We start from the raw sequence: 47587 nt of genomic DNA on the forward strand, positions 1-47587 counted from the left end.
CCCGAGGGCAAGGCCCCCGAGACCGTCGGCGACAAGTGGGACAAGTACTGGAGCACCCGGACCGTCGACGAGAACGGGAAGATCGTCGCGATCCCCGAGGGCCAGTGAACAGGCAATCTCTTGACCAGGATTGACGAACCGTTGACCACTTCTCGCCGGAGTCCGGGGGAAAGCGCGGGCGAGTCCTGACGGTCCCCCGACCTAGATTCGCCGCATGTCCATGCCACGACCGCGGCCTGCCGCGGCCCTCCCCGTCCTCCCCTACCGCAAGCCCACCAAGGGCCGCGACTACTGGGTCCTGGACGACGTCTTCCCCGAGGACGGGATCGCGGCGATCCGCGAGCGCTGTCTGGCCAAGGAGGACTGGGTCAAGGGCCACCCGTACACCTCGGAGAGCTGGCCCGGCCTGCGCACCATGCCGGGGCTCGAACCGGGTGAACTGGCCCGGGTGGAACGGCTGGTGCGCAAGGCGACGGGCGCGCGGGAGCTGTGGGTGCAGCAGGCGCCGGGCGGCGGCACCCTCAACCACAACTGCGTCCAGGTCGTCGGCGAGGGCGAGAGCACCCCCCGGCCGCACTCCGACTCACGCGCGCTGTGCCGCTACGCGGCCGTGCTGTATCTCAACCCCGGCCAGCCCCAGGACTGCGGCACCAGCTTCTTCCGGCAGTCGCTGCCGGGCGGGCGGCTCGGTGGCAACGTCGTCCAGGCCCCGCACAACAACCTCGTCGAGGCACTCGGCACCCGGTTCGTCGCGCCCGACGCCTTCGAGGAGGACGTACGGGTGCCGCACAAGTACAACCGGCTGCTGCTGTACAACGCCAACCTCGTGCACAGCGCGACCGGTTACTCCGGTACGACGCTTCAGGACAAGCGGATGACGGCGGTGTTCTTCTGGATGGCCTGAGTCAGGCCACGGGCGCGAGGTCGTCTCCCGCCGCGCCCAGCCGTCGGACCCCGTCCGCCGTGCACGCCACCACCTCCCCGACGCGCACCCCGAAGCGGCCGGGCAGCAGGAGGCCGGCGCCGAGGGTGAGACACATGCCCGCAAGGAGGGTCCGGGGCCGGCCCGGGTCCCCGGTGAGATACGGCGGCTCGTGCCGGGTGACGCCGATGCCGTGGGCCCTGAGGCGGAGGGCGTCGGCGTGATGTCCGGCGGCCGCGCGGGCCGCCCGCTCGACCTCCGTGCCCGAGACGCCGGGGCGCACCGCCCCGACGGCCGCCCGCAGGGCCGCGCGGACGGACGTGTGCGCCTCCAGGACCCCGTCCGCCGGCGGGCCGCCCGCCCGGACGGTACGGGTGAGCGCGGAGGCGTAGCCGTCCCGGCGGCCGCCGAGGTCCAGGACGACCGTGTCGCCGGGCCCGATCCTGCGCTCGCCGGGCCGGTGCCGGGGGTGTGCGCCGTGCGGACCGCAGGCCACACCGGCGACGTCGACCCGCTCGTGGCCGTGGGTCCGCAGCAGCCGGGTGAGGTCGGCGGCGAGCTCGGCCTCCCGGCGGCCGGTGAAGCGCACGGCCAGAAGGTCGTCGTAGGCCGCGTCGGCGGCGGCGGCCGCTGCGGCGAGACGGGCCGTCTCCTCCTCGTCCTTGAGCGCGCGCAGCAGGGGCAGGGCGGTGGCGAGCGGACGGTAGGTGGTGAGGGGGAGGGCCTCCTGGAGGCCGAGGAGGTGGACGGACCAGGTGGCGTCGGAGATGCCGTAGTGCCCGTGCGGGAGCAGCAGGGCGGCGGCCGCGGCGTACGGGTCCTGGTCGTCCCGCCAGACGGAGACCCGCAGGGCGCCCGCGGCGGGCGACGAGAGGGCGGCGGGGTGGTCGCGGGCCGGGACGAGCAGGCGGGGCGTGGCGTCCGGGGTGAGGACCAGGAGGGTCAGCGGGTTCGCGGGCTCCTCCTCGCCGGGGACCGGCGGCCGGTGGCCGGACAGCCAGGAGAGGTCGGGGCCGGGGGTGAGGAGGAGTCCGCTGAGGCCGACGGCGGCCGCGTCCCGGGCGGCGCGGCGCATCCGGGCGGCGTGGGTGCGCTCGCTGAAGGTGTTCGTCATGGTGCCGCCTCGTCCGGGGCGTGCGGTGTCCGCCCGCCGGCGCCGTTCCCTCCATTCGAGCGGCTGACGGCGGTGGGGGCGGGATCGGGGTGGGCCGTACGGGTGAGAGACCGCCGGACGGCGGGGCCGTCAGAGGGCCGGAGTGACCTCGTCGCCGACCCGCACCCTCCCCGGCCGCAGTACCGCGAAGTACGCGCCGAAGACCACCCCGCGCTCGGCCCTGCGGTGGTCGGCGAGGGTGCGCAGGGGTTCCGGGCCCGCCCGGCGGCCGGTCTCCTGGTCGACCATCGTGACGGCGCAGCGGACCGTGCGCCCGGCGAAGGCGAGCTCGGTGCTGGCGATGGTGAGGCGGGGGGTGTCGTCCCCGGTGTGCGGGGTGGGCGGGCCGTCGATCACGAGGTTGGGGCGGAAGCGGTTCACGGGGAGCGCGGCGGCGCCCCGCTCGGTGATGCGGACGTTGAGGGCGTCCAGGCAGGAGAGGGAGACGAGGTGCAGGCGGGAGGCGTTCGCGGCGGGCGGGCGGACCAGTCTGCTCGGGCTGCCCAGGAACCCGGTCAGCCAGGCGTCGGCCCCGGCGCCGTCCCCCGTCACCCTCAGCGGCTCGGTCCCCGGTGCCCTCAGCGTCAGTTCGCCGTCCCGCAGTTCCGGGGTGATCAGGGCGAGCCGGGGGTCCTCCCCCTGCCACCGGAGGCCGCCCGCGGCGTCGGCGACCGCGTACGACCGGTCGTCGAGGAGGCCGTCCGGTGTCAGGGTCGCCTCCATGAGCGTTACGCCCGCGCATCCCTTGACCGGGTAGTAGGCGATCCCCACGACACTCGCCATCGCCGCCCCCCGCCTGCCGACCCCATGATCGGCGGGAATCGCCCGCCCCGGAAAATTTTACGAACGCGACAGAGTCGTAGCGGTGTTTCGTGCGTACTTCTCTTCGTCCGACCCCCGCCGGGGACCCACCGCCGGCGGATCCCCCGAACGGGCAGGAGGAACGGTGCAACTCTCGCGGAACGCGATGGGAACTCTCTTCGTGGGCGGTGCCCTGACCTTGACCCTCGGCGCGCTCGCCTACCCCTCGATGCTGGGGCTGACGACGGTGTCGACGTCGACGGACAGAGTCATCGCCAACACCCAGTGGGGTCCGCTGACAGAGGGCGACCGTGACTTCGTGGTGAAGGTGCGTGCGGCCGGTCTGTGGGAGTACCCGGTCGGTCAGATCGGCCTGCAGAAGGGGACGAGCAAGGCGGTCCTCACCGCGAGCCAGCACCTGATCGACGGGCACGCGGCGCTGGACACCACCTGCCGCAAGATCGCGCCGATGCTGAACGTCACCCTGCCCGACGTGGCCAGCCCGCAGCAGGAGGGCTTCGTCACCCAGCTGAAGAGCGAGACCGGCAAGCAGTTCGACGCCGACTTCGCCAACATCCTGCGGATGACGCACGGTTCGATCTTCAACACCGTGGCGAAGATCCGGTCGACGACGAAGAACTCGCTGGTCCGCGCGCTCGCCGACCAGGCCAACGACACCGTTCTCGACCACATCACGGTGATGGAGAAGACCGGTCTCGTCGACTTCGACTCGACGATCTTCCAGCAGACCACCGCGCCCAAGCTGCCCAAGTCGGATCTGACCCCGCCCGTCCCCAACGCCGGTCAGCCGCAGGTCGTCCTCACCCCGCCGCCGAACGCCACGTCCACGCCGGTGGACATCGACGGTCTCGCGGGCGGCAACGCGGGCGCGACGGGGGCCGCGAGCGCAGGCTGAGGCCGGCGGCTACGCCAGCCAGACCGTGGTGTCCGGCGGCAGGAGTCCCTCCCGGGTGTCGTCGTCCGGTGGCGCGCTGCTCAGCAGTACGTCCCCGGGCGGCAGCGGCTGCTGCGTCGCCGACAGGTTGGTGACGCAGCGCCAGCCGTCCGTGCGGGCGAAGGCCAGCACACCGGGCGGTGTGTCCGGCAGCCAGGTCAGCACCTCGCCGTCGAGCAGTTTGCGACGCAGGCGCAGGGCCGTGCGGTAGAGCTCCAGGGTGGAGCCCGCCGTGCCGTCCTGTGCCTCGGCCGCGTACCGGGCGAACGAGGGCGGCTGCGGCAGCCAGGCACCGGCCGCGCCGAATCCGTACGACGGCCCCGCGGCCTTCCACGGCAGGGGCACCCGGCAGCCGTCGCGGCCCTTGACGGTGTGGCCCGTCTGTTCCCAGACGGGGTCCTGGAGCACCTCCACGGGCAGGTCGGCGACCTCGGGCAGGCCGAGTTCCTCGCCCTGGTAGACGTACGACGATCCCGGCAGCGCCAGCATCAGGAGCGTGGCCGCCCGGGCCCGGCGCAGGCCCGCCGCCTCGTCCACCGCGGGTGAGCGGCCGTCGGAGAGCAGCCAGGCGTTCTCGTCGGTGCCGGGCGGCAGGACGAGCCGGGAGGCGTGGCGTACGACGTCGTGGTTGGACAGCACCCAGGTGGCGGAGGCGCCGACCGCACGGGCCGTGGCGAGCGAGTCGGTGACGACCCGGCGGATCGCGTCGGCTTCCCAAGGGGTCTGCAGATACTCGAAGTTGAAGGCCTGGTCGAGTTCGTCGGGGCGGGCGTACAGGGCACGCCGGGCGCCCGGGACCCAGGCCTCGGCGACCGCCGTGCGGGGCGGCGAGTAGGCGTCCAGGACGCGGCGCCAGTCGCGGTAGATCTCGTGGACCTCGTCGCGGTCGTAGAACGGGTGGGTGCCGGGCGGGAGTTGCGTCAGGGCCTGCTCGCCGCTCAGTTCGGGGGCGCCGAGGTCGCGCAGGGGCTCGGTGAGGTCCTTGGCGAGGGCGTGCGCCACGTCCACGCGGAAGCCGTCGACGCCCCGGTCGGACCAGAAGCGCAGGGTGGTGCGGAAGTCCTCGCGGACCTCCTCGAGGTCCCAGTTGAGGTCGGGCTGCTCGCGGGCGAAGAGGTGGAGGTACCACTGGCCGTCGGGGACGCGCTGCCAGGCGCTGCCGCCGAAGACCGACTGCCAGTCGGTGGGCGGGAGTTCGCCGGCCGGACCGCGGCCGTCGCGGAAGACGTAGCGGGCGCGGGCCGGGGAGCCGGGGCCGGCCGCCAGCGCCTCCTGGAACCACGGGTGCAGGTGCGAGGTGTGGTTCGGGACCAGGTCGACGATGACCTTCAGACCGAGCCGGTGGGCCTCGCCGGTGAGCGCGTCGAAGTCGGCGAGGGTGCCCAGGCGCGGGTCGACGTCCCGGTGGTCGGCGACGTCGTAGCCGCCGTCGGCGAGTTCGGACGGGTAGAAGGGGCTGAGCCAGAGCGCGTCCACGCCGAGGGCGGCGAGGTGCGCCAGCCGGTGGGTGACGCCCCGCAGATCGCCGAGGCCGTCCCCGTCGGCGTCCGCGAAACTGCGCGGGTACACCTGGTAGACGACGGCCTGGCGCCACCAGTCCGGGCTGTGGGGTGACAAGTCGGTCATGGTGAGAAGGCTGTCCATTTCATGGGGAAAGTGAACGTCCACCCCCTGCGGAAGGAATCGTTCCGCACGCGTCGAAGTCGTGATGGAAACTTGAACTCTCCGAGGTTTGGCGCAGGTTGACAGCACTCCGGTGGCCGAACGACGATGTGCGGACACTGTGGCGCCTGTGACGGACGAGCCCGGTGATTTCTGTGATCTGACCAATCACTTCACTTCTGGCCCTCGGCCAAGAATGGGATACGCATGTCGATAGCGAGACGTGTCACCGTGCGCCGCCTGTTGGGGACGGGCGCCGCTTCGCTCACCCTGTGCGCCGCCTCCGTAGCCGCCGCCTCCGGCGCCTTCGCCAACTCGGGGACACCCGGCGGCGACGGCTGGAAGTCCGGCGGGCACTACCAGCCGGGCACGGGCGCGGGCACCGAGACGGGGACCGACCGCTGCCAGTTCTCGCTGGACGGCAAGAACTTCTTCGACTCCGTGCGCGTCGACGACCAGAACCTCAAGCCGTCCGGCGACGGCAAGGTGCACATCACCGTGCGCACCGCCGGCGACGCGAGCACCTGCACCGCCTCCCTGGCCTCCTACCTCGCCCACGGTGCCACCTTCGGCACCTCCGGCGAGCAGGTCTTCGTCGACTTCGACACCGTCACGGTGAAGCCCGGCCAGACCGACACGCTCGACATCGCCGTCCCCGACGCGGGCTGCTACGCGCAGATCGACCTCTACCGGGGCGCGGTGAAGTTCGACGGCAAGCTCGACGCGAAGGACGGCTTCGTCCACGGCGACCTGCCCAAGGGACCGGACCGGCCGGTCATCAAGGACAAGCTGATCGCGGCCTGGAACGGCGGCACGAAGGACTGCACGACCACCGAGCAGCCGTCGCCGTCCGCGCCGGCCGGCGGTGGCGGCGAGTCCCCGTCCGCGCCGTCCTCGCCCTCGGCGTCCACGCCGTCGGACTCGACGTCCGAGAGCACCTCCCCGTCGCCGTCCGCGTCGGAGTCCGCGTCGGAGTCGAGCAGCCCTACGCCGTCCGCGTCCGCCTCCGAGTCGACGACCGCGCCCGCGGCCACGCCGAACGGCGGCGGCGGTGACCTCGCCGAGACCGGCGCGAACAGCAACACCCCGGTGATCGTCGGCGGCGCGGCCGCGCTGCTGCTCGGCGGCGCCGCGCTCGTGGTGGCCACCCGCCGCCGCAAGGCCGCGACCCGCGCCTGACCTCGGGCCCCGACCGGCCTCTCCGGTACGTCCGCCCCGGCACGCTCGTGGTGCCGGGGCGGACGTGCGTCAGCGACCGCGGCGGGCGTTGAGCCGGGCGGCCTGGCGCGTCAGGTGGTCGCGCTCGGCGAGGTCGGCTGCCTTGTGGGCCGCCTCGGCGTACAGCCGTGCCGCCTTCGCCAGGTCGCCGTCGCGCTCGTGGAGGTAGGCCGCCACCGCGGTGTGACGGGGCAGTGCGGCGTCCAGCGCCGCGAGCGCCGCCAGGCCGGCGCGCGGCCCGTCGGCCTCGCCGACGGCGACCGCGCGGTTGAGCCGGACGACGGGGCTGTCGGTCAGGCGCGCGAGCTCGTCGTACCACTCGACGATCTGCACCCAGTCGGTCTCCTCGGCGGTGGGCGCGTCGGCGTGGAGTGCCGCGATGGCGGCCTGGGCCTGGAACTCGCCCAGCCGGTCGCGGGCGAGGGCCGCCTGGAGGATCCCGACGCCCTCGGCGATCAAGCCGGTGTCCCACCGGCCGCGGTCCTGCTCGGCGAGCGGTACCAGGCTGCCGTCGGGCCCGGTCCGGGCGGCGCGCCGGGCGTGGTGGAGCAGCATGAGGGCGAGCAGCCCGGCCACCTCGGGGTGGTCGATGCGGGCCGCGAGCTGCCGGGTGAGCCGGATGGCCTCGGCGGCGAGGTCGACATCGCCGGAGTAGCCCTCGTTGAAGACGAGGTAGAGGACGCGCAGCACGGTGGCGACGTCGCCGGGCCGGTCGAAGCGCACGCCGGAGACGGTGCGCTTGGCCCGGCTGATGCGCTGCGCCATGGTCGCCTCGGGCACCAGGTAGGCCTGGGCGATCTGGCGGGTGGTGAGCCCGCCGACGGCGCGCAGCGTGAGCGCGACCGCCGACGCCGGGGTCAGCGACGGGTGGGCGCACAGGAAGTAGAGCTGCAGCGTGTCGTCCACCGCGGGCGCCGGCCCGGGCGCCGGCTCCTCCTCGACCCGGTCCTCACGCCGGCGTCGGGCGGCGTCGGCGCGCGTCGCGTCGAGGAACTTGCGCCAGGCCACGGTGACCAGCCAGCCCTTGGCGTCCCGCGGCGGGTCGGCCGCCCAGACCCGGAACGCCTCGACCAGAGCGTCCTGCACGGCGTCCTCGGCCGCCGCGAAGTCGGCTCCGCGGCGGACGAGGACGGTGAGCACGCTCGGCGTGAGGCTCCTGAGCAGGACTTCGTCCACCGGTGACGTCACTCCGTGATGGTGGGCGGCGCGGTCAGGAACGGGCGCACCTCCAGCCACTCGTGGATCGGCCTGCCGCCCGCCCCGGGGGCGGCCGACAGCTCCCCGGCCAGCTCGACGGCGCGCTCGTAGCTGTCGACGTCGATGATCATCCAGCCGGCGATGAGGTCCTTGGTCTCGGCGAACGGTCCGTCGGTGACCGGCGGGCGCCCCTCACCGTCGTAGCGGACCCAGGCTCCCTCGGGGGCGAGCGCCTGACCGTCGACGAACTCGCCGGTCTTCTCCAGCCGGGCCGCGAAGTCGTTCATGTACTGCACGTGTGCCGAGATCTCCTCCGGCGTCCACTGGTCCATCGGCACGTCGTTGACCGCCGCCGGGGCGCCGCGGTAGTGCTTCAGCAGCAGGTACTTGGCCATCGTCGTTCTCCTCGGTGCTCGTGCGACCCATTGTGGTCGCGTTCACTCCGGGGACGGAGCGGGACGCGGGTTCTCGACATCGCCGTCCGAATTTTTTCCGGGCTCTCGTGGAGCAGCCTGGATGAGCCTGGACGGACCTGGGTGTGCCGTCTCGCGGAGTCCGGGTCCACGGCGGGTCGCCTGCCCCGGCCGGACTTCCGTCAGATGCCCTCCACCGTCTCCAGCCACAGCTTCACGTACCGCTCCACGTCCACGTCCAACGCCACGTCCACCAGCGGCTGTTCGCGGGTGCCGTGGTGTATCTCGGCCTCGCCCGGATGCGGGCGCCGGTCGACGACGGTCTGGCCCCGGGTGGGGCCGGGGGCGAGGGAGACCTCGACCGGGAGGAGTTCGGTGGTCAGGCCGTCCGGGTCGGCCACCGCGCACACCGCGCCCGCGTCGCCCAGGCCCCCCGTGGGGGTGGGGTCGCCGGAGGTGGCCGGGTCGCGGTGGGCGAGCAGCTCGCCGGCCAGCCTCAGCCGGGGCTCCGCGCCGGCGCGCAGCCGCTGGACGTCCGCGGCCGGGACCAGGACCCGCTTGAAGACGTCCAGGCCGTACATCGTGATCGGCACCCCTGCGGTCAGCAGGACCGCGGCCGCCTCCGGGTCGTGCCAGACGTTGAACTCCGCGACCGGAGTGGCGTTCCCGGTGGTCACCGCGCCGCCCATGAACACGATCCGCTCGAGGTTGCGGGTCACCTCGGGGTGGGTGCGCAGAAGCAGGGCGATGTTGGTGAGCGGTGCGGTGGGGATGAGGGTGACCGGGCGCGGGGAGGCGAGGATCTCGCGGCGCAGCAGGGTCACCGCGTCCACGTCGACCGCCCTGCGGGCCGGCGCGGGCAGGCCCAGGTCGCCCATGCCGTCCTCCCCGTGCACGTGCCGGGCCACGCGCACCGGTTCGATCAGCGGGCGTTCGGCGCCCCGGGCGACCGGGACGTCCCCGGCGCCCGCGTGCTCCAGCACGGTCAGCGTGTTGCGGACCACCCCGTCGACGTCGGTGTTCCCGGCCACGCAGGTCACCGCCCGCAGGTCCAGGCCGGGGTGGCGCACGGCGAACAGCAGGGCGAGGGCGTCGTCGATCCCCGTGTCGCAGTCCATGATCACCGGGATGGGCTGGTCGGTCACCGGGAGTCCTTCCGTCGAGCCGTCGCTCCCTGAACCCTATGCTGGGGCCGCGGCGGCCCACAGCCCGGTGCCGCGCGCCGCGACCCGCTCGCCGATCCGGTCGAGCAGCTCGCCGTACGGCAGCTCCCCAGGCCGGCGACCGTCCCGCAGCCGTACGGCGGCCAGCCCCTGAGCCGCCTCCCGCTCCCCGATCACCGCCTGGTAGGGCACCAGCCTCGCCGCCCGGATCCGCGCCCCGAGGCTGCCCTCCCCGGCGAGCTCGGCCCGCAGGCCGGCCCGCGCCGCCCGGCGCACCAGCTCCTCGGCCTGCGGCCGCTGCCCCTCCGCGACCGGCAGCACCACCAGCTGCACCGGGGCGAGCCACACCGGGAACGCGCCGCCGTGCTCCTCGAGGAGATGCGCGACCGCCCGCTCCACGCTGCCGATGACACTGCGGTGCACCATCACCGGCCGGTGTTTCGCCCCGTCGGCGCCGATGTAGTGCAGACCGAAGCGCTCGGGCTGGTGGAAGTCGATCTGGACGGTGGACAGGGTGGCCTCGCGGCCCGCCGGATCGGTGATCTGCACGTCGATCTTGGGGCCGTAGAAGGCCGCCTCCCCCTCCACGGCCTCGTACGGGAGGCCGTCCAGCGCCTGTCGCAGCAGCGCGGTGGCCCGCCGCCACAGGTCGGGATCGGCCACGTACTTGCCGCCCTCCCCGGGGAGCGAGAGACGGTACCGGTGGGCGCGGATGCCGAGGTCGGCGTAGGCGCGGGCGATCAGCTCCAGGGCCCCGCGCGCCTCGTCGACCGCCTGCTCCAGGGTGCAGAAGACATGGGCGTCGTTGAGCTGGATGGCCCGGACCCGGGTGAGGCCGCCGAGCACGCCCGACGGCTCGGAGCGGTACATGCCGCCCAACTCGGCGATCCTGAGGGGCAGTTCACGGTAGCTGTGGGAGCGGGAGCGGTAGATCAGGGCGTGGTGGGGACAGAGACTGGGGCGCAGGACCACGTCTTCGGAGCCCTCTCCGCCCAGTTCCATCGGCGGGAACATGTCGTCGCTGTAGTGGGCCCAGTGGCCCGAGATCTCGTACAGCTCCCGTTTGCCGAGGACGGGCGAGTACACGTGCCGGTAGCCGGCCTCCCGCTCGACGTCCCGGACGTACTCCTCCAGGGTGTGCCGCACGATCGCGCCGTCGGGCAGCCAGTACGGCAGCCCCGCGCCCATCAGCGGGTCGGTGTCGAACAGGTCCAGTTCACGGCCGAGACGGCGGTGGTCGTACACGGGTGCTCCTCCGGATCGGGGACGAGCACCCACGGCGAAGCCCCGGGGCACTCGCCCCGGGGCTTCGACATCAGTCGTGGATCAGCGCGCCGGGACACTCTCCGGCGTCGTCGTCAGGGACGGCTGGGCGCGCTTCATGCCGGAGACCGTAGCGGCGGGAGCGGGCGGCACGCGACCGGTTTTCGTGGGCCGTTCTCCGTACGCCGGTCACCCGCACGGCCCACCGCGCTGGTCGGCCGGCACGGGCGGTGCTGCCGTGGGAGGAGGACCGTATCCCCACGTCAGGAGGCACCCCTCGATGACCCGCCGCGCTCTCCTCGCCTCCTCGCTGCTGCTCACGACGGTCACGGGGTGCGCCGCTCTCGGACTCGAGCACCCGCCGACCGCCGACCCCGCCGAACCGACCGTGCAGGCGTCGACCTCGAAACCCGCCGCGCCGGCCACCACGCCCGCCCTCAGCGACAGCCAGGCGCAGGAGGCCCTCATCACCGACACCGACCTCGGGGCGCCCTGGACCCCGACCCGGGGCGCGGCGACCTGGCGGGACGGTCTGCTGAAGGCGACCACGTCCGTCGCCGAGTGCCAGAAGCTGCTGGACGCCCTCTACTCCGACGAGCTGTTCGGCGCCCCCGCCCGCACGGCCGTCGGCCTCGACAACCCGGAGACCTCGGCCCAGCTCCGCTACCAGCTCACCGGCCGGCGCCCGGCGGAGGTGGACCGCACACTGGCCTGGCTGAAGTCGCTGCCGCAGAAGTGCGCGCGGTTCACGGCCGGGGCGGGGGACGGCATCGTGGAGGACGTCCAGGTGACCGGGTTGCCGCTGCCGGAGGTGGGGGACGCCCGGCAGGGGCTGCGGGTGACGCTGACGCTGTGGGGGACCGCCGAGGACAACGCCGACGGGGAGCCGACCGTCCTCTCCCTGGACGTGGCCGCCGTCCGGGCGGGCGAGGACGCGTTCGCGCTGACCAACGGCGGTCTGGGCGATGTACCGAACACGGCGACGCAGGCGGCCGTGCAGCTCGGGGTGCGCCGGCTGGCGGACGTGCGCGGGCAGGGGCGGGTGCAGGTGTGAGCCGGGTGGGCTGCCCGGATCAGGGCGTGTCGTAGCGGCTGCGGCGGTCGACCACGTCGCGGCCCTCGTCGAGCACCGTGCGGCCGTGCGCGAAGGCGTGGGCCCGCAGCCGGGCGAGTGCCTCGTCCGCGCCGACGCCGAGCTGCGCCATCACCATGCCGACGGCCTGGTAGACCACGTCGTGGTCGCTGGCGAGGACGCTCAGCCAGGGCTCGTCGCCGGGCGGGCGCAGACCGTCCTCGTCCGGCTGCGGCAGCGTCATCAGGGCCGCCGTCAGCACCTCCGCCACCAGCCGCGCCGTCCGCACCTCGGCGCCGGCCAGCTCACCCGGGGCCTCCCGGTACAGGTCGAGGGTGCCGACGCAGAGCGAGCTGTCGCCGAGCGGCAGCGCGTACACCGCGCGCACCCCGGCGGCGGCCGCCTGCTGGGCGAACACCGGCCAGCGGGAGGCGTCGCGGCCGGACGTCAGGTCCGAGGCGAACACCGGCGCCCCGGTCTGCGCGGCCCGCAGGCACGGCCCGTCGCCCAGGGTGGCCTGCACCTCCATCAGGTACGCGGCCCGCTCTCCGCTCGCGCTCAGCGGTACGGGCATCCCCTCGCCGCACAGCGACACACTCGCGCCGTTCACCGGCAGCAGCCGTACCGCGGCGGCGCACAGCCGCTCCGGCACCTCGCCCGGCCCGGCGCCGCGCACCTCCTCGGCGATCACCGCGGCGATCCGCTCCCGTTCGGGATCAGCCACGGCCGTCACCTCCCCACATGCCGTCGTGACGCCCGCCGGGTACCCGCCGCCCGCGGGGGCAACCGGCGCCGCGCCGGGCGGTTGTGGGCCGCCTCGCGGTCAGCGGAGCGGAGGCCGTTCGCCCCGCCCGGTGACCGTCCGGTACCACAGCTCCGTCGCCTCCGGCGCCGCGCCCGGTGCGGTGAGCAGCAGCGGGGTGTCGTACGGCGGGAGCTCGGGGATCGCGAGGGCGCCCGCCTCCGTCGCGATCAGCAGCGGCGGCAGGCCGTCCACCGGGTGGAACTCGCCGATCGCCGCCGCCGTCGCCCGGCCCGCCGCGACCTGGACCAGGGACAGGGCGGTGGAGCCCATGACACGGACCGTGCAGTGGCGGGCGGCGAGCTCCCGCAGCAGGTCGTCCATGCCGGGCCAGTGGGCGTGGGCGGCCCATTCGGTCAGGAAGACATGGCCGGTCAGGGTGGAGTGGGCGGCGGCGTGGACGGGGCGGCCGTTGAGACGGGCGCCGCCGCCCTTGACGGCCGTGAAGATCTCGTGGCGCCAGGGGTCGGCCACCACGCCCAGCAGCGGGGCGCCCTCCTCGGTGGCGAGGCCCAGGGAGAACGAGCACCAGCCGATGCCGTGCGCGTAGTTCGTCGTACCGTCCACCGGGTCGATCAGCCAGTGCGGGGCGCCCGGGCTGCCCTCGTGGACGCCGTACTCCTCGCCCTCGATGCCGTACTCGGGGAACTCGCGGCGCAGCACGGCGCGGACATGGGTCTCCACCGCCTCGTCCGTGGCGGTGACGATGTCGGCCGGGCCCGCCTTCTCCCGTACGTCGCGTACGTCGTCCGTGGCGCGCGGGCGGCGGATCCGCTCCGCGGCCCACTCGGCGAGTTCCGTCGCGACCGCCAGTTCCCGGTCCATCGGTTTCCGGTCCGTGAGTTTCCGGTCCGTGAGTTTCCGGTCCATGAGTCGACCACCGCTGTCGTCGTGTGCCGGCCGTCTGCCGCGATCATCGTAAGGGCGGCTACAGCGGGGGCTGGGCCGGGGCCGGGCCCAGGGTCGTCGTGCCCGGGGCGGTCTGGTGGCCAAGGCCGGTGCGGTACGCGTCCAACGCGGCCTCCACCCGTCCCGTGCGGCGCAACAGGTCCCCCAGCAGCCGGCACAGGTCGGCCAGGTCCCCCGCCGCGCCGGCCCGCTCCAGCAGGCTCAGCGCCCGCACATAGTGCTCCTCCGCCGCCTCGGTGTCGCGGGCGTCCTCGGCGATGATGCCGAGCAGCCGGTGCGCCCCGGCGGAGTGCACGGCGCCGCGCTCGGACGAGAGGTCCCCGAGGACGCCCTGCAGCAGCTCCGCGGCCTCCTCCGACTTGCCCCTGCGGTGCAGTACGTCGGCCAGCTCCACGGCGACCTGGCTGCCGTAGAGGGCGGCGCGCTGGGCCGCGAGCATGGCCTGCGCCTCCTTCAACTCCTCCTCGGCGTGCTTGAGTTGGCCGTTCTGCGCGTAGACGTAGCCGCGCATCCAGTGGCAGTTGGCGAGTTCGGTGCGCAACTGGAGCTGCCGGTACAGCTCGGCGGCCTTGGCGAGCGAGGCGTCGGCCTCGGCGAGCCTGCCCTCCGCGAGCAGGGTGCGGGCGACGGAGCGGTGCATCCGGGCGACCAGCGCCGGATCGGCCACCTGGGGCGCGAGGGCGAGCGCGAACTCGGCGGCCTGGGCGGCGCGGGCGTGGGCGCCCATGTCCATGTACGGGCCGATGACGGAGGCGTAGAGCAGCAGCAGCGCGTCGGGGTCGTGCAGTCCACCCCGGTTCAGCTCATCGAGCGTGGACTCCAACAGGTAGACCGCATACCGGAGTTCACCCGCGAGGTAGTGGGCCACAGCCCGCCCCCGCAGCGCGGGCACCCGGACCGGGAGCGGCGCGTCCCCGAGGCAGGCCTCCGCCCGCTCGAAGGAGAGGCGGGCCTCCTCCAGGTCACCGGCGGAGATCTGGCTCTCCCCCAGGCCGAGCAGCGCGGTGACCTGCTCATCGACCAGGCCGTGCTGCTCGGACTCGGTGAGCAGCACGGTGTACTGCGCGGCCGCCTCCACCGCCTCCCCCGTGGCGAGCGCCCGCTGCGCCTCGGTCAGCCGCAGCCGCAGGTCGGTGACGAGTCGCGCCGAACGTCCCGTCGCCAGTTCGTCGAAGTCCACGCCGAGCCGTTCGGCGATGTGCTTCAGCGCCTCGTCGGAGGGCCGCACCCGCCCGGCCTCCAGGGTGGACACATAGGCCGGTGTGTACGTCGGTTCCGCCAACTGCCGCTGTGTCAGCCCTCGTTCGACGCGCAGTCGCTGCACGCGCCGTCCGATGACCTCCGGTTCATCCCGTTCTCCCACGCCTTGCTTCCCCCAACTCCCCCTGTGCCTCTTGCCGTTGGACTATCGCAGGCCCTAGGTTAAACGGCGAATTAAGCGTGCTTAATACATGAGTGTCGTCAGCCGTAGTTTGCCGACGTTTTGCGAGGTTGCCGTGTTCGGACGCCGCTCCGCCCACCACGGACGCCCGTTCCTGCGGGCCCTGACCGCGGCCGTCCTCGCCGCCACGGCCCTGATCGCCGCGGCCAACACGGGCCCGGCCAGAGCGACGGACACCGCGCCGGCCACCCCGGCGGCCCAGGAGCAGGCGGCGGACCGCTAGTGCCGCGGCAGGCAACGTTCGCCCCGTCGCGACGCCCTGCACGCACTCTCGCCGCACCGGGCACAAGCCCAAGTACATCCAGTACGAGGGCTTGCACCCGGCACGCCGGGAGCACGCGCCGGACGCCGCTCCTTGACGGGCAAACGTTGCCTGCCGCGGCACTAGAACCCGGGCGCCGGTCCGTCATGTGGCCTGGGTCTGCAGTTGCCTGAGTTGCCGTTGCACATCGTCCAGAGCGCCCTCCCGGCGCCCCGGTACCCGGCCGCGCAACTCGGCGAGTGCGGGGCCCAGTTCACGGGCCCGTGCCACGTCCGTGATCCGGCCCCACTGGTGGTGCGCCCGGTCCACGGCCGCCTCCACCGCGGGCGCGTCCGCCGCCTGGCCCGCGGTCAGCCGCGCCGCCGCGACCGCCATCCAGGTACGGCAGCTGCGCTCGGCGTCCCCGGCGAACATCGCGAGATCGGCCCGCACCTCGGTCCAGTGCAGCGCCTGGGCGGACCCCACCCCGTGCGCGGCGGCGGCCTCATGCTCCAGGCGGGCGGCGAGGGCATCGGCGTCGGCGTGCCTGCCGGACCGGACGGCGGTGGAGATGGCGGTGTGGGGATCCGTCCGAGCCGGCTGAACTGCCTGAACCGGCAGCGCAGGCCGAGCGGTCTGGACGGGCTGCGCGGCCTGGGCGGTTCCCGCCTGGCCCGGTACCGGCGGGCGCGCCGTGGCAGCGCCGCCCAGCAGCAGGTCGCCCACCTCGCCCTCCCCGGCGATCCGCCCCAGCGCCATCTGGTGCAGCCGCTCGTCCTGCGGCCGCCCCCCGCTGCGCAGTATCGTCGCGACCGCCTTCATGTACGTGGGCGCGGCCACCGTCCGCCGCCCCCGCGGCGGCGCCACCCGCCCGTACACCGCGACCGTCGGCCCGCACTCCAGCACGTTCCCGCGCAGCCACTCCCAGGCCTCCGCGTCCGCGTGCAGATCGACCAGCACGGTCGTGGTCCCCGCCGCCCGCAGCCGCAGCTCCTCCCGGAACCAGTGCCAGGGAAACCCGGTGTACCGCACGGTCGACGGGGTGGTCCGGGCCAGCGCCAGGTGCGGCAGCCGCTGCCGCCGGTCGAGCTGCAGCTGCCCGGTGACGTACAGGGTCAGCGGCCCGCCCGCCGCCGCGGCCGCCCGCAGCCGGGTCAGCACGGCCTGCGGCTCCAGCGGATCGGCCAGCTCCACCACGTTCGCGGTGTCGGTGCCGGCCAGCACGGCGGGCGGCACGGCCGCGAGCACGGGGAGGACGGACGCCGCGTCCACGAGACACCCCTTGCCCACGGGTGAGGCCGCGAGCAGCAACACGGTTCCGGGCATGGTCCCCTCCCCCGACGATCAGGTACCTCAGCACCGTAACCGCTGCTGCCGCGAAGGCGGGCCCCAGGTCTGCAAACGTCCCCGTACGGGGCGTTCGTCGCCCCCTGCAGTGCCACGGCATGCCGTCCCTGACGAACGCCACCGGCCGGGCGAGGGAGTTCAGTAGGCGACGGACATCCGGCTGCGCGGATGGGCGTCCCGCTCCAGTTCGTCGACGAAGGCCACCGCGTAGTCCTCGGCGGTGATCCGGCTGTGGCCTTCGTCGTCGGTGAGCATCGCGTCACCGCCGGTCCGGAAACGGCCGGTGCGCTCGCCGGGAGCGATCTCGGCGGCCGGGGACACATACGTCCAGTCCAGGTCGTCGAGGCTGCGGTAGTAGGCGAGGACGTCACGGTGGGCGTTCGCCTCGGGCAGATAGGCCTCCGGGAAGCCGGGCTGGTCGGCGGCGGCCCGCCCGGGCGCGACCTCCAGGCCGCCCGCCCCGCCGACCACCACGAGCCGGCCCACGCCCGCCTGCCGCGCACCCGCCACGAGCCCCTGGTTCAGCGCGAGGAACGGCTCGCGCGGGTCCGTACCGTCCCGGGGCGGCACACACGCCGAGGCGATCGCGTCGGCGCCGCGCGCCAGCTCCGCCACCTCGGCCGCGTCGGACGCGTCGGCGGCCGTGGCCGCGACCCCGGGGATCGGCGACTGCCCGGATCTGCTCACCGCCAGCACCAGATGCCCGCGCGCCGAGGCCTCGATGGCGATGCGGGTACCGACCATGCCGGTGGCGCCGAAGAGGATGATCTTCATGCGTCCGTTCTTGGCGGAGCCGTGCGTCATGGGGCCGTGCGTCATGACGTCAGCGAAACACGGGGCGGGACCGCCCGCATCCGGGCCCGCCGCCGGAATCCCCGGGAAAATCGGCGTATCCGACTTGCCACCGGGTCCGCCCAGGTGTGCTCTGGAAGGCGGGGGCGAGGAGAGAGAGGAGTGCTCTCATGGCTCACGCGGCACCCGCACTGCGGGCCCGGGCCGGGGCGTCCCGGACACCCGACATCTTCAGCGCACGCACCCACCGCATCGCGCGGTGGGCGGTCCCGGTCGCCCTCGGGCTCGTCTTCGGCTACTGGGCGGCGGCCAACAACCGCTCCGGCGGCCCCATCACCGGCTGGAACGTCCTGCTCGGCTTCGTCGCCGCGATCGTCTTCGCCGCACTGTGGATGGCCGTGGCGGACATGGCGCCGCGCCTGCCGCGCGAGCTGCACGCCGGGCTGTGGGCGGCGTTCGCGGGCTGCGCCTTCGGCTTCCTCTACAGCGAGACCGGCGCGAGCGTGCTGCGTTCCACCGGCTGGGCACTGGCGGTCGCGGCGTCCGCCTTCGTGACCGCGTTCTACCGCTACTACACGCACGAGGACGCGGAGGGACACCGCATCCGCTGACCTCCCGCCACAGCGGCGCGTGGGCCCCGGCGTTGTGCGCCGGGGCCCACGCTTTCCCTCATCCCTCCACTCACCGGCCGACCGGGATCCACTCCCAGTCACCCGACGAGGTCTCCGAGGTCCCCGAGGACTCGGCGGTCCCCGAGGCGCTGAAGCTCCAGGAGCCCGAGACGCTGACTTCCCAGTTGATCCAGTGCCCGTCCTTCCACTGCGGGCACGGGTCGGCACAGTCGGGCACCCGCGCGCCCCGCGTGTCCACGAAGGCGGCGCTCGCCCAGCCCTGCGCGCCGCGGAGCCAGTACCAGTAGGGGGTGCCGTGGACACTCTGCCCCTTGACCTTGCACTCGACCCGGTCGTGGCTGCCGGGCGCGAGCGCGGCGACCACGGCGGAGTGGCTGGTGGGCTGCTGCCGTACGTTCAGCTCACCGCGGGACACGACGGTGCCGACGACCGGGCCGTCGCCGCCACTCGCAGGCAGGGCCGCGGCGGTGGTTCCGGTCGTCACGGCGGCGAAGGCGCCACCGGTGAGCAGGACCGCGGACAGCGTCCGCAGGGCCGGAGAACTGCGCATGATCGGCCTCCTTCTCCCCAGCACCAGGAAACACCCGTTCGGGGGAACCCTCCACCGGAGGGCGCCGTCCCGTACACCCGTACGGCCGACATGGACTCGCGCCCACCGGCCCCCACGCCGTTGCCTGGGAGGGTGTCCAGAAGCCTGCGGACCGCCCTCTCGGCCGTCCTGATCGCCCTGTCCTGCCTGCTCGTGCCGTTCGGCGCGCTCGCGGCCTGGGCGGCGTACGGCCTCACCGACACCCGCAGCTACGTCACCACGATGGCGCCGCTCGCCTCCGACCCCGCCGTCCGGGACGCCGTCGCGGACACGGTGGGTGACGGTGTCGCACGCGAGTCCGGGATGAGCCCGCTGTTCATGCGGGACGCCGTCCGCTCGTTCACCTCGACCCGCGCCTACCGCACAGCGTGGGACGCGGGCAACGAGGCCGCGCACACGGCGGTGATGCGCGCCCTCAACGACGACGACGGCGCCGACCACGAGGTGACGATGGACCTCGCCACCGTCACCACGCCCCTGAAACACCAGATGACGGTCGACCACGTCCCGTTCGCCGAACGCATCCCGATCGAACACACCCGGGTGGCCCTCCTCCCGCCCGACGACCTCGCCTCACTGCGGAAGGGCTACCACGTGCTCGACGTCGCCGGCTTCTGGCTGCCCCTGGCCGCCGTCGTGTTCGCCGCCACCGGCATCGCCGTCGCCGCCTGCCGCCGCCGCGCCGTCACCGCGACGGCCCTCGGCACCGCGCTCGGCGGCGCGTTCCTCGCCCTGGCCCTGGCCATCGGCCGCCGGCTCACCCTCGCCGACCTCCCCGACCCGGCCCACCGCCCGGCGGCCGGCGCGGTCTACGACGCCCTCACCACGACCCTGCGCACGACCTCCTGGTTCCTCCTCGGCCTCGGCCTGACGGTGGCGACGGCGACCTGGCTCACCGGCCACGCCCGGGAAGCCCGCCGGCTACGACGCCGGCGAGCGTCCGCAACGCCCACGCCGGCTCCGCCTCCGGAGCCGACCCGAGTCCAGGCCTGACCGCAGGTCACCGGCGCCCCGTGGGCGGAAGCGGATCGCGCGGTGTGGACGAAACCTCTTCGCCGGCAGGCCGCCCCCACCTCTACCGTCCCTCCCATGACCAAGAAGAGGACAACGACCCTCTGGCGCCCCACCGGCCCCGAGGAGCTGGCGCTCGTCGAGGCCTCCGGGTGGACGGCCTGGCCGCCGCGGCTGCCCGAGCAGCCGATCTTCTATCCGGTCCTCAACGAGGACTACGCGGTGCGGATCGCGCGGGACTGGAACGTGCCCGCGTCCGGGGTCGGATATGTGACGCGGTTCGAGGTCGACAGCGAGTTCCTGGAGCGGTATCCGGTGCGGCAGGCCGGAGGAGAGACCATCCTGGAGCTGTGGGTGCCCGCCGAGGAGCTGGAGGAGTTCAACGCGCACATCGTCGGCCCGATCGAGGTCGTCCGGGAGTTCCGGTGACACCGCGCCGCTGAGACGGCGGGCGCGGCTGCCCGGGCGATCACCTCACCCGGACAGCCGCCGGTCAGGTTTTCAGACCCCGATGTCGCGGCCGTCCGCGCGCCACACCGCCACGACCGCCGGACGCACGATCCTGCCGGGCCCGTCGGGCCAGACGCTCGCCGGGTCGTCCACGGTCGCGCCGGTGATCTCGCCCGGGTGCTGCACGGCGACCAGGACCCGCCGGTCCTGCACGAGCGGGCCGCAGGTCTCGGCGCCGGTCGGCACGGTCAGGAACTGCTTGAGCTCCCCGCGCCGCGGGCCGCGCGTGGCCACCCCGAAGAGCCCGTCGTGCGAGCCGAGCTGGTTGCCGTCGGTGGAGATCCACAGGTTGCCGTGCGGGTCGAAGGCCACGTTGTCCGGGCAGGAGATCGAGCTGACGTCGTCCTTCGGGAAACCCGCGAAGTAGGTGGCCGGGTCGTCCGGGTCGCCGGCCACGAGGAACAGCGACCAGGCGAACTCCGTGCTCTCCGCCCGGTTCCGGCGCTCCGTCAGCTCGAGGATGTGCCCGTGCTTGTTGGCGGTGCGCGGGTTCGCCTCGTCGGCGGTGGCGTTCGTACCGACACCGCGGTTGGTGTTGTTGGTGAGGGCGACGTACACCTTGCCGGTGTGCGGGTTGGGCTCGATGTCCTCGGGCCGGTCCATCTTGGTCGCGCCCACCTTGTCGCCGGCGAGGCGCGTGAAGACGTAGACCTCCTCGGCGGTCATGCCCTCGACGTGCGAGACGGCACCGTGCGCGGTGGCGGTGGCGAGCGGAATCCACTCCCCGCTCCCGTCGAACTCGCCGTCGGCCGGCAGCTTCCCGCTCCCGTCGATCTCGATGGCGGGCGAGTCGCCGGTGAGTTTGGCGACGTACAGCGTCCCCTCGTCGAGCAGGGTGAGGTTGTGCTCACGCGCGGCCCTGCCGCCGCCCTTCTGCATCTTCTTGCTGCCGACGAACTTGTAGAAGTAGTCGAACCGCTCGTCGTCCCCGGTGTAGACGACGGGCCGGCCGTCGTCGGTGAGCCGCACGGTGGCGCCCTCGTGCTTGACCCGGCCGAGCGCGGTGCGCTTGCGGGGCGTGGAGGTCGGGTCGTACGGGTCGAGCTCGACGACGTAGCCGAAGCGGTGCGACTCGTTGGGCTCCTGGGCGACGTCGAACCGCTTGTCGAACCGTTCCCACTTGCGCTCGGTGGCCCCCGTGCCCAGCCCGTACCGCTTGTCGGTCGTCCGGGTGCCGCCCGCGAAGTACTGGTTGAAGTTCTCCTCGCCGTGAAGCGTGGTGCCCCACGGGGTGGTCCCGCCCGAGCAGTTGTTGAGCGTGCCGAGGACCTTGCGGCCGGTCGGGTCGGCGGAGGTCCGGAGCAGCGCGGATCCGGCCGCGGGGCCGGTCAGCCTGAACTCGGTGGTGGCCGTGACACGACGGTTGAGCGGATGCCTCCTTACGGCGGTCAGGGCGCCGGTCCGCCGGTCCTCCTCGACCACGACGACGCCGAGGCCGTGCGCGGCCCAGGCGACCTCCACCTGCTGCCGGGTCGGGTTGGCGGGGTCGTACCCCCGGAACATCAGCACCTCGTCGGTGTACTCGTGGTTGGCCACGAGGAGTTGCCTGCGGTGCTCGCCCGGGAGGGGGAGCAGGGCGAGGAAGTCGTTGTTGTACCCGAACTGGCCGGCCTGGGCGGCGGCGGTCTGGTTGTCCGGGTCGAAGGCGGGGGCGCCGCGCAGGATGGGCTCGCCCCAGCGGATGACGACGTTCTGCCGGTAGCCGGCGGGGATGGTGACGGCGTCGGCGGTGTTCGGCGCGACGGAGTCGTAGCGCAGGCCGCGGGCGCCGCCGGGTTTCTTCCGCGTGGTCTGCGGGGTCTGCGGGGTCGCGGCGGCGGGCAGCGCACCGGCGACGCCGACGGCTCCCGCGGCGGCCGCGACGGAGACGACGGCGGCGGCGCGCATCATGCCGCGGCGGCTGAGGGCGCCGGCTATGACGTCCCCGACGTACTCGTTGTCGCTGGTGTTGGGCACCTCGTGGAAACAGGCGTCACCACACCGGTAGAGACAGGTCATGGCGGAGCGTCCGCCGGGGTGGGACTGGTCAGGAGTTCCGATCAACGGCAGAAGCTTGCGCACCTTTACTCTCCCCTTGCGTTCCCTTGGTGTGAGCGTGACGGTAGGGGCACGCATGTGCGCAGGCGCGGCGGCCGAATGAACGAGAAGTGAATCCCCGGTGGCCGCGCGCGAGTTGGGTGGCGTGGCGGGGATGGCCGGGAGGCACTGTTGACACACCCCGCTGCCCCGTACTCACCCCTGCCCAAGATCGCCGCTTGGGGCCGCTAACCTTACGTGTCCGTCCTGGCCAGGGATTGACGGGCTTCAACTCACGCGAAGGGTTGCGCGCATGGGCATTCTCACTCGCCTTCGGAACGCATTCGGCCGCTCACGCAAGGAGCGCACCGCCGAGGCAGAGGGTGCGGAACAGGTTCCTTCGCAGGAACCCGCTGTCTCGGGGGAGGAGCCCGCGCCCCAGGAGGCACGGCAGGAAACCGAACCGGCTGCGGCCAAGGAGGCCGCTCCCTCCACCGCCCAGATCCCCGAGCCCCGCACGGCGGAGGACAGGGAACACGAACTGGTCGCGGCGGCCTTCGACAACATCACAGTCCCCAAGCCGACCCGCTCGACGGAGGGCGGGGGGACCCCGGAACCCGCGGCCGAGGCCGAGGCCGAGCCTGCGGCGGAGCCCGCCCCGGTGGTGGAGGAGGCGGCAGTTGCGGAGCCTGCCTCGGATGCGGATGCGGATGCGGATGCGGATGCGGATACCGAGACGGCGGAGGCGGAGGCCGAGGCCGAGGCGGTGACGGAAGCCGCCGAGCCTGCACCGGAAGCCGAGACGAAGGCGGCGGACACGGCCGAGGCCGAGGCCGGGGAAGAGGAGCCTGCCGCTGCGGCGGACGCCGAGCCCGAGCCGGTCGCCGTCGAGCCGGAAGCCGAGGCGGAAGCGGAAGCGGAAGCGGAAGCCGACGCCGAGGCCCAGGCCCCGGAGGAGGAACCGGTCGCCGCGCCGCAGGCCGAGGCCGAGCCGGAGTCGGCGGCCGAGGCCACCACGGAGGAGGCGCCCGAGCCGACGGCCGAGGCCACCGCCGAAGCCACCACCGAGCCGGAGGCCATCGCCGAGCCGGAGCCCGCCGCCGAGCCGGAGCCCGCCGCCGAGCCGACGGCCGAGGTCATCACGGAAGACGGGCCCGAGCCGGAGGCCGACGAGGCCACCGCCGAGCCGGAGCCCGCCGCCGAGCCGGAGGCCGACGTCCAGGCCGAGCCTGTCGTCGCCGTCGCTGACGTGAGCGAGCCGGTGGCACAGCCCGAACCGGCCCCCGCGCCCGCCGCCGAAAGCGCTCCCACGCCCGAGCCCGCCGCCGAGCCCGTCGCCGCCGAGCCCGTCGCCGCGGAGTCCGAGCAGCCCGACCAGTCCGAGCAGCCCGCGGAGCGGCCCGCGGCCGTGCCCCCGCACCTCGCCACCGCGTACCGCACGGCCGCCGACGCCCTCGAGAAGCAGGGCCTCACCGGCACCCGTGCGCACGTCTACCTCGTCCTCGACCGCTCCGCGTCCATGCGGCCGTACTACAAGGACGGCTCCGCCCAGGCCCTCGCCGACCAGACCCTCGCCCTCGCGGCCCATCTGGACCCCGAGGCCGGTGTCCACGTCGTCTTCTTCTCCACGGAGCTGGACGGCACCGCCGACCTCACCCTCGCCGACCCCGAGAACAGGATCGACGAGCTCCACGCCGGTCTCGGCCGCATGGGCCGTACCAGCTACCACGCCGCCGTCGAGGCCGTCGCGGGCCACCACGAGAAGCACGGGCGGACCCCCGCCCTGGTGGTCTTCCAGACGGACGGCGCCCCCGACGCCAAGACCCCCGCCACCCAGGCACTCACGGACGCCGAGAAGAACCACCCCACCCTGTTCTTCTCCTTCGTCGCTTTCGGTGAGCACGACAACAAGGCCTTCGACTACCTCCGCAAGCTGAAGACGGCCAACACGGCCTTCTTCCACGCGGGCCCCACCCCCCGTGAGCTCACCGACCAGGAGCTCTACGAAGGCGTTCTGGCCGGCTGGCGCCCGTAGCGCCCGCAGGCGACACACAGTGATCGGGCCGCCCCCTCCCACCCCGTAAAACGGGAGGCGGGCGGCCCACCCATGTCGGCTACGATTTCAATTTCAAGGCTCACAAGAACCAACCGACGCACCACCGACCTGGGAGCAGCCTCCGATGGCTCGACACCTCATCACCAGCGCCCTTCCGTACATCAACGGAATCAAGCACCTGGGCAACATGGTGGGGTCCATGCTCCCGGCGGACGTGTACTCCCGGTACCTCCGCCAGCGCGGCCACGACGTCCTCTACATCTGCGCGACCGACGAGCACGGCACCCCCGCCGAGCTGGCCGCGAAGGAGCAGGGCCTCCCCGTGGCGGACTTCTGCGCGCAGGCGCACGACGCGCAGAAGGCGGTCTACGACGGCTTCGCGCTCGCTTTCGACTACTTCGGCCGCAGCTCCAGCCCGCAGAACGTCGAGATCACCCAGCACTTCGCCCGCCGCCTCGACGAGAACGGCTTCATCGAGGAGCGGGCGATCCGCCAGGTCTACTCCCCCGCGGACGGCCGCTTCCTCCCGGACCGCTATGTCGAGGGCACCTGCCCCCACTGCGGCTACGACAAGGCCCGCGGCGACCAGTGCGAGAACTGCACCCGCGTCCTCGACCCGACGGACCTCATCAACCCCCGCTCGGCGATCTCGGGCTCCACGGACCTCGAGGTACGCGAGACGAAGCACCTCTTCCTGCTCCAGTCCAAGCTGCAGCACGAGGTCGAGGAGTGGGTCTCCCGCCACGAGGAGGACTGGCCGCAGCTCGCCTCGTCCATCGCCCGCAAGTGGCTGAACGAGGGGCTGCACGACCGCGCGATCACCCGTGACCTGGACTGGGGCGTCCCGGTCCCCGCCGACACCTGGCCGGAGCTGGCGGCGGAGGGCAAGGTCTTCTACGTCTGGTTCGACGCGCCGATCGAGTACATCGGCGCGACGAAGGAGTGGGCGGACCTCGACCCGGCGAACCGGGACTGGAAGTCCTGGTGGTACGAGGCCGACGACACCGTCCGCTACACCGAGTTCATGGCCAAGGACAACGTCCCGTTCCACACGGTGATGTTCCCGGCCACCGAGCTCGGCGTGCGCGAGCCGTGGAAGAAGGTCGACTACGTCAAGGCCTTCAACTGGCTGACGTACTACGGCGGGAAGTTCTCCACCTCCCAGAAGCGGGGCGTCTTCACCGACCAGGCCCTGGACATCCTCCCGGCCGACTACTGGCGCTATTTCCTCATCGCCAACGCGCCCGAGTCCGACGACTCGTCCTTCACCTGGGAGCACTTCACGGCCACGGTCAACAAGGACCTCGCCGACACCCTGGGCAACTTCGTCAACCGCGTCCTGTCCTTCTCCAAGAAGCGCTTCGGCGAGGAGGTCCCGGCGGGCAGCGCGGCCGGCGAGGCGGAGGCCAGGCTGGGCGAGCAGATCACCGAGCTGCTCGCGGAGTACGAGACCCAGATGGAGGCCCTCCAGTTCCGCAAGGCGGCCGCCGCCCTGCGCGCCCTGTGGTCCGCGGGCAACTCCTACCTGGAGGAGAAGGCCCCCTGGCTGGAGATCAAGACCGACAAGGACGGCGCGGCCCTCACCCTCCGTACGGCGATGAACCTGATCCACCTCTACGCGGTGGTCTCGGAACCCTTCATCCCGTCGACGGCGAAGACCATGCGTGAGGCCTTCACCCTCACCGACGACACCGCCGCCTGGGTCACCGCCGACGAGGCCCGCACCCTCGCCTCCGTCCCGGCCGGCACCCCCTTCACCGTCCCCCCGGTCCTCTTCGCCAAGCTGACGGACGAAGACCTGGAGGCCTACAAGGAGCGCTTCGGCGGCGCCCCGGCCGCGTAAGGGCACTCGGGCCGTATGCCCACGCGCCCCGCTGCCCGGTGTCACCGGGCAGCGGGGCGCGTGGCGTTCGGAGAAGTCGTGGTGCCTCATGAGTGGCTGCGGGACAGTTCCGGCTCGTGCTGCCACGTCTGGTCCTGTCGGGGAAGCAGGAGTGGTGTGGTCAGGATGAGCAGTCCCGCGACCGTGAGAGCGGTGCGTGGGCTGGTGACGTCGGCGAGCAGCCCGGCGAGTGCGGTGAGGACTGCGATGGACGCCTGCTGGCCGATCGACCAGGCCGACAGGGTGCGGGCGACGAGATGCTTGGGAGTGTGTTCGAGCCGGTAGGTGGCGAGCACCGGGCCGTACAGGCTCATGTTGATGATGATCGCCAGCTCGACGGCCATCACGGTGACGAGACCGACGACACCGGGACGGACGAAGGCCAGACCGATCAGCCAGATGGCACGCAGGGTGCCGACGGTCCGGAAGACCCGGCGCCGGCCGAAGCGGGCCACGACACGGCGGGCCAGCCGGGAGCCGATGAGTCCGCCGAGGCAGGGGGCGGCGAAGGCGAGGGCGTACTGCCAGGGTGGGAACCCGAGCCGGCGAAGCAGGAGCACGGCCAGCAGCGGCTCGGTGGCCATGATCAGACCCGAGACGAGCATTTGGTTGAGGTAGAGCGGCCGCAGACCGGGGTGGCCCATGATGTGTCGCCAGCCGTCGAACAGTGCGCCCGCCCGGAGCGGGCTCTTGTCGGTCGTCCGCGGCGCTTCTTCCTGGTCGCGGATCGCGGTGATGCCCAGCGCGGAGAGCAGGTAGCTGAGCGCGTCGGCCACCACGGTGGTGACCGGCCCGAACAGGCCGATCGCCGCCCCGCCCAGCGGTGGTCCGACCGCGATGGAGCTCCAGTTCGTGGACTCGAACCGCGCGTTGGCGACGAGCAGGTCGTCCGGCCGCACGAGGGCCTTGAGGTAGGCGCCGCCGGCCGCGTTGAAGGCGATCTTCGCTGCGGCGACCACGGCCGAGACCACGAGCAGTTGGACGAAACCGAGCCATCCGAAGGCGTAGGCGACCGGGATCGTCGCCATGGCCGCAAACCGGGCCAGGTCCATCATGATCATGACCGGGCGCTTGCGCCGGAACTCCACCCACGGCGCGAGCGGCACCGCGATCAGCGCACCCACCGCGGGCCCCACCGCGGACAGCGCGGACACCTCGGCAGGGCCGGCATGCAACACCAGCACGGCGATCAGCGGCAACGCCCCGAACCCCAGCCCCGACCCGTACGCGCTCACCGCGTACGACGCCCACAGCCAGCCGAACCGCCGGCCCAACCGTCTCCTGCCCGACATGCTCAGCGCACTCTCCTTGAGGTCCCGACCGAACAAACCGACGTTGACCGAGGAGAGGTAAGCGGGCAGGACAACGGCAGGTCAAACAACTGACCCGCCAGCAATCCACAACCACCGGTTGTTCACTAAGCTGGGTCGGCGTGGAGCTCGAAGCAGTGCGTACCTTTGTCGCCGTCGCGGAAGCGGGCCAGTTCCAGAAGGCCGCCGTCGACCTGTCGATCACCCAGCAGGCCGTCTCCAAACGCATTGCCGCGCTGGAGCACGACCTCGGTGTGCGGTTGTTCACCCGTGCCCCACGCGGCGCCGAGCTCACCATCGACGGGCAGGCGTTCCTGCCCCACGCACGCGAGCTGCTACGTGTCGCCGAGCGTGCGGGCGCGTCCGTGCGCCCCGGCCGCCGTCCGCTGCGCGTCGACGTGATCGGCTCGCGCGGCGCACAGTCGGGCCTGATGCGCGGCTTCCACGGCGCACACCCCGACATCGACCTCGACGTGGTGATGCTGCTCGACATCGAGACGGCCGTCGCCGCCATCCGCTCCGGTGCGATCGACGCGTCCTTCCGCGCCGTCGCCGCTCCCAGCCTGCCCCTTCCCACGGACATCGAGTCCGTGCGGGTGCTCGACGAGCCGCTCCAACTCCTCACCGGCCCAGCCCACGCACTGGCGGGTGCCCGGTCGGTGCCCCTCGCTCAGCTCGCCGGGCACCGCATCTGGATGCCCGGCATCGTCCCCGGCAGCGAGTGGGCCGCCTACTACGACGACCTCGTCGCCGAGTTCGGCCTCACCATCGAGGTGACCGGCCCCAACTTCGGCTCCGACGCGCTCCTCGACACCATCGCCGACACCCCGGCCCTGGCCACCTTCATGGGCGAGCACACCCGCCTCATCTGGCCCGCCGACCACGGCCTGCGCCGCATCCCGGTCACCGACCCGACGCCCGTCTACCCGCACTCGCTCCTCTGGCACCGCGACAACCCCCACCCGGCGCTGGCCACCCTCCGCACCCACCTGGCAGCCACGACGGCCGGCCACGACACCGCCGGGACCTGGACACCGGGCTGGGTGATTCCGCGCTGAACGGCCCCCCGCGCGCGGCCGGCCCCGCCTGGCGCAGGCGGTCAAGCTCCCCGCGCGAACGTGAGGGCCGGGGGCTCGTGGTTCCTCGGCCCTCACGCGTCTCGGGTGCTACTTGAGCACGCCCGCACCCGTCGTCGTCGCCAGCGACGTCGGCAGGTCCTTCGCCGAGGACTCGAGGCCGGCGGTCAGGGTCGGGGTCCAGTTGACCGTGGTCTTGAGGTCCTTCGACGACGCGGCGTTGTACGCGGCGACCAGGTCGGTCACCGTGCCGTTGACGAGGTTGCCGCTGCCCTTGACCGAGCCGGTGCCGTCTCCGCTGAGCAGCTTCGCGATCTTGCCGCCCGCCGGGACCTTCCAGTAGTTGTTCTCCGCGACGACCTGGGCCTTGGCACGGGAGTTGATGCTGTACTGCGTCGCGTAGCCGTTGAGGGTCGTGACGTCGTAGTAGTTGTTGTAGATGTGCACCTGGCCGACCCGGGTCAGCGGGGCGCGCTGGACGATGCCCTTCCAGATGTTGTGGTGGAGCGAGACGCGCAGCTTGCCGCTGGGCTCACTGTCGCTGCTGCCGATCAGCATGGTCTTGTCGTGGTTGGTGAACTGGTTGCGCGAGACGGTCACCAGGTCCGAGCTCTTGGTGATGTCGAGGGCGCCATCGTGGATCTGGTACTCGCGGCCGTAGTACTTCGGGTTGGAGCTGTCGAAGTGGGCGGCGTCGGTGAACGTGTTGTGGTCGGCCCACACGTGGGTGGCGCCGCGCAGGGTGACCGAGTCGTAGTTGGAGTTCCAGTTGCCGTCGTCGCCGTCGGTCGGGTCCCACTGCGGGAAGCAGTCCTCGGTGGCGGAGAAGGCCAGGTTGCGGACGATGACGTTGTCCACGTTCTGGATCTGGAGCATGCCGCCGGTGATCCCGGCGCTCGTGCCCGGCACGCCCACGACCGTGGTGTTGGCGGGCACCTTGAAGACGATGTTCTTCGCCTGCTTGGTCTGCGCGGCGGCCCGCGCCTTCTCCTGGGTGCCGGAGGGGAGCTTCGAACGGCCGTAGGTGGCGGGGTCGTACGCCTTCAGATAGGCGGACAGCGAGTAGCCGGTGCCCGACGAGTAGTCGGCGCAGGTCAGCTTCTTGCCGGCGTCGTTCGTGTTGGCGTCGATGGTGCCCTTGATCTTGACGATCCGGGGGGTGGTGTCGGACGCCGAGCCCAGCGCCTTCACGAGCTCGGCGCGGGTGGAGACGGTGAAGGTGTGTGCGGCGTCGGCCTTGCTGCCACCGGTGGTGCCCGTGCCGGAGGAGGCCCAGCCGTCCTTCGCGGCGAGCGTCTGGTGGTAGAGGTCCGCGGCCGAGGCGTTCGCGTTCATCACGACGACACCGGCACCGACGCCGGCGGCCACGACGGCGGCCGAGACCACGAGGGTGCGGCGGGTGCGGAGGGACCGGCGGTGGGAGGGAGCTGCCACGGGGGATCCTTACGGGAAACGGGGAGGAGCGGGCTTACGTCCTGTCAGTGGCCGCCGGGCCGTGAAGAGTTGCCGCCGCTCGAGGAATTTCCTCCGGCACCGTCCGTCACATCTTCGAACATCTTCACGAGTTCCTCACCAGCGCCCTAAAGTGCCCCAGGGGCGAACGCCCCACAACGGGGAGGGACTTCAACGCGATGGGCCACTCAGCCCTGCCGTCACACCGCCGCCGCAGCGCGGCCGCAGCACTCGTCACCGTCTCGCTCGCCCTCGCGGGCGGCACGCTCCCGGTCTCGCCGGCCGCCGCCGCGACCGTGCTGCCGCCGTGGACCAGCCCGGTGAGGCTCCACACCGACAAGTCCGAGGTCCAGGACGCCGTCGTCACCAAGGACGGCACGACCGTGGCCGTCTGGACCCAGGACAGCACCGGCCGGCTCTACGCGGCCACGCGCCCCGCGAACAGCGACACCTGGACCAAGCAGGTCGTGTCCGCCGAAGTCGTCGGCGAGGCGCACCTCGCGGCCCGGCCGGACGGATCGGTCGCCGTGCTGTGGACCACCACCTCGCACGTCGCCTCCGCCACCCTGGGCGCCGGACAGTCCGCCTGGTCGCAGCCCACGGTGATCGCCGCCAACGAGACCACGGCCTTCGAGAACCCCGACATCGCCGTGGGGCCCGGCGGGACGCTCGCCGCCGTGTGGAGCCAGCGGGTCTGGAGTTCCGGCAGGAGTGAGGCGTACGCCGCCACCCTGGCCACGGGAGACAGTTGGTCAGCCCCGGCAAAGGTCAGCAACGCCGCCACCTACGCGGGCCTCGGCTACGGGACCGTCGGGCGGCCGCAGATCGCGTTCGACGGGCAGGGCGGGCTCGTCGTCTCGTACTGGATGAACGTGAACACCCAGTACTACCGGGTGATGACCAACGCCAGGCCGTTCGGCACGGACACCTGGCCGACCCCGCAGGAGATCGCGGCTTCCAGGGAGCTGCCCACGCTGGCCTCCGCCCCGGACGGCTCGGTCCATCTGGTGTGGCAGGACGGGAACGGCACCCTGCAGACCATGGGGCGCCCGGACGCGGCCTCCGCGTGGGGCCCGCCGCAGACCGCCGCCACCGCCGTCGGCGACCCCGGCGGCGTGCCGGAGCCGCTGGCCGGACCCGACGGTGACATCACCCTCGTCTGGTTCGACCGGGCCGCGGGCGCCGAGGACGTGCGGACCACCACCTACGACAGCTCCACCGGCGTCTGGTCGGCGCCGAAGACCCTGTCCGCCGGGGTCGCGAAACCCTCCTCCGACGCCACCATCGCCCCGGACGGCTCGGTCCACGCACTGTGGCCGGAACTCGACGCCGATCAGCGCAACACCTCCCTCTGGGAGGCCACCCTCGTCGACGGGACGTGGACGTCCGCCCGCCGGGTGGGCGGCGGCACGTCGGTGCGCGGCGAGATCGTGGCGGACGCCGCCGGCACCGCCACCGCCGTCTGGGGGCCGGCGTCCGGCATCTCGGCCGACACGGACGTGTTCGCCTCCCGCACCGCCTGGCCCGCCCTCACGGTGACGGGCAGGACGGTGCCGGCCACCGTGCCGCTCAAGGGCACCACCTCGTCCAGCGCCGCCTGGAAGCCGAGCTGGACGACGAACTCCGCCGTCTCCTCCTGGACCCTCACCCTCACCGACGCCGCGGGCCGCACCCTCCGCACCCTCACCGGCTCCCCCGGCTCCGCCACGACGATCGCCCCCGTCTGGAACGGCCGCACCTCGGCGGGCGCCCTCGCGCCCAACGGACGTCTGAAGTGGACCCTGAAAGCAGTCCAGTACGGCTCCGGCACCGCCTCCACCCTCGCGACCGGCACCGCGGCGGTGACCGGCGGCGCCGCCGTCCTCCGCGACTTCGGCGGCCGCGACGGCACCCCCGACGGCGTCGGCGACCTTCTCGCCCTGGACTCCGCCGGCCGGCTGCGCTGGTTCCACGGCAGCGGCGGCCTGCTGGAAGCCGGCAACACCGGCTCCGGCTGGTCGACGGGCATCAGGGCGGTGCCCTTCGGCGACCTGAGCGGCGACCGCTGCAACGACGTCCTCGTCCGCACCGGCGACGCCCTGCGCGCCTACCGTCCCGGCTGCGGCGCTGCGGTCACCCCGTCGACGTCGTACAGGACGATCTCCGCGACGGGCTGGAAGCAGTACGACATCCTGACCGCCCCCGGCGACGTCACGAAGGACGGCCGCCCCGACCTCATCGCCCGCAACTCCACGACCGGCGCGGTCTACCTCTACAAGGGCACCAGCACCGGCACCCTGTCCGCGCGCGTGAAGCTGTACGACAACTGGAAGACGTACAAGAAGATCGTCGGCGTCGGCGACCTCAACGGCGACGGCATCGGCGACCTGATCGCCCAGGACAAGTCGAACAACCTGTACCGCTACTTCGGCAAGGGCGACGGCACGTTCTCGGCCCGCACGAAGCTGTTCACCAACTGGGGCGCCTCCTACAACGTCGTGGTCGGCGTCGGCGACGTCACCGGCGACGGCAAGGCCGACCTGGTCGCACGCGACACCGCGGGCAACCTCTACCGCCAGTCCGGCAATGGCAACGGCTCCTTCGGCACCCGCGTGAAGATCAACAACGGCGCCTTCGGGGGCTACAAGGCCCTGTTCTGAGGCAGGTTCTGAGGCAAAGCCCTGCTAAAATCGCCCACTTGTTCGGGGGCAGGGGGCCCTCGGGGGGAAGGACCAGCACACGTGGGCAGACACGCCCGGAGAGCGGGCGGCGCGACCGCCGCCCTCTCCGCACTCGCCGTAGCCGTCGCGACCGTCGCCGCCACCACCGGCGGCGGCACCGCGAACGCCACAGGCACCACAGGCACCACCGAAATCACGCTCACCGACCCGGCCTCGGCCACCCCGCGCACCGAACGGCCGCTGGTCGCCGGGCAGACGGGCTATCTGCACCGGCAGAGCGACGTCGCCGGGCTGCTGTGGACGGACTACACCACCGGCGCCACGGTCACCGTGGAGAACGCGGACGGCGTCTACCCGCCCGCCTCACCCTGCGCCGCCGTCACCAGCGCGTGCCGCACCGCCTGGTACGGCTCGGACGGCGACCTCGTCGCCCTGCCGACGGCGCTGTCGTCGAAGTCCGTCACCCTCTGGGACCCGGCGACGCGCACGACGTCCACCGTCACCTCCGCCTACAACTACCGTGCGCTCGCGGGCAAGACGGTCGTCACCGGCCACACCCTCATCGACTTCCCCGAAGGACAGCGGCGGGAGCGCACGATCACCGGCGAGAGCGCGACCACCATCGCGGACAACACGGTGGGCGCCGCCGACTCCCGCGGCGTCCTGGTGAAGACCAGCACCACGATCTCCTACATCGACGTGGACACGGCCGTCTCCAAGTTCGCCTTCGAGAACGTGGACTACGACGGGTACGCCGTCCTGAGCGAGGACCGGTTCGGCTGGTACGACACCGACGACGGCGACCTCCATCTGAAGTCCCGTACCGACCCGGCCGGCGCCGAGCAGACCTACGACCTGCCGTACGCCGGTGACCTGGACGGCGCCCCCGTCCTCGTCGGCGACCGGCTGCTGCTGCCCCTGGACGCCGGCTCCGTCTCCGTCTCCGGGTCGAAGCTGACGGCCGTGACGCTCACCGACGGCTCCTCGGAGACCCTGCTGGCCGCCGCCGACCCCTACCCGCTGGCCGCCTCCGGCGACACCGTCCTGGTCAGCGGCGGAACCGGCGCCGACGACTGGTGGCTGAAGCGCGTCGACCAGGGCACCACCACCCTCACCGACGTGGCCCGCGTCCCCGCCGTGGAGAAGGCCAAGATCGGCCTCGCCCTCAGCCGGGGCAGCCTCCGTGTGGTGGAGACCGGCACCGGCAGCTCGGTCCGCACCCTCACCACCGACGGCGGCGCCACCCTCACGTCCTCGGCCGCCACCGACAGCGCCAAGATCAGCGCCACCTGCCCGTACACCGGCGTCACCTGCACCCCCCTGTGGGGCAACACGGGCTACGACCCGCAGGACGTCTACCTCACCACGTACACCGACGCGACCGACCGGAAGCTGGACCGGATCAGGGTCGTCGGTTCGTCCAACCCGATCGAGTTCGGCACCTCCGACGGCACGCTCGTCGACGTCTCCGACAGCTATCTGGTCTACCAGTCCGGCGGCGCCTCGCCCACCCAGTACGTCTGGGAGGTGTACCAGGGCCAGAAGCTGAAGCGGAGCGCCCGCGCCGCCGCCCTGAACGGCCCCACCCTCTGGAGCGCCACCTCCACCACCGGCCAGGTCACCTCCTACAGCCTCACCGACGCGAAGACCCTCGGCACGGTCACGATCCCCGGAGCCGGCTGCGTCCCCACCGAGCTCCAGGCGGCGGGCCGCTGGCTGTACTGGGCGTGCGGCACGGCTTCGGCGGGTGTGTACGACACCAAGGCCCGCACCTCGGTCGCGGTCGCCCCGGGCGACGTTCTCCTGGGTGACGGCTTCACTGTCCGCCACGACCACACCGCCGACGAGCTGGTCCTCACCGAGGCGGCCACCGGCACCACCCGCACACTGGCCTCCGCGATCCCGGACACCGGCCTGTCCACGGACCGCCGCCACCGCTGGACGGTCGACGAGTACACCGGCCTGGTCGCGTGGTTCGACGACTACGAGCGCACCCACGTGGCCACGACCGGGATGAGCCCTTCGACGCCGACCGCGCTCGAGACGTCGATCGACGACTCCACGAGCACCGTGGGCTCCTCGAACTTCTGGAACGGCGTCTGGCTGCTGTCCCGCCCGGTCAGCTCCTGGTCGCTGACCCTCTCCTCGGAGCAGAGCGGCCCGACCGGCAAGGCCACCCGCACGATCACCGGCGGCGCGGCCACCGCGTACGTCGACGCCCAGTGGAACGGCCTGACCTCGGCCCGCGTCCGCTTCCCCAACGGCCGCTACACGTGGACGCTGAGCGCGACCGGCCTCGGCACCTCCACGGCCACTACGGTGGCCGGCGGCACCCGCTACCTGACGGAGGGCTCCCCGGTCCGCCACGACTACGGCAGTGTGGACGGCCCCGACGGCATCGGCGACCTGCTCACCATCAACACCTCCGGAGGCCTCACCGTCCACCGGGGCACGGGTTCCGGGAAGTTCTCGGAGAAGGTCACCGGCACGGGCTGGCCCAAGACCATCACAGCCGTCTCCTTCGGCGACCTGAGCGGCGATCGCTGCAACGACGTCCTGGTCCGGCTGAGCAGCGGGGCCCTGCGCCTGTACAAGCCGGGCTGCAACGCGGCGGTCAAGCCGTCGGCGAAGTACACCACCCTCTCCACCAGCGGATGGAACCAGTACGACGTCCTCACCTCCCCCGGCGATCTGACCAAGGACGGCCGCCCGGACCTCGTCGCCCGCAACACCTCCACCGGCGCCGTCTACCTCTACAAGGGCACCTCCACCGGAAAGCTCTCCGCACGCGTGAAGCTGTACGACAACTGGAAGACGTACAAGAAGATCGTCGGCGTCGGCGACCTCAACGGCGACGGGATCGGCGACCTGCTCACCCAGGACAAGTCCAACAACCTCTACCGGCACTACGGCAAGGGCGACGGCACCTTCTCCGCACGCGTGAAGCTCTTCGCCGGCTGGGGAGCGTCGTACAACGCGGTCGTCGGTGTCGGCGACCTCAACCACGACGGCAAGGTGGACCTGGTCGCGCGGGACAGCGGCGGCAAGCTGTACCGCCAGTACGGCGACGGCAAGGGCTCCTTCGGCAGCCGAACACTGATCAGCTCGGGCTGGAGCGGCTACAAGGCCCTGTTCTGAGCCATGAATCCAGGGTGAGCCTTCCCGAATCCCACCGCCGTCTTCTGGCGGACGTCCTCGGCCCGCCGGCCGGCGCCCCCTTCGCGCTGGCCGGCGGATACGCCCTCGAGGCGCACGGCCTGCTGGAGCGCCCGCACGCGAACATCGACCTGGCCACGGAGAGCGGCGAGCCGACGCGTCGCCTGGCGTGGGCGCTGGGCGCCGCGCTGACCGGCCTCGGGCATGAGGTGGGCATCGAGGACACGACGCCGCTCACGGCGCACCTCACGGTGGGAGGCGTCGCTCTGACGCTCCACAAGGAGGTCTTCTCGGCACCGCCGGTCCCCACCGCCTACGGCCCGGCCCTCTCCCTCCAGGACGCCGTGGGCACCAAGATGCGCGCCCTGTACGGCCGGGGCCTCGCCGTCGACCTGATCGACGCCCGCGCGGCGGCCGCCCGCTTCAGCTTCCCCGAGCTGGAGGAACTGGCCCGCCGTCACCTCCGCGACGACGACTTCGACCTGCCCGCGCTCCAGGACCGGCTGACGGGCACGGACCACTACCCGGACACCGCGTTCACCGCCCACGGCCTGACCGAGGCCGGCATCACCGGACTGCGGGCCTGGGCCCAGTCCTGGTCCACGGACATCGCCGAGCGGCTGTTGGAGGACGGCGCGTCACCGGACTAGCGGCCGGACTGACGGACCGGACCTGACCGACGCACCGGACCGGCGGGCGGACTGACGGGGCGTCACCCGGGCGGCCCGTCCGCGCAGGACAGCCCGCTCCCGGCGTGGTCCGCTGGACGCGTGCAGTCGCTCCCCGCCCCCGTCCGCCGGCTCGCCGCCTGGTGCGCGGTGATCCTGCTCGTCGCGGGCGTGGCGTACGTCGGGATCCGGCTGTGCGCCACGTTCCGTACGGCGGTGACGCCGGTCCTGCTGGCCCTGCTCGGAACGGCCCTGCTCAGGCCGTTCTACGGGCGGCTGGTGAAGGCTCGGGTGCCGCGGTCGACGGCGGCGGCGCTGACCTGCGTGGCCGTCGTGGGCGTGGTCGGCGGGGCGGTGTACGTCGTGGTCGCCGCGCTGATCGACACCGGCGACCAGATCGTGGCCTCGCTGAAGGACGCGGCGCGGAGCGTCGCCGACCACTTCGGGGCGGCCGGGACCTCGCTGGACGATCTCGCCGCCAACTCCAAGGATCTGCTGGCGAAGTTCGGCGGGACGGCCGCCTCCAACGTCATCAGCGGGGTCAGCGTCGTCGGCGAGTCCATCGCCATGGCCGTCCTCGCCCTGCTGCTGGTCTTCTTCTTCCTGCGCGACTCGCACCGGGCGGCCGGCGCCCTGCGCTCCGTCGCCCCCGGCGGGACGGCGGACACCCTGGAGGCCATGGCGCGGCGGGCGTTCGCGGCGGTGGAGGGGTTCATGCGGGGGACCACCTTCATCGCCTTCATCGACGCCGTGTGCATCACGGTCGGGCTGCTGGTGCTCCGCGTCCCGGGCGCGGTGGGCCTGGGCGCCCTCGTCTTCGTCGGCGCCTACATCCCCTACCTCGGTGCCTTCCTGTCCGGGGCGGTCGCCGTGCTGGTCGCCCTCGCCGACCGGGGGTTCGTGATCGCGCTGTGGGCGCTGGGGGTCGTCCTCGCCGTGCAGGTCCTCGAGGGGCATGTGCTCCAGCCGGTCATCCAGAGCCGGACGGTGCAGATGCACCCGGCGGCCGTGATGCTCGCGATCACCGCGGGGGCGTCGGTGGCCGGCATCCTCGGCATGCTCTTCGCCGTACCCCTGACGGCGGCCGGTTTCGGCGTACTGCACGAACTGCGGACGCGTCACGGCACTCCCGGGCCGTCGGGGTCACCGGAGCCAACGGGGTCGGAGCCGACGGAGCCACCGGAGCCGTCGGGCGCGTAGAGCGCGTCGCCGGCCTCGTAGAGCTCGAACCAGATGGTCTTGCCCTCGCCCCGCGGCGCCACCCCCCAGATGTCCGCGAGCAGTTCGATGAGGACCAGGCCGCGTCCTGAGGAGGCCAGTTCACCGGGGCGGCGCTTGTGCGGGAGGTCGTCGCCTGCGTCGGTGACCTCGATCCGGATCCGGCGCTCCCCGGGCGTCCCGGTGACCTCGGCGACCAGCAGCGCGTCGGCGTCCGTGTGGACGAGGACGTTCGTCAGGGCCTCGGAGACGAGCAGGACCGCCGAGTCGACCTGGTCGGCGCTCGGCCAGTCGTGCAGCAGCTCGCGCAGCTGCTGCCGGCCCACCGCGATCCGCTCGGGCTCGGCCTGCGCGACCGTCAGCATGGTGCGCCGTACGGATGCCGGGGCCGGGGCGGCGGCGACCGGGCCGCAGCCCGCCCCGCCGTGACGGCACAGCAGCAGTACGGCGATGTCGTCGCCGCGGCGGTCGGCGAACGGGCCGGTGGTGTGGTGGGAGGACGGTCCGTGCACGGCCTGGACGAGGGCGTCGGCCAGCTCCTCCAGATCGCCCTCGTGGCCCTCGAGGATGCCCCGGACCCGCTGCCAGCCGGTGTCGAGGTCGTGGCCGCCGGTCTCCAGCAGGCCGTCGGTGCACAGCAGCAGCGACTCGCCGGGTTCCAGGGCGAGGCGGGTGGTGGGGTAGTCGGCGTCCGGGTCGATGCCCAGGGGCAGCCCGCCGGCGGTGGCGCGGGCCAGGACCGTGCCGTCGGCCATCCGGACGGCCGGGTCGAGATGCCCGGCCCTCGCCGCCTCCAGGAGGCCGGTCACGGGATCGACCTCGATGTACAGGCAGGTGGCGAAGCGTGTGTCCTCGCCGTTCTCGGCCTGGTTGATGCCGTGGAAGAAGTGGGAGGCGCGGGAGAGCACGGCGTCGGGGCGGTGGCCCTCGGCGGCGTAGGCCCGCAGCGCTATCCGCAGTTGGCCCATCAGTCCGGCGGCGCGCACGTCGTGTCCCTGCACGTCCCCGATGACCAGAGCGAACCTCTGGTTCGGCAGCGGGATCATGTCGTACCAGTCGCCGCCGACCTGGAGGCCGCCGCCGGTCGGTATGTAGCGGGCGGCCAGGGTCATGCCCGGTATCTCGGGGCCGAGCGTGGGCAGCATCGAGCGTTGCAGACCGTCGGTCAGCTCACGCTGGGTCTCGGCGGCGCTCGCCCGGGTGAGGGCCTGGGCCAGCATGCGGGCGACCGTGGTGAGCACGGACCGCTCATCAGGGGTGAAGGCCACCGGGTGGGTGAAGGCGGCCATCCAGGCGCCCATCGTCCGCCCGGCCACGGTCAGCGGCAGGAAGGCCCAGGACTCCCGGCCGAAGTGCGCGGCCAGCGGCCAGGTGAGCGGATAGCGGTCCTTGTACTGGGCGGGCGAGGAGAGATAGACGGCCCGCCCGGTGCGGACGACCTCGGCGGCCGGGTAGTCCGTCTCCACCGGCATGTGGGTGAAGGGGCCCTCGTCGCCGGGCCGCTGCCCGTGGTGGCCGATGAGCGTCAGACGGTCGCCCGTGACGCCGAAGACGGCGAGGCCGTCCGGCGAGAATCCGGGCATCGCCAGGCCCGCCGCGACCCGCAGTACCTCCGCCGTGGACCGGGCCTCCGCCAGCGCCCGGCCGGCGTCCAGCAGGAACGCCTCCCGGGAGCGCCGCCAGTCACCGGTGACGGCGGTCCGGTCGGCGGGGGTGCCCGGCCGGGGCTCGGTGACCTCCTGGAGGGTGCCGATCAGCTCGTAGGCCCGCTTCGCCGGGTCGAACGACGGCTTGGAGCGGCTGCGGACCACCCGCACGATCCGCCCCCGCTCGTCCATGATCCGGATGCGCACCTCGGCGAGGGTCCCCTCGGCGACGGCGAGCTGGACCACTCCGGTGATCTCGTTCCAGTCCACGGGGTGCAGCCGGGCCCTGGTCTGGGCCTCGGTGAGGACCGTCTGCTCGGCGGGCAGCCCGAGCAACCGGGCGGCCTCGGCATCGACCGTGACCAGCCCGGTGGAGGTGTTCCAGTGCCACAGGCCGGTCGCGAGGGAGGCGAGGACCTCCCCCACGGCGGGCAGAGGCTCGCCAGTGCGCATTGCCCCACTTTAAGAAGACGGCATCGAAAGATGCCACCGATCACCCCCCAGGTATTGCGGGAGGCGATCTTTGCCCGGCCGGTACCCTGGGGGTTGTTTCACGTGAAACACGCTCCCTCGAAGCGTGCTCCCTATCCACGAAGGCTGGACGAACGACGATGCATCGGTACAGGTCCCACACCTGCGGCGAGCTCCGCTCCTCTGACGTCGGCGCCGACGTCCGACTGAGTGGCTGGCTGCACAATCGGCGCGACCTGGGCGGCATCCTCTTCATCGATCTGCGTGACCACTACGGCATCACCCAGCTGGTCGCCCGTCCGGGTACGCCCGCGTACGAGGCGCTGGACAAGCTGACCAAGGAGTCGACGGTCCGTGTCGACGGCAAGGTCGTCTCGCGCGGCGCGGAGAACATCAACGCCGACCTGCCCACGGGTGAGGTCGAGGTCGAGGTCGGCGAGGTGGAGCTGCTCGGTGCCGCCCAGCCGCTGCCGTTCACGATCAACACCGAGGACGGGGTCAACGAGGAGCGGCGCCTGGAGTACCGCTTCCTGGACCTGCGCCGCGAACGCATGCACCGCAACATCATGCTGCGTACGGCGGTCATCTCGGCCATCCGCCACAAGATGGTGGCCCTCGGCTTCAACGAGATGGCGACCCCGATCCTGACGGCGACCTCCCCCGAGGGCGCCCGCGACTTCGTGGTCCCCTCCCGGCTGCACGCGGGCCGGTTCTACGCCCTCCCGCAGGCGCCGCAGCAGTTCAAGCAGCTGCTGATGATCTCCGGCTTCGACCGCTACTTCCAGATCGCGCCCTGCTTCCGCGACGAGGACGCCCGCGCCGACCGCTCGCCGGGCGAGTTCTACCAGCTCGACGTCGAGATGAGCTTCGTCGAGCAGGAGGACGTCTTCCAGCCGATCGAGAAGCTCATGACCGAGCTGTTCACCGAGTTCGGCGGTGGCCGCGAGGTCACCTCGCCGTTCCCGCGGATCCCGTTCCGCGAGTCGATGCTGAAGTACGGCTCCGACAAGCCGGACCTGCGCGCCCAGTTGGAGCTCGTCGACATCACCGACATCTTCGAGGGCTCGGAGTTCAAGGCGTTCGCCGGCAAGCACGTGCGCGCGCTGCCGGTGCCGGACGTCTCCGCCCAGCCCCGCAAGTTCTTCGACCAGCTCGGCGAGTACGCGATCTCCCAGGGCGCCAAGGGCCTGGCCTGGGTCCGCGTCGCCGAGGACGGCTCACTGTCCGGTCCGATCGCGAAGTTCCTCACCGAGGAGAACGTCGCCGAGCTGACCAAGCGCCTGTCGCTGGCCGCCGGGCACGCGGTGTTCTTCGGCGCGGGCGAGTTCGACGAGGTCTCGAAGATCATGGGCGCGGTGCGGGTGGAAGCCGCCAGGCGTGCCGGTCACTTCGAGGAGAACGTCTTCCGGTTCTGCTGGATCGTCGACTTCCCGATGTTCGAGAAGGACGAGGACACCGGGAAGATCGACTTCTCGCACAACCCGTTCTCGATGCCGCAGGGTGGTATGGAGGCCCTGGAGAACCAGGACCCGCTGGACATCCTGGCCTGGCAGTACGACATCGTCTGCAACGGCGTGGAGCTGTCCTCGGGCGCGATCCGCAACCACGAGCCGGACATCATGCTGAAGGCCTTCGGCATCGCGGGCTACGACCACGAGACGGTGGAGCGCGAGTTCGCCGGCATGCTGCGCGCGTTCCGCTTCGGCGCCCCGCCGCACGGTGGCATCGCGCCCGGCGTCGACCGCATCGTCATGCTCCTCGCGGACGAGCCGAACATCCGCGAGACGATCGCCTTCCCGCTCAACGGCAACGCCCAGGACCTGATGATGGGCGCGCCGACGGAGCTGGAGGAGTCCCGGCTGCGCGAGCTGCACCTGAACATCAGGAAGCCGCAGCCGAAGTAGGTCACGCGACAGGGGCGGGAAACCGAGGTCGGTTTCCCGCCCCTGTTCCGTTTCCATGGCCGAAGACTTCAGGTTTCTCAGGAATCCACAGTCGTCACCCATGGTAAGAACAGCCTTCTTACCTAACGTCCGGGGCATGACGGGAAACACCGAAGAACACACCACCCCCCAGCCCGAAGGACCCGCGCACAAGCGGAACATGACGCGACGTAAGGTCGTCGTCGCGGGCGGCGCGGCCGTGGTCGGCGTCGGCGCGGCCGGCGCGCTGGCCATGTCCGCCTCCGCGGACGAGGCGACGGAGGCGACGAGCACCGAGTCCGCCTCCGCGACCGGTACCGCGGCGGAGACCTGCTACAAGCTGACCTCGGAGACCACCGAAGGCCCCTACTACATCGACGCGGACAAGCTCCGCCAGGACATCACCGAGGACAACGAGGGCATCCCGCTGACCCTCCAGCTCAAGGTGATCGACGCCGCCACCTGCAAGCCGGTCGTGGACGCGGCCGTGGACATCTGGCACTGCGACGCCCTCGGCCTCTACTCGGGCTACGAGAGCTTCTCCCAGGGTGGCGGCACGGCCCCCACGGACGCGCCCACCGACGCTCCCTCCGGCACCCCCACGGACATCCCGACCGGCACGCCCACCGGTGAGCCCCCGTCGGGCGGCGGCGGTGGCGGCCACGAGGAGCCCACCAGCGACACCCGCTACCTGCGCGGCACCTGGAAGACGGACAAGAAGGGGTGCGTCACCTTCACGAGCATCTTCCCCGGCTGGTACCAGGGCCGCACCGTCCACATCCACACCAAGGTCCACGTGGACGGCGAGTGGACCGACGCCGGGTACGAGGGCGGGCAGACCTGCCACACCGGCCAGTTCTTCTTCGACGAGGAGTCGGTCCTGCTCTCCGCGGAGGTGGAGCCGTACTCGACGAGCACGACGACCCGCACCACGCTCACCGAGGACACGATCTACGACCAGAGCGGCACCACGGGCGGTCTGCTCAAGCTGAAGTACAACAAGAAGAACATCTCGAAGGGCGTGATCGGGTCCATCACGATGGGCGTCGACACGGACGCGACGAACGACGGCACCAGCTGACACCCGGCCGCCGTCGATTTCCGGCCCCTTTCGTGCGTGAGCGCGAAAGGGCGCCGTTTTCTCAGCTCGCTGACAGGGTTCACATCTAGCTTACATGCTCATGACAATCGAACCCCGGGAACCCCAAGAGGCAAGCGAGACGAGTGAGACAAGCGGGACAAGCGAGCTGACCCGCCGCCGGGTGGTCGCCGTGGGCGCGGGCGCGATCGCCGTGGCGGGACTCGGCGGCGCACTCGCCGTCGACGCCGTCGCGGGCGAGCGGACCCCGGCCGGGAAAACCCCGAAGGGCGCACCGCCCGAGGACTGCTACGTCCTCACCTCGGAAGCGGTCGAGGGCCCCTACTACATCGACGCCGACAAGATCCGCAAGGACGTCACCGAGGACCGCGAGGGCATCCCGCTCGTCCTCGCCCTCAAGGTCATCGACTCCGAGACCTGCCGCCCCATCCGCAACGCGGCCGTCGACATCTGGCACTGCGACGCGGTGGGCGTCTACTCCGGCTACGAGAACATGGGCAGCGGCGGAGGCGGCCCCGCCCCCACGGGCGAGCCCCCGACCGGCACCCCGACCGACATCCCGACGGGCCCGCCCCCCGGTGGCGGCGGTGGCGGCCACCAGGAACCCACGGACGACACCCGCTACCTGCGCGGCACCTGGAAGACGGACCGGCACGGCCACGTCACCTTCAGGACGGTCTTCCCCGGCTGGTACCGCGGCCGCTGCGTCCACATCCACACCAAGGTCCACGTGGACGGCGAGTGGACCGACGCGGGCTACGAGGGCGGGCACACCTGCCACACCGGCCAGTTCTTCTTCGACGAGGAGTCCGTGATCGCCACGGAGACCGTGGAGCCGTACGTCTCCAACACGGCCGAACGCACGACCCTCACCGAGGACACGATCTACGACCAGTCCGGCGCGACGGGCGGCCTGCTCCGGCTCCGCTACGACAAACGGGACATCAGCAAGGGCGTCCACGCGACACTGACCGTCGGCGTCGACCCGACCGCCACCCACGACGGCCAGGGCGCCCCGCCCGCACCGAGCACCTCCCCCTCGGCCTCGGCGAGCTAGTGCCGCGAGCCGGACGGGACGGTCGGCACATGCCCTAGGTTTCGAGGACTGCGGGCGCTTCCGGTTCCGGTGAGCGCTCGCGCTCCGGTCCCCGGGCGAGTACGTGGAGGAAGAGGGCGGCCATGACGGCGACCCCGGTCCACATGGCGTGCTGCCAGCCCTCGACGAACGACTCCCGGGCGGCGCGCACCAGCGCCCGCGCCTGGGGGCCGGCCTGGTGCGCGGCGTCGAGGGCGTTGGCCACTCCCTCGCGCGCGGCGCCGGCCGGCCCCTGGGGGACGCCGTCGAGCCGGGAGTCGACGGCGTCGCGGTAGCCGGCCGACAGGAGCGCTCCGAGCAGGGCGACACCGAGCGCGGTGCCGAACTCGCGGGTGACGTCGTTGAGCGCGGACGCGACTCCCTGGCGCCCGGCCGGGAGGGCGCCGGTGATGGCCTCGGTGGACGGGGTCATCGACAGGCCCATGCCGAGGCCCATGGCGAGCATGCCGGGAAGGACCGACAGGTAGCCGCCGTCGACGGAGACGATCGCGGCCATGAGCGCCAGACCGGCGCCGGCCACGAAGACACCTGCCGCCATGGTCGCCCGGGGACCGACCCTCGCGGCCAGCCGCGGTGCGAGACCGGAGGCCGCCATCATCACGACGGCCATCGGCATCAGCGCCAGTGTGGACAGCAGCCCCGACCAGCCGAGGACGGCCTGGAAGAACGGGAAGAGGACCACGAAGACACCCGCTTGGACCCCGAAGACCACCAGGAGGGTGATCGAGCCGCCGGCCAGAGCGCGCCCGCCGAACAGACGCACATCCAGCAGCGCGGCATCCCGGCGGCGCAGTTCCCAGGCCACGAAGCCGACGGCGCCCGCGACCCCGACGACCAGGCCGAGCAGGGTCGCGTGCGCGGTCCAGCCCCGCTCTGGCCCCTCCTGGAGGACGAAGATCAGCCCGACCACGGCGACGACGGAGGTCAGCGCGCCCACGGTGTCGTAGGCGTGCCCGGACGTCTCACGGGAGTCGGGGACGGACCGCAGCGTCAGGGCGACGGCTACCACGACGAGCGCGACGGGCAGCACGAAGAGCCACCGCCAGCTCGCCACGTCGACCAGGGCGGCCGAGAGGAACATGCCCAGGATGCCGCCGCCTCCGGCCACACCGGTCCACACGCCGATGGCCCGTCCGCGCTCTTCCTCGGGGAAGGTGGAGGTGATCACGGCGAGCGTGATGGGCATGATCATCGCCGCGCCCACTCCGCTGAGCAGGCGCGCGGCGAGCATGACCGCGGCCGACGGGGCGAGCCCCGCCGCCGCACCGGCGACGCCGAAGACGATCAGGCCGGTGAGCAGCATGGGCCTGCGGCCCCAGCGGTCGCCGAGCGCGCCGAGCGGCAGCAGGAGGGCGGCCAGGCCGAGGGTGTAGATGTTGATGATCCAGAGGATCGTGCGCTGCGAGGCGCCGAAGGCGACGGCCAGGTCGGGCTGGGCGACGTTGAGCCCGGACACCGAGGCGACGACGGCCATCAACGCGACACAGACGGCGACCAGGATCGTGCGACGCTGCCGCGCGTCGGACACGCCGCCCTCGCCGGGCTGGTTCGTACTCATGGATCCCTTTCGATGAGGTGGGGCGTTGGGGGGATCGAGCACGAACGACGCTAACCACGCCTTGCCGCAGGGGCATACGATGTTGCCCATGACGCAAGACGATGGTGAGTTGGACGGCCTGGTACGCAAACGCATCCGCGCCCTGCGCGTGGCCCAGGGCTGGTCCCTGGAGGAGCTGGCCGCCCGCGCCAAGGTCAGTCAGTCCACGCTCAGCCGCATCGAGAACGGCCGGCGCCGCCTGGCCCTGGACCAGCTCGTCACCCTCGCCCGCGCCCTGGACACCTCCCTCGACCAGCTGGTCGAGACCGCCACGGACGACGTCGTCTCCAGCCCGATGATCGACGCCGCGCACGGCCGGATGCGCTGGCCCATCAAGGCGGAACCCGGCATGACCGTCGTACGCCAGCGCATGACCGACCCGCCGCCCGACCATCCCTCGGGCATGCGCGCCCACCCGGGCCGCGAATGGCTCGTCGTCCTGTCCGGCACCGCGATCCTGCTCCTGGGCAACCGGCGCCTGCGGATCGAGACCAACCAGGCGGCGGAGTTCCCGACGATGCTCCCGCACGCCATCGGCACCGCGGGCGGGCCGTGCGACATCCTGGGCCTCTTCGACCGCGACGCCCGCCGCGGCCACCAGCGCGGCGACGAAGCGTGACCGTTTGCGTGTTCCGCAGCGCGGGCGGCCATCGTCTTGCCCATCCCGCAACACACCGGTCCGCACGCCGACGGCATGCCTAGCGTGGGCGCATGAATCCCCCCTCCGCGCGCACAGCGCAGGACGCACCCCCGCACGTTCACGACCAGACGGAGATCCTCGACCTGGACGCGGAGGTGCTGGCCGAACACACCGCGTCCATCACCGCCTGGCTGCCCGTCGAGTCCGGCCCCCGCCACATCGTGGACCTGGGCTGCGGCACCGGAGCCGGCACCCTCGCCCTCCTCGAGCGCTTCCCCGGGGCAGAGCTGACGGCCGTCGACTCCTCGGCCGTCCACCTGCGCCGTCTGGCGGAGAAAACGGCCGCGGCCGGGGCAGCCGACCGCGTGCGTATCGTGCAGGCCGACCTCGACGGGACGGCGTGGCCCGAACTCGGCACTCCGGAACTGGTCTGGGCGTCGGCCTCGATGCACCACATGGCAGACCCCGACCGCACCCTGCGCCAGGTCCGCGACCTCCTGGCACCGGGCGGGCTGTTCGCCGTCGTCGAGCTGCCCGGCTTCCCGCGGTTCCTCCCCGAGGGCGCGCCCGAGGACGCTCCCGGTCTCGAGGAACGCTGCCATGCCGCACTCGACCGCCGGCACGCCGCGCACCTCCCCCACCGCGGCGCCGACTGGGGAGCCAGGCTGACGAAAGCCGGCTTCTCCGTCGAGGACGAACGCACCATCACCGTCGACATCGGCCCGTCCCCCACCGACGCGGTGGGCCGCTACGCGCTCAGCAGTCTGCGCCGTATGCGCGGCGGTGTCGCATCCGCCCTGTCCACCGAGGACCTGACCGCTCTCGACCGGCTGCTCGATCCCGACAGCCCGCACGGCATCCTGCGCCGCGGCGATCTGCGGGTGCGCACCGAGCGCACGGTGTGGGCCGCCCGCGGCTGAGTTGTCCCGCTTGTCCCGCCCCTTGGAAACCTCACCGGCTCCACACAGGAATCCCGATGGGTGATCACAGCGCCCTGCCTTCTCATGGAGGAGGAGGCAGCCGACGAGGGTTCGGCGGGACAAGGGAGGAAACGGGCCATGGCATTCGCAGTCACGCTCTCGGTAGTGCTGATCGTCGGCGCGGCGGTGGCCGTGACGGCCCAGCACCGGGCCCACCGCACCCGCACCCCGTCCGACCTGGACGCGGAGGCCGACGCGAACCACGCCCTCGTACGCCTCACGGGCGGCCTGGTCCCGCCCGACGCCCGCACGTGGTCGGGCGCGGACGAGGAGACGGCCCGCGCACTGACGAGAGCGGCGGAGTGCCGGCAGGAGGCCCGCTCCCTCCTCGCGACGGCCCGCACGGCGGCGGAGTACGGCGAGGTGTCACGGGTGGCGGGGGAGGGCCTGGCACATCTGCGGACGGCACGCACGGGCCTGGGCCTCGACGCGCCGCTCCTCGCGACCACGTCCCGCTAGTGCCGCGGCAGGCAACGTTCGCCCCGTCGCGACGCCCGGCACGCTCCCCCACTCTCGACTTCGCTCGAGCGGGAGGGGCCCCCACCGCCG

40 protein-coding genes (1 of these 40 only partly in view) are annotated in these 47587 nt (G+C 72.5%); 22 read left to right on the forward strand and 18 right to left on the reverse strand.

Annotated features, from left to right (window positions below; translation table 11 throughout):
- Together ABT057_RS37100 and ABT057_RS37105 are read left to right on the forward strand one after the other, a co-directional pair.
- Positions 1-108, forward strand: partial view of an SCO0607 family lipoprotein gene (locus ABT057_RS37100; protein ID WP_352348295.1) — the final stretch only. 210 nt of this gene lie to the left of the window's left edge; 108 of the gene's 318 nt are visible here — the last part of the coding sequence; the start codon falls outside the window, past its left edge; the stop codon is at positions 106-108.
- Positions 109-214: 106 nt separating this feature from the next.
- Complete coding sequence (locus tag ABT057_RS37105) at positions 215-904, forward strand: DUF6445 family protein (RefSeq protein WP_352348296.1); 690 nt, start codon at positions 215-217, stop codon at positions 902-904.
- Position 905: 1 nt separating this feature from the next.
- Here the strand turns inward: ABT057_RS37105 and ABT057_RS37110 are convergent, their stop codons facing one another.
- Together ABT057_RS37110 and ABT057_RS37115 are read right to left on the reverse strand one after the other, a co-directional pair.
- A complete protein-coding gene (locus ABT057_RS37110; RefSeq protein WP_352348297.1) occupies positions 906-2036 on the reverse strand; it encodes a M24 family metallopeptidase in 1131 nt (376 codons plus the stop codon).
- 129 nt (positions 2037-2165) lie between these two features.
- Positions 2166-2858, reverse strand: a complete 693-nt coding sequence (locus ABT057_RS37115; protein WP_352348298.1) for an MOSC domain-containing protein — start codon at positions 2856-2858, stop codon at positions 2166-2168.
- A 184-nt stretch (positions 2859-3042) separates the two neighbouring features.
- On the opposite strand from ABT057_RS37115, the gene ABT057_RS37120 reads away from it, so the two are divergent.
- The gene (locus ABT057_RS37120; protein ID WP_352348333.1) at positions 3043-3792 is read left to right on the forward strand and encodes a DUF4142 domain-containing protein; all 750 of its coding nucleotides are present in this window, start codon (positions 3043-3045) and stop codon (positions 3790-3792) included.
- Between the two features lie 9 nt (positions 3793-3801).
- Here ABT057_RS37120 and ABT057_RS37125 read toward each other — a convergent pair whose 3' ends face one another.
- Entirely contained in the window at positions 3802-5457 is a 1656-nt protein-coding gene (locus ABT057_RS37125) for a glycoside hydrolase family 13 protein (RefSeq protein WP_352348299.1), read from the reverse strand.
- A 243-nt stretch (positions 5458-5700) separates the two neighbouring features.
- On the opposite strand from ABT057_RS37125, the gene ABT057_RS37130 reads away from it, so the two are divergent.
- The gene (locus ABT057_RS37130) at positions 5701-6672 is read left to right on the forward strand and encodes an LAETG motif-containing sortase-dependent surface protein (RefSeq protein ID WP_352348300.1); all 972 of its coding nucleotides are present in this window, start codon (positions 5701-5703) and stop codon (positions 6670-6672) included.
- A gap of 69 nt (positions 6673-6741) precedes the next feature.
- On the opposite strand, the gene ABT057_RS37135 is transcribed toward ABT057_RS37130, so the two are convergent.
- From ABT057_RS37135 to thrS, 4 genes are all read right to left on the reverse strand, one after another.
- Complete coding sequence (locus tag ABT057_RS37135) at positions 6742-7887, reverse strand: RNA polymerase sigma factor (protein WP_352348334.1); 1146 nt, start codon at positions 7885-7887, stop codon at positions 6742-6744.
- 8 nt (positions 7888-7895) lie between these two features.
- Entirely contained in the window at positions 7896-8303 is a 408-nt protein-coding gene (locus ABT057_RS37140; RefSeq protein WP_352348301.1) for a YciI family protein, read from the reverse strand.
- A 200-nt stretch (positions 8304-8503) separates the two neighbouring features.
- Positions 8504-9466, reverse strand: coding sequence for a nucleoside hydrolase (locus tag ABT057_RS37145; RefSeq protein WP_352348302.1), 963 nt, complete (start codon positions 9464-9466; stop codon positions 8504-8506).
- 36 nt (positions 9467-9502) lie between these two features.
- On the reverse strand, positions 9503-10729 hold the full coding sequence (gene thrS, locus ABT057_RS37150) for a threonine--tRNA ligase (protein WP_352348303.1): 1227 nt from the start codon (positions 10727-10729) through the stop codon (positions 9503-9505).
- Positions 10730-11027: 298 nt separating this feature from the next.
- On the opposite strand from thrS, the gene ABT057_RS37155 reads away from it, so the two are divergent.
- Positions 11028-11801 carry a hypothetical protein gene (locus ABT057_RS37155; protein ID WP_352348304.1) on the forward strand — a complete coding sequence of 258 codons (774 nt, stop codon included), beginning with the start codon at positions 11028-11030 and terminating at the stop codon, positions 11799-11801.
- Between the two features lie 19 nt (positions 11802-11820).
- Here the strand turns inward: ABT057_RS37155 and ABT057_RS37160 are convergent, their stop codons facing one another.
- The 3 genes from ABT057_RS37160 to ABT057_RS37170 all read right to left on the reverse strand — a co-directional run bounded on the left by ABT057_RS37160 (position 11821) and on the right by ABT057_RS37170 (position 14893).
- Positions 11821-12543 carry a GAF and ANTAR domain-containing protein gene (locus ABT057_RS37160; protein ID WP_352348305.1) on the reverse strand — a complete coding sequence of 241 codons (723 nt, stop codon included), beginning with the start codon at positions 12541-12543 and terminating at the stop codon, positions 11821-11823.
- Between the two features lie 99 nt (positions 12544-12642).
- Positions 12643-13491 carry an inositol monophosphatase family protein gene (locus ABT057_RS37165; protein ID WP_352348306.1) on the reverse strand — a complete coding sequence of 283 codons (849 nt, stop codon included), beginning with the start codon at positions 13489-13491 and terminating at the stop codon, positions 12643-12645.
- Positions 13492-13549: 58 nt separating this feature from the next.
- Positions 13550-14893 (reverse strand): helix-turn-helix domain-containing protein, encoded by a 1344-nt coding sequence (locus ABT057_RS37170; RefSeq protein ID WP_352348307.1) that lies wholly within the window; start codon positions 14891-14893, stop codon positions 13550-13552.
- Positions 14894-15026: 133 nt separating this feature from the next.
- Between ABT057_RS37170 and ABT057_RS37175 the strand changes: the two genes are divergently transcribed.
- Positions 15027-15194 carry a hypothetical protein gene (locus ABT057_RS37175; RefSeq protein ID WP_352348308.1) on the forward strand — a complete coding sequence of 56 codons (168 nt, stop codon included), beginning with the start codon at positions 15027-15029 and terminating at the stop codon, positions 15192-15194.
- Between the two features lie 183 nt (positions 15195-15377).
- Here the strand turns inward: ABT057_RS37175 and ABT057_RS37180 are convergent, their stop codons facing one another.
- Positions 15378-16538 (reverse strand): hypothetical protein, encoded by a 1161-nt coding sequence (locus ABT057_RS37180; RefSeq protein WP_352348309.1) that lies wholly within the window; start codon positions 16536-16538, stop codon positions 15378-15380.
- A gap of 159 nt (positions 16539-16697) precedes the next feature.
- A complete protein-coding gene (locus ABT057_RS37185; protein ID WP_352348335.1) occupies positions 16698-17333 on the reverse strand; it encodes an NAD(P)-dependent oxidoreductase in 636 nt (211 codons plus the stop codon).
- A gap of 188 nt (positions 17334-17521) precedes the next feature.
- Between ABT057_RS37185 and ABT057_RS37190 the strand changes: the two genes are divergently transcribed.
- A complete protein-coding gene (locus ABT057_RS37190) occupies positions 17522-17962 on the forward strand; it encodes a hypothetical protein (protein ID WP_352348310.1) in 441 nt (146 codons plus the stop codon).
- A 70-nt stretch (positions 17963-18032) separates the two neighbouring features.
- Here ABT057_RS37190 and ABT057_RS37195 read toward each other — a convergent pair whose 3' ends face one another.
- The gene (locus tag ABT057_RS37195; RefSeq protein ID WP_352348311.1) at positions 18033-18533 is read right to left on the reverse strand and encodes an SH3 domain-containing protein; all 501 of its coding nucleotides are present in this window, start codon (positions 18531-18533) and stop codon (positions 18033-18035) included.
- 132 nt (positions 18534-18665) lie between these two features.
- On the opposite strand from ABT057_RS37195, the gene ABT057_RS37200 reads away from it, so the two are divergent.
- On the forward strand, positions 18666-19565 hold the full coding sequence (locus ABT057_RS37200; RefSeq protein WP_352348312.1) for a hypothetical protein: 900 nt from the start codon (positions 18666-18668) through the stop codon (positions 19563-19565).
- Positions 19566-19661: 96 nt separating this feature from the next.
- Positions 19662-20012: a hypothetical protein gene (locus tag ABT057_RS37205; protein WP_352348313.1), complete on the forward strand. Its 351-nt coding sequence runs from the start codon at positions 19662-19664 to the stop codon at positions 20010-20012.
- A 72-nt stretch (positions 20013-20084) separates the two neighbouring features.
- On the opposite strand, the gene ABT057_RS37210 is transcribed toward ABT057_RS37205, so the two are convergent.
- Entirely contained in the window at positions 20085-22154 is a 2070-nt protein-coding gene (locus ABT057_RS37210) for a PhoX family protein (protein ID WP_352348314.1), read from the reverse strand.
- A 268-nt stretch (positions 22155-22422) separates the two neighbouring features.
- On the opposite strand from ABT057_RS37210, the gene ABT057_RS37215 reads away from it, so the two are divergent.
- Complete coding sequence (locus ABT057_RS37215; RefSeq protein WP_352348315.1) at positions 22423-24144, forward strand: VWA domain-containing protein; 1722 nt, start codon at positions 22423-22425, stop codon at positions 24142-24144.
- Between the two features lie 145 nt (positions 24145-24289).
- Positions 24290-26008 (forward strand): methionine--tRNA ligase, encoded by a 1719-nt coding sequence (gene metG / locus ABT057_RS37220; protein ID WP_352348316.1) that lies wholly within the window; start codon positions 24290-24292, stop codon positions 26006-26008.
- 86 nt (positions 26009-26094) lie between these two features.
- Here the strand turns inward: metG and ABT057_RS37225 are convergent, their stop codons facing one another.
- Positions 26095-27339, reverse strand: coding sequence for an MFS transporter (locus tag ABT057_RS37225; protein WP_352348317.1), 1245 nt, complete (start codon positions 27337-27339; stop codon positions 26095-26097).
- Positions 27340-27479: 140 nt separating this feature from the next.
- Here ABT057_RS37225 and ABT057_RS37230 point away from each other — a divergent pair, with 140 nt between their 5' ends.
- The gene (locus ABT057_RS37230) at positions 27480-28415 is read left to right on the forward strand and encodes a LysR family transcriptional regulator (protein ID WP_352348318.1); all 936 of its coding nucleotides are present in this window, start codon (positions 27480-27482) and stop codon (positions 28413-28415) included.
- Positions 28416-28523: 108 nt separating this feature from the next.
- On the opposite strand, the gene ABT057_RS37235 is transcribed toward ABT057_RS37230, so the two are convergent.
- A complete protein-coding gene (locus tag ABT057_RS37235) occupies positions 28524-29867 on the reverse strand; it encodes a pectate lyase family protein (protein ID WP_352348319.1) in 1344 nt (447 codons plus the stop codon).
- A gap of 197 nt (positions 29868-30064) precedes the next feature.
- Here ABT057_RS37235 and ABT057_RS37240 point away from each other — a divergent pair, with 197 nt between their 5' ends.
- The 4 genes from ABT057_RS37240 to ABT057_RS37255 all read left to right on the forward strand — a co-directional run bounded on the left by ABT057_RS37240 (position 30065) and on the right by ABT057_RS37255 (position 37569).
- Positions 30065-32524: an FG-GAP-like repeat-containing protein gene (locus ABT057_RS37240; RefSeq protein WP_352348320.1), complete on the forward strand. Its 2460-nt coding sequence runs from the start codon at positions 30065-30067 to the stop codon at positions 32522-32524.
- 81 nt (positions 32525-32605) lie between these two features.
- On the forward strand, positions 32606-35683 hold the full coding sequence (locus ABT057_RS37245) for an FG-GAP repeat domain-containing protein (protein ID WP_352348321.1): 3078 nt from the start codon (positions 32606-32608) through the stop codon (positions 35681-35683).
- Between the two features lie 14 nt (positions 35684-35697).
- Positions 35698-36351: a hypothetical protein gene (locus ABT057_RS37250; RefSeq protein ID WP_352348322.1), complete on the forward strand. Its 654-nt coding sequence runs from the start codon at positions 35698-35700 to the stop codon at positions 36349-36351.
- A 120-nt stretch (positions 36352-36471) separates the two neighbouring features.
- Positions 36472-37569, forward strand: coding sequence for an AI-2E family transporter (locus tag ABT057_RS37255; protein WP_352348323.1), 1098 nt, complete (start codon positions 36472-36474; stop codon positions 37567-37569).
- On the opposite strand, the gene ABT057_RS37260 is transcribed toward ABT057_RS37255, so the two are convergent.
- The gene (locus ABT057_RS37260; RefSeq protein WP_352348324.1) at positions 37488-39686 is read right to left on the reverse strand and encodes a SpoIIE family protein phosphatase; all 2199 of its coding nucleotides are present in this window, start codon (positions 39684-39686) and stop codon (positions 37488-37490) included. The two genes, ABT057_RS37255 and ABT057_RS37260, sit on opposite strands and share 82 nt — an antisense overlap.
- Before the next feature lie 158 nt (positions 39687-39844).
- Here ABT057_RS37260 and aspS point away from each other — a divergent pair, with 158 nt between their 5' ends.
- The 3 genes from aspS to ABT057_RS37275 all read left to right on the forward strand — a co-directional run bounded on the left by aspS (position 39845) and on the right by ABT057_RS37275 (position 43782).
- Positions 39845-41608, forward strand: coding sequence for an aspartate--tRNA ligase (gene aspS, locus ABT057_RS37265; protein WP_352348325.1), 1764 nt, complete (start codon positions 39845-39847; stop codon positions 41606-41608).
- A 136-nt stretch (positions 41609-41744) separates the two neighbouring features.
- Positions 41745-42707: an intradiol ring-cleavage dioxygenase gene (locus ABT057_RS37270; RefSeq protein ID WP_352348326.1), complete on the forward strand. Its 963-nt coding sequence runs from the start codon at positions 41745-41747 to the stop codon at positions 42705-42707.
- A gap of 100 nt (positions 42708-42807) precedes the next feature.
- Positions 42808-43782, forward strand: a complete 975-nt coding sequence (locus ABT057_RS37275) for an intradiol ring-cleavage dioxygenase (protein WP_502974028.1) — start codon at positions 42808-42810, stop codon at positions 43780-43782.
- Between the two features lie 34 nt (positions 43783-43816).
- Here the strand turns inward: ABT057_RS37275 and ABT057_RS37280 are convergent, their stop codons facing one another.
- Positions 43817-45379: an MFS transporter gene (locus tag ABT057_RS37280; RefSeq protein ID WP_352348327.1), complete on the reverse strand. Its 1563-nt coding sequence runs from the start codon at positions 45377-45379 to the stop codon at positions 43817-43819.
- 88 nt (positions 45380-45467) lie between these two features.
- Between ABT057_RS37280 and ABT057_RS37285 the strand changes: the two genes are divergently transcribed.
- The 3 genes from ABT057_RS37285 (at position 45468) to ABT057_RS37295 (ending at position 47497) form a co-directional block, all read left to right on the forward strand.
- Positions 45468-46037, forward strand: coding sequence for a helix-turn-helix domain-containing protein (locus ABT057_RS37285; protein WP_352348328.1), 570 nt, complete (start codon positions 45468-45470; stop codon positions 46035-46037).
- A gap of 92 nt (positions 46038-46129) precedes the next feature.
- The gene (locus ABT057_RS37290) at positions 46130-46978 is read left to right on the forward strand and encodes a class I SAM-dependent methyltransferase (RefSeq protein WP_352348329.1); all 849 of its coding nucleotides are present in this window, start codon (positions 46130-46132) and stop codon (positions 46976-46978) included.
- A 138-nt stretch (positions 46979-47116) separates the two neighbouring features.
- Positions 47117-47497, forward strand: coding sequence for a hypothetical protein (locus ABT057_RS37295; protein WP_352348330.1), 381 nt, complete (start codon positions 47117-47119; stop codon positions 47495-47497).
- The last annotated feature ends 90 nt before the right edge of the window (positions 47498-47587 follow it).

This window comes from Streptomyces sp. NPDC002588 (assembly GCF_040295925.1).
Classification (GTDB): Bacteria; Actinomycetota; Actinomycetes; order Streptomycetales; family Streptomycetaceae; genus Streptomyces.

What these genes read in the sequence shown, in the direction of transcription:
- aspS (WP_352348325.1), top strand. Translation starts at nt 39,845, where the DNA reads ATGCATCGGTACAGGTCCCACACCTGCGGCGAGCTCCGCTCCTCTGAC.
- ABT057_RS37290 (WP_352348329.1), top strand. Translation starts at nt 46,130, where the DNA reads ATGAATCCCCCCTCCGCGCGCACAGCGCAGGACGCACCCCCGCACGTT.
- ABT057_RS37165 (WP_352348306.1), bottom strand. Translation starts at nt 13,491, where the DNA reads ATGGACCGGAAACTCACGGACCGGAAACTCACGGACCGGAAACCGATG.
- ABT057_RS37280 (WP_352348327.1), bottom strand. Translation starts at nt 45,379, where the DNA reads ATGAGTACGAACCAGCCCGGCGAGGGCGGCGTGTCCGACGCGCGGCAG.
- ABT057_RS37260 (WP_352348324.1), bottom strand. Translation starts at nt 39,686, where the DNA reads ATGCGCACTGGCGAGCCTCTGCCCGCCGTGGGGGAGGTCCTCGCCTCC.
- ABT057_RS37140 (WP_352348301.1), bottom strand. Translation starts at nt 8,303, where the DNA reads ATGGCCAAGTACCTGCTGCTGAAGCACTACCGCGGCGCCCCGGCGGCG.
- ABT057_RS37125 (WP_352348299.1), bottom strand. Translation starts at nt 5,457, where the DNA reads ATGACCGACTTGTCACCCCACAGCCCGGACTGGTGGCGCCAGGCCGTC.
- ABT057_RS37285 (WP_352348328.1), top strand. Translation starts at nt 45,468, where the DNA reads ATGACGCAAGACGATGGTGAGTTGGACGGCCTGGTACGCAAACGCATC.
- ABT057_RS37205 (WP_352348313.1), top strand. Translation starts at nt 19,662, where the DNA reads ATGACCAAGAAGAGGACAACGACCCTCTGGCGCCCCACCGGCCCCGAG.
- ABT057_RS37195 (WP_352348311.1), bottom strand. Translation starts at nt 18,533, where the DNA reads ATGCGCAGTTCTCCGGCCCTGCGGACGCTGTCCGCGGTCCTGCTCACC.
- ABT057_RS37110 (WP_352348297.1), bottom strand. Translation starts at nt 2,036, where the DNA reads ATGACGAACACCTTCAGCGAGCGCACCCACGCCGCCCGGATGCGCCGC.
- ABT057_RS37190 (WP_352348310.1), top strand. Translation starts at nt 17,522, where the DNA reads ATGGCTCACGCGGCACCCGCACTGCGGGCCCGGGCCGGGGCGTCCCGG.
- ABT057_RS37130 (WP_352348300.1), top strand. Translation starts at nt 5,701, where the DNA reads ATGTCGATAGCGAGACGTGTCACCGTGCGCCGCCTGTTGGGGACGGGC.
- ABT057_RS37185 (WP_352348335.1), bottom strand. Translation starts at nt 17,333, where the DNA reads ATGAAGATCATCCTCTTCGGCGCCACCGGCATGGTCGGTACCCGCATC.
- ABT057_RS37180 (WP_352348309.1), bottom strand. Translation starts at nt 16,538, where the DNA reads ATGCCCGGAACCGTGTTGCTGCTCGCGGCCTCACCCGTGGGCAAGGGG.
- metG (WP_352348316.1), top strand. Translation starts at nt 24,290, where the DNA reads ATGGCTCGACACCTCATCACCAGCGCCCTTCCGTACATCAACGGAATC.
- ABT057_RS37120 (WP_352348333.1), top strand. Translation starts at nt 3,043, where the DNA reads ATGGGAACTCTCTTCGTGGGCGGTGCCCTGACCTTGACCCTCGGCGCG.
- ABT057_RS37105 (WP_352348296.1), top strand. Translation starts at nt 215, where the DNA reads ATGTCCATGCCACGACCGCGGCCTGCCGCGGCCCTCCCCGTCCTCCCC.
- ABT057_RS37270 (WP_352348326.1), top strand. Translation starts at nt 41,745, where the DNA reads ATGACGGGAAACACCGAAGAACACACCACCCCCCAGCCCGAAGGACCC.
- ABT057_RS37155 (WP_352348304.1), top strand. Translation starts at nt 11,028, where the DNA reads ATGACCCGCCGCGCTCTCCTCGCCTCCTCGCTGCTGCTCACGACGGTC.
- ABT057_RS37215 (WP_352348315.1), top strand. Translation starts at nt 22,423, where the DNA reads ATGGGCATTCTCACTCGCCTTCGGAACGCATTCGGCCGCTCACGCAAG.
- ABT057_RS37225 (WP_352348317.1), bottom strand. Translation starts at nt 27,339, where the DNA reads ATGTCGGGCAGGAGACGGTTGGGCCGGCGGTTCGGCTGGCTGTGGGCG.
- ABT057_RS37240 (WP_352348320.1), top strand. Translation starts at nt 30,065, where the DNA reads ATGGGCCACTCAGCCCTGCCGTCACACCGCCGCCGCAGCGCGGCCGCA.
- ABT057_RS37295 (WP_352348330.1), top strand. Translation starts at nt 47,117, where the DNA reads ATGGCATTCGCAGTCACGCTCTCGGTAGTGCTGATCGTCGGCGCGGCG.
- ABT057_RS37275 (WP_502974028.1), top strand. Translation starts at nt 42,808, where the DNA reads ATGACAATCGAACCCCGGGAACCCCAAGAGGCAAGCGAGACGAGTGAG.
- ABT057_RS37115 (WP_352348298.1), bottom strand. Translation starts at nt 2,858, where the DNA reads ATGGCGAGTGTCGTGGGGATCGCCTACTACCCGGTCAAGGGATGCGCG.